The sequence below is a fragment of the Streptomyces sp. SCSIO 75703 genome (assembly GCF_036607905.1).
Taxonomy (GTDB): Bacteria; Actinomycetota; Actinomycetes; order Streptomycetales; family Streptomycetaceae; genus Streptomyces.
Genome location: NZ_CP144555.1, coordinates 396387 through 454057, shown reverse-complemented (window position 1 = coordinate 454057; position 57671 = coordinate 396387). Strand labels below are relative to the sequence as shown.

The 57671-nt window shown below is 73.7% G+C and carries 47 protein-coding genes and 2 pseudogenes (2 of these 49 cut by a window edge); 30 read left to right on the top strand and 19 right to left on the bottom strand.

Annotation, left to right across the window (positions count from 1 at the left end; genetic code table 11):
• A protein-coding gene (locus tag VM636_RS02090; RefSeq protein ID WP_234340361.1) for a carboxymuconolactone decarboxylase family protein crosses the window boundary here: on the top strand, window positions 1-134 show its 3' portion. It extends 199 nt beyond the left edge of the window; the window shows 134 of its 333 coding nt (coding positions 200-333); its start codon lies beyond the left edge, outside the window; it ends in the stop codon at window positions 132-134.
• An 86-nt stretch (window positions 135-220) separates the two neighbouring features.
• On the opposite strand, the gene VM636_RS02085 is transcribed toward VM636_RS02090, so the two are convergent.
• Window positions 221-1513, bottom strand: a complete 1293-nt coding sequence (locus VM636_RS02085) for an amidase family protein (protein ID WP_078962524.1) — start codon at window positions 1511-1513, stop codon at window positions 221-223.
• Between the two features lie 296 nt (window positions 1514-1809).
• Window positions 1810-2448, bottom strand: a complete 639-nt coding sequence (locus VM636_RS02080) for an HD domain-containing protein (RefSeq protein WP_053912839.1) — start codon at window positions 2446-2448, stop codon at window positions 1810-1812.
• Window positions 2449-2545: 97 nt separating this feature from the next.
• Between VM636_RS02080 and VM636_RS02075 the strand changes: the two genes are divergently transcribed.
• On the top strand, window positions 2546-3535 hold the full coding sequence (locus tag VM636_RS02075) for a GlxA family transcriptional regulator (protein ID WP_030422640.1): 990 nt from the start codon (window positions 2546-2548) through the stop codon (window positions 3533-3535).
• Between the two features lie 415 nt (window positions 3536-3950).
• On the opposite strand, the gene VM636_RS02070 is transcribed toward VM636_RS02075, so the two are convergent.
• On the bottom strand, window positions 3951-5561 hold the full coding sequence (locus VM636_RS02070; RefSeq protein WP_053912838.1) for an MFS transporter: 1611 nt from the start codon (window positions 5559-5561) through the stop codon (window positions 3951-3953).
• A 360-nt stretch (window positions 5562-5921) separates the two neighbouring features.
• On the opposite strand from VM636_RS02070, the gene VM636_RS02065 reads away from it, so the two are divergent.
• The 5 genes from VM636_RS02065 to VM636_RS02045 all read left to right on the top strand — a co-directional run bounded on the left by VM636_RS02065 (window position 5922) and on the right by VM636_RS02045 (window position 11529).
• Window positions 5922-6911, top strand: a complete 990-nt coding sequence (locus VM636_RS02065; RefSeq protein ID WP_053912837.1) for an Lrp/AsnC family transcriptional regulator — start codon at window positions 5922-5924, stop codon at window positions 6909-6911.
• A 651-nt stretch (window positions 6912-7562) separates the two neighbouring features.
• A complete protein-coding gene (locus VM636_RS02060) occupies window positions 7563-8573 on the top strand; it encodes an ABC transporter substrate-binding protein (RefSeq protein ID WP_030422637.1) in 1011 nt (336 codons plus the stop codon).
• A gap of 136 nt (window positions 8574-8709) precedes the next feature.
• Entirely contained in the window at window positions 8710-9741 is a 1032-nt protein-coding gene (locus VM636_RS02055; protein WP_078856216.1) for an iron chelate uptake ABC transporter family permease subunit, read from the top strand.
• On the top strand, window positions 9734-10777 hold the full coding sequence (locus VM636_RS02050) for an iron chelate uptake ABC transporter family permease subunit (protein WP_053912836.1): 1044 nt from the start codon (window positions 9734-9736) through the stop codon (window positions 10775-10777). The genes VM636_RS02055 and VM636_RS02050 overlap by 8 nt, the downstream gene beginning before the upstream one ends.
• Window positions 10774-11529 (top strand): ATP-binding cassette domain-containing protein, encoded by a 756-nt coding sequence (locus tag VM636_RS02045; RefSeq protein ID WP_030422634.1) that lies wholly within the window; start codon window positions 10774-10776, stop codon window positions 11527-11529. The genes VM636_RS02050 and VM636_RS02045 overlap by 4 nt, the downstream gene beginning before the upstream one ends.
• Before the next feature lie 448 nt (window positions 11530-11977).
• Here VM636_RS02045 and VM636_RS02040 read toward each other — a convergent pair whose 3' ends face one another.
• Entirely contained in the window at window positions 11978-12589 is a 612-nt protein-coding gene (locus tag VM636_RS02040; protein ID WP_030422633.1) for a GNAT family N-acetyltransferase, read from the bottom strand.
• 959 nt (window positions 12590-13548) lie between these two features.
• On the opposite strand from VM636_RS02040, the gene VM636_RS02035 reads away from it, so the two are divergent.
• Both VM636_RS02035 and VM636_RS02030 read left to right on the top strand, forming a co-directional pair.
• Window positions 13549-14940: an NAD(P)/FAD-dependent oxidoreductase gene (locus tag VM636_RS02035; RefSeq protein WP_037859508.1), complete on the top strand. Its 1392-nt coding sequence runs from the start codon at window positions 13549-13551 to the stop codon at window positions 14938-14940.
• A gap of 532 nt (window positions 14941-15472) precedes the next feature.
• On the top strand, window positions 15473-16324 hold the full coding sequence (locus VM636_RS02030) for a phosphotransferase (RefSeq protein ID WP_078856215.1): 852 nt from the start codon (window positions 15473-15475) through the stop codon (window positions 16322-16324).
• A 288-nt stretch (window positions 16325-16612) separates the two neighbouring features.
• Here VM636_RS02030 and VM636_RS02025 read toward each other — a convergent pair.
• A pseudogene (locus VM636_RS02025) lies at window positions 16613-17215 on the bottom strand (PfkB family carbohydrate kinase); the annotation flags it as partial.
• Between the two features lie 126 nt (window positions 17216-17341).
• Between VM636_RS02025 and VM636_RS02020 the strand changes: the two are divergent.
• The 3 genes from VM636_RS02020 to VM636_RS02010 all read left to right on the top strand — a co-directional run bounded on the left by VM636_RS02020 (window position 17342) and on the right by VM636_RS02010 (window position 20383).
• Window positions 17342-18352 carry an AraC family transcriptional regulator gene (locus VM636_RS02020; protein WP_338486283.1) on the top strand — a complete coding sequence of 337 codons (1011 nt, stop codon included), beginning with the start codon at window positions 17342-17344 and terminating at the stop codon, window positions 18350-18352.
• A gap of 79 nt (window positions 18353-18431) precedes the next feature.
• Window positions 18432-19559: a hypothetical protein gene (locus tag VM636_RS02015; protein WP_338483028.1), complete on the top strand. Its 1128-nt coding sequence runs from the start codon at window positions 18432-18434 to the stop codon at window positions 19557-19559.
• The gene (locus VM636_RS02010) at window positions 19556-20383 is read left to right on the top strand and encodes an SDR family NAD(P)-dependent oxidoreductase (RefSeq protein ID WP_338483027.1); all 828 of its coding nucleotides are present in this window, start codon (window positions 19556-19558) and stop codon (window positions 20381-20383) included. Before VM636_RS02015 ends, VM636_RS02010 begins: the two co-directional genes overlap by 4 nt.
• 96 nt (window positions 20384-20479) lie before the next feature.
• On the opposite strand, the gene VM636_RS02005 is transcribed toward VM636_RS02010, so the two are convergent.
• A complete protein-coding gene (locus VM636_RS02005) occupies window positions 20480-20635 on the bottom strand; it encodes a hypothetical protein (protein ID WP_234312782.1) in 156 nt (51 codons plus the stop codon).
• Between the two features lie 138 nt (window positions 20636-20773).
• On the opposite strand from VM636_RS02005, the pseudogene VM636_RS02000 reads away from it, so the two are divergent.
• The 3 genes and pseudogenes from VM636_RS02000 to VM636_RS01990 form a co-directional block, all read left to right on the top strand.
• Window positions 20774-21013, top strand: a pseudogene (locus VM636_RS02000) (VOC family protein); the annotation flags it as partial.
• Window positions 21014-21711: 698 nt separating this feature from the next.
• Window positions 21712-22131: an aspartate 1-decarboxylase gene (gene panD / locus VM636_RS01995; protein ID WP_030422622.1), complete on the top strand. Its 420-nt coding sequence runs from the start codon at window positions 21712-21714 to the stop codon at window positions 22129-22131.
• Window positions 22132-22177: 46 nt separating this feature from the next.
• Window positions 22178-22522 (top strand): GNAT family N-acetyltransferase, encoded by a 345-nt coding sequence (locus tag VM636_RS01990; protein ID WP_338483026.1) that lies wholly within the window; start codon window positions 22178-22180, stop codon window positions 22520-22522.
• 805 nt (window positions 22523-23327) lie between these two features.
• On the opposite strand, the gene gndA is transcribed toward VM636_RS01990, so the two are convergent.
• A complete protein-coding gene (gene gndA, locus VM636_RS01985; protein ID WP_030422875.1) occupies window positions 23328-24767 on the bottom strand; it encodes an NADP-dependent phosphogluconate dehydrogenase in 1440 nt (479 codons plus the stop codon).
• A gap of 284 nt (window positions 24768-25051) precedes the next feature.
• Between gndA and VM636_RS01980 the strand changes: the two genes are divergently transcribed.
• Window positions 25052-26329, top strand: a complete 1278-nt coding sequence (locus VM636_RS01980; RefSeq protein WP_030422876.1) for a transglycosylase family protein — start codon at window positions 25052-25054, stop codon at window positions 26327-26329.
• Here VM636_RS01980 and VM636_RS01975 read toward each other — a convergent pair.
• Complete coding sequence (locus VM636_RS01975) at window positions 26319-27431, bottom strand: DMT family transporter (protein ID WP_338483024.1); 1113 nt, start codon at window positions 27429-27431, stop codon at window positions 26319-26321. The genes VM636_RS01980 and VM636_RS01975 overlap by 11 nt on opposite strands.
• Before the next feature lie 227 nt (window positions 27432-27658).
• On the opposite strand from VM636_RS01975, the gene VM636_RS01970 reads away from it, so the two are divergent.
• The 5 genes from VM636_RS01970 to VM636_RS01950 all read left to right on the top strand — a co-directional run bounded on the left by VM636_RS01970 (window position 27659) and on the right by VM636_RS01950 (window position 35362).
• Window positions 27659-28462, top strand: coding sequence for a (2Fe-2S)-binding protein (locus tag VM636_RS01970; RefSeq protein WP_053912828.1), 804 nt, complete (start codon window positions 27659-27661; stop codon window positions 28460-28462).
• 380 nt (window positions 28463-28842) lie between these two features.
• Complete coding sequence (locus tag VM636_RS01965; RefSeq protein ID WP_338483023.1) at window positions 28843-31452, top strand: PA14 domain-containing protein; 2610 nt, start codon at window positions 28843-28845, stop codon at window positions 31450-31452.
• A gap of 302 nt (window positions 31453-31754) precedes the next feature.
• Window positions 31755-33095: a wax ester/triacylglycerol synthase family O-acyltransferase gene (locus VM636_RS01960; RefSeq protein ID WP_030422880.1), complete on the top strand. Its 1341-nt coding sequence runs from the start codon at window positions 31755-31757 to the stop codon at window positions 33093-33095.
• Window positions 33096-33196: 101 nt separating this feature from the next.
• The gene (locus VM636_RS01955; protein ID WP_030422881.1) at window positions 33197-34672 is read left to right on the top strand and encodes an SDR family NAD(P)-dependent oxidoreductase; all 1476 of its coding nucleotides are present in this window, start codon (window positions 33197-33199) and stop codon (window positions 34670-34672) included.
• 516 nt (window positions 34673-35188) lie between these two features.
• Entirely contained in the window at window positions 35189-35362 is a 174-nt protein-coding gene (locus tag VM636_RS01950) for a hypothetical protein (protein ID WP_107091292.1), read from the top strand.
• Between the two features lie 77 nt (window positions 35363-35439).
• Here the strand turns inward: VM636_RS01950 and VM636_RS01945 are convergent, their stop codons facing one another.
• Together VM636_RS01945 and VM636_RS01940 are read right to left on the bottom strand one after the other, a co-directional pair.
• Window positions 35440-36780: an amidase family protein gene (locus VM636_RS01945; RefSeq protein ID WP_338483022.1), complete on the bottom strand. Its 1341-nt coding sequence runs from the start codon at window positions 36778-36780 to the stop codon at window positions 35440-35442.
• Window positions 36781-37248: 468 nt separating this feature from the next.
• Window positions 37249-38712: a lipase maturation factor family protein gene (locus tag VM636_RS01940; protein WP_338483021.1), complete on the bottom strand. Its 1464-nt coding sequence runs from the start codon at window positions 38710-38712 to the stop codon at window positions 37249-37251.
• Between the two features lie 113 nt (window positions 38713-38825).
• Here VM636_RS01940 and VM636_RS01935 point away from each other — a divergent pair, with 113 nt between their 5' ends.
• Window positions 38826-40916 (top strand): SpoIIE family protein phosphatase, encoded by a 2091-nt coding sequence (locus VM636_RS01935; RefSeq protein ID WP_030422884.1) that lies wholly within the window; start codon window positions 38826-38828, stop codon window positions 40914-40916.
• A 38-nt stretch (window positions 40917-40954) separates the two neighbouring features.
• A complete protein-coding gene (locus tag VM636_RS01930; RefSeq protein ID WP_338483020.1) occupies window positions 40955-41818 on the top strand; it encodes a DNA-formamidopyrimidine glycosylase family protein in 864 nt (287 codons plus the stop codon).
• Between the two features lie 15 nt (window positions 41819-41833).
• Here the strand turns inward: VM636_RS01930 and VM636_RS01925 are convergent, their stop codons facing one another.
• The 3 genes from VM636_RS01925 to VM636_RS01915 all read right to left on the bottom strand — a co-directional run bounded on the left by VM636_RS01925 (window position 41834) and on the right by VM636_RS01915 (window position 43965).
• Complete coding sequence (locus tag VM636_RS01925; protein WP_030422886.1) at window positions 41834-42502, bottom strand: zf-HC2 domain-containing protein; 669 nt, start codon at window positions 42500-42502, stop codon at window positions 41834-41836.
• A 253-nt stretch (window positions 42503-42755) separates the two neighbouring features.
• Entirely contained in the window at window positions 42756-43283 is a 528-nt protein-coding gene (locus VM636_RS01920; RefSeq protein WP_338483017.1) for a hypothetical protein, read from the bottom strand.
• Window positions 43284-43419: 136 nt separating this feature from the next.
• Complete coding sequence (locus tag VM636_RS01915; RefSeq protein WP_030422888.1) at window positions 43420-43965, bottom strand: sigma-70 family RNA polymerase sigma factor; 546 nt, start codon at window positions 43963-43965, stop codon at window positions 43420-43422.
• Between the two features lie 231 nt (window positions 43966-44196).
• Between VM636_RS01915 and VM636_RS01910 the strand changes: the two genes are divergently transcribed.
• Window positions 44197-45327, top strand: a complete 1131-nt coding sequence (locus VM636_RS01910) for a CapA family protein (protein WP_338483016.1) — start codon at window positions 44197-44199, stop codon at window positions 45325-45327.
• A 79-nt stretch (window positions 45328-45406) separates the two neighbouring features.
• Here the strand turns inward: VM636_RS01910 and VM636_RS01905 are convergent, their stop codons facing one another.
• Window positions 45407-46849 (bottom strand): amino acid permease, encoded by a 1443-nt coding sequence (locus VM636_RS01905; RefSeq protein ID WP_338483014.1) that lies wholly within the window; start codon window positions 46847-46849, stop codon window positions 45407-45409.
• A gap of 240 nt (window positions 46850-47089) precedes the next feature.
• Between VM636_RS01905 and VM636_RS01900 the strand changes: the two genes are divergently transcribed.
• Window positions 47090-47932, top strand: coding sequence for a polysaccharide deacetylase family protein (locus VM636_RS01900; protein ID WP_030422891.1), 843 nt, complete (start codon window positions 47090-47092; stop codon window positions 47930-47932).
• 33 nt (window positions 47933-47965) lie between these two features.
• Here VM636_RS01900 and VM636_RS01895 read toward each other — a convergent pair whose 3' ends face one another.
• Window positions 47966-48631, bottom strand: a complete 666-nt coding sequence (locus VM636_RS01895) for a class F sortase (RefSeq protein WP_030422892.1) — start codon at window positions 48629-48631, stop codon at window positions 47966-47968.
• 332 nt (window positions 48632-48963) lie between these two features.
• Between VM636_RS01895 and VM636_RS01890 the strand changes: the two genes are divergently transcribed.
• The gene (locus VM636_RS01890) at window positions 48964-49461 is read left to right on the top strand and encodes a hypothetical protein (protein ID WP_338483012.1); all 498 of its coding nucleotides are present in this window, start codon (window positions 48964-48966) and stop codon (window positions 49459-49461) included.
• A 181-nt stretch (window positions 49462-49642) separates the two neighbouring features.
• Here the strand turns inward: VM636_RS01890 and VM636_RS01885 are convergent, their stop codons facing one another.
• From VM636_RS01885 to VM636_RS01875, 3 genes are all read right to left on the bottom strand, one after another.
• Window positions 49643-50167, bottom strand: coding sequence for a hypothetical protein (locus VM636_RS01885; protein WP_053912821.1), 525 nt, complete (start codon window positions 50165-50167; stop codon window positions 49643-49645).
• Between the two features lie 208 nt (window positions 50168-50375).
• Window positions 50376-51140 carry a DUF4239 domain-containing protein gene (locus VM636_RS01880; protein WP_078856243.1) on the bottom strand — a complete coding sequence of 255 codons (765 nt, stop codon included), beginning with the start codon at window positions 51138-51140 and terminating at the stop codon, window positions 50376-50378.
• A gap of 19 nt (window positions 51141-51159) precedes the next feature.
• Window positions 51160-51291 (bottom strand): hypothetical protein, encoded by a 132-nt coding sequence (locus tag VM636_RS01875; RefSeq protein ID WP_037859692.1) that lies wholly within the window; start codon window positions 51289-51291, stop codon window positions 51160-51162.
• Window positions 51292-52065: 774 nt separating this feature from the next.
• Here VM636_RS01875 and VM636_RS01870 point away from each other — a divergent pair.
• The 3 genes from VM636_RS01870 (at window position 52066) to VM636_RS01860 (ending at window position 56249) form a co-directional block, all read left to right on the top strand.
• Complete coding sequence (locus VM636_RS01870; RefSeq protein ID WP_053912819.1) at window positions 52066-52977, top strand: SCO0930 family lipoprotein; 912 nt, start codon at window positions 52066-52068, stop codon at window positions 52975-52977.
• A gap of 318 nt (window positions 52978-53295) precedes the next feature.
• Window positions 53296-54108, top strand: a complete 813-nt coding sequence (locus tag VM636_RS01865) for an SAM-dependent methyltransferase (protein ID WP_053912818.1) — start codon at window positions 53296-53298, stop codon at window positions 54106-54108.
• The gene (locus VM636_RS01860) at window positions 54105-56249 is read left to right on the top strand and encodes an EAL domain-containing protein (RefSeq protein ID WP_338483011.1); all 2145 of its coding nucleotides are present in this window, start codon (window positions 54105-54107) and stop codon (window positions 56247-56249) included. The genes VM636_RS01865 and VM636_RS01860 overlap by 4 nt, the downstream gene beginning before the upstream one ends.
• Window positions 56250-56374: 125 nt before the next feature.
• On the opposite strand, the gene VM636_RS01855 is transcribed toward VM636_RS01860, so the two are convergent.
• The gene (locus VM636_RS01855; RefSeq protein WP_053912816.1) at window positions 56375-57259 is read right to left on the bottom strand and encodes a LysR substrate-binding domain-containing protein; all 885 of its coding nucleotides are present in this window, start codon (window positions 57257-57259) and stop codon (window positions 56375-56377) included.
• 131 nt (window positions 57260-57390) lie between these two features.
• Here VM636_RS01855 and VM636_RS01850 point away from each other — a divergent pair, with 131 nt between their 5' ends.
• Window positions 57391-57671 carry the start of a succinate dehydrogenase gene (locus VM636_RS01850; RefSeq protein WP_030418858.1) on the top strand. The gene runs 391 nt beyond the window's last position, so 281 of the gene's 672 nt are visible here — the first part of the coding sequence; its start codon is at window positions 57391-57393; its stop codon lies beyond the right edge, outside the window.

The window sequence follows — 57671 nt, the reverse complement described above, 5'->3', positions numbered from 1 at the left end:
TCGGGGACGAGGACTACGAGGCCGCCGCGGCCGTCCTCACCGAGGACCAGGTCTCGGCGACCGCCTGGCTGGTCACGGTGATGAACGCCTTCAACCGCGTCGCCGTCACCAGCCGGTACCCGGTCGGCGGCTGACCCGCCGGGTACGTGGTCACGCCGCGCCCGCCCCGGCCCCCGCCGGTCCGGCCCGGACCGGCGGGGGCCGCGGGAGCGGGTGGGCGTCAGGGCCGCGAGTCGGCGGTGTGGTCCGCCAACGCGCCGGTCAGGGCGCGATCGCTTCCGGCGGCCGCGACGAGGCTGAGCCCGACGGGCCCGGCCGGGCCCCGTACCCCGGGCAGGGTCAGGACCGGCAGGCCCGCCACGCTCGCCGCGCAGACCAGGTGCACGGTCGCGGTGCGCAGCGCCATGCCGGTGACGGCCGGGCCGGGCGGGGGAGCGGCCGTGGGGGTCGCCGGCTGGACGAGCGCGGTCCCGGGCGGGATCAGTCCGGCGAGCGTGTGCCGAGCCCGGTCCACGGTCTCCCGGGCCCACGCCAGGTAGTCGGCCGGCATGTCCTCGCCGGCGGCGATGGCGTCCGCGACCAGGGGCGAGACGGCCTCGCGGTGCGTCCGCAGCCAGCCACCGTGCAGGTCCCACATCTCCACGGCCTGGAGGACGCCCAGCGCCTGCGCCCACTCCTCCAGTTGGGCGGCGCAGGTGTCGCTGCTCGCGTGCAGGGGGACGCCCAGCTGGTCCGCCCACGTGCGGGCCGCGTCCCGCAGGGGCGCGCGCAGTTCCGGGTGCGCCAGGTCGAACAGGTCCGTGGCCAGCAGCAGCCGTGCGACCGGCGGAGCGGGCCGCGGCGGGAGGAGCACGTCGGACACCCGGGCGAGCAGGCGCGGTGTGCGGGTGAGCCAGCTCACCGTGTCGAACGAGGGCGCGAGTCCGATCTGTCCGGTGTCCGGGACCAGACCGTGCGTCGGCCGCAGGCTGTACAGCCCGCAGTAGGAGGTCGGCACCCGTACCGAGCCCGCCGTGTCGGTGCCCAGACCGACGTCGGCCAGCCCGAGGGCCACGGCGCTGGCCGAGCCGCTGGAGGAGCCCCCGGGGACCCGACCGGGCGCCGCGGGGTTCGGCGGCATCCCGTAGTGCGTGTTGAGTCCGGACAGGCCGTAGGCCAGTTCGTCGGTCCGCGCGATGCCGGTGACGTCCGCCCCCGCCCGCAGCAGCGCCTCGACCGCCGCGGCGTGGGCCGGCTCGACCGGCGCCTCGCGCAGCCATGCCGGGTTCCCCGCCCCGATCGCGTGCCCGGCGACGGCGAAGAGGTCCTTCACCGCGACCCGGGTGCCCGACAGCACGCCCCCGTCGGCCGCCGCGACCAGCGGATCACCGACGACGCGCCAGACGGCCGGGTGGGTCTCCGCCGGAGCCGGGACGTCCGCGCGGGGGACGCCGGCCGTTCCACCGTCCCCGTGGCGGGGCGGGCTCGGGGACGTTCCGTGGGCGACGGCGCTACTCGGCCGCTGAGCAGACATGAGAGACCTCGACGGGATCGGGAGGCGGGTGCGTACCACCGTAGGCACCGGGGATCCACTCGCCGGAGCGGGGTCGGACGACGACGGCCGGCAGCCCCTCGCGGTACCGCCGGCCCGCATCACCGGCCCGCGAACCTCCCGGCGCGCGGGCCGGCCCCCGCGCCGGGCGCTCCGCCGCTCCGCCGCTCCGCCGCTGCGGCGCCGCGGCGGCCGGTCCGCGGCGCCGGGGCCGCGGAGGGCGGTCCGCGGCGCCGGGGCCGCGGAGGGCGGGCGTCCGCGGAGGGCGGGCGTCCGCGTCACTCGGGCCAGGCGGAGTCCTTGATGACCTCGACGAAGTCGCCGCGGACGAATCCGGGCACGTAGTGGGCGAGCACGTCGGCCTTGACGTTGCCGAAGGCCGTCTCCGGGCGGTCCTGGATGCCCTCGGTGAACGCGGCCAGGATGCGGTTCTTGAAGTCCGGGCGCGGGTGGGCCGCCACCACGGCCGCGCGCTGCTCCTCGGAGACCGCGTGGTAGCCGATGCCCAGGACGTCCAGTTCCACCCCTCGCGTGACGAGGGCGATCTCGGGGGCCATGTGCAGCGGGATCTCCGGCGTGGTGTGCAGGGCGATCGCCGTCCAGACCCGGTCGGCCTCCTCGCCGGTGATGCCGTGGGAACGCAGGAACCGTCGCGCCTCGTCGGCCCCGTCGATCTCGAAACGCTGGTCGGTACGGCGGAACCGCTCGGTCAGTCCCAGGTCGTGGAACATCGCCCCGACGTACAGCAGCTCCGCGTCGAACCGGAGCCCCTGTTCGCGCCCGCGCAGCGCACCCCACAGGAACACGCGCCGGGAGTGGTCGAACAGCAGCGGCGAGGCGGCCTCACGGACCAGCTCGGTCGCCTCCCGCGCCAGAGCGCTGTCCGGGATCCGCACGTCCGCAATCGACTCGCTCATGCTTCTCTCTCCTCGTCTCGGCGGCTCTACGTCCAGGGTCGCCGGGCACGTACCCTGGCGCCATGTCCTTCCTGACAGAGAAACCACAGATCCGGACATGACGCATCGCGTGGGCTTCGTGGTCTTCGACGGTGTGACCCTCCTGGACGTCAGCGGTCCCGCGGAGGTCCTCCACCAGGCGAACCGGCTCGGCCACCCCTACGACCCGGTCCTGATCTCCCCGCGCGGGGGAGAGGTCGCGACCTCGACCGGGATGCCGTTGAGCGGCACCGTGACCGCCGCCGAAGCCGGCCGGGTCGACACGCTGCTCGTGGCCGGGGGCGACCGCCTGACCGGGCTGCCGGGTGACGCGGGGCTGCTGGAGACCACCCGTACCGTGGCCACGGGGGCGACCCGGATCGCCTCCGTGTGCACCGGGGCCTTCGTCCTGGCCCAACTCGGGCTGCTCGACGGGCGCCGGGCGACCACGCACTGGCGGCACGCCGACGTCCTCGCCCGCCGCCACCCCCGGGTGCGCGTCGAGCCGGACGCCATCCACGTACGCGACGGGCGGTTCATCACCTCCGCCGGCATCAGCGCGGGCATCGACCTGACCCTGGCCCTCGTCGAGGACGACCACGGAGCCGACGCGGCCCGCCGCATCGCCCGCGAACTGGTCGTCTTCCTGCAACGTCCGGGCGGACAGTCGCAGTTCACCACGGCCACCGCCCCGCCCCCGCGCCACGACCTGCTGCGCGCCCTGATCGACTCCGTGCAGGCCGACCCGGCCGCCGATCACGGACTGCCGGCCATGGCACGCGCCGCGGCCGTCAGCCCCCGGCACCTGACCCGGCTGTTCCACACCGAACTGGGCACCACCCCCGCCCGCTGGGTCGAGCGGGTCCGCCTCGACCGCGCCCAGCGACTCCTCCTCGACGGGCACAGCGTCACCTCGGCGGCCCGGCACAGCGGACTCGGCAGCGACGAGACCCTCCGCCGCGTCTTCGTCCGCCACCTGGGCATCACGCCCACCGCCTACCGCCAGCGCTTCGCCACCACCGGCACGGCGGCCGGGGGCGTACCCGCCGCCGGAACGCCGAGGGAATGACGGCCTCCGGCCGGGGCCGGGGCCACCGCCCCCGGTCGGCGCGGACCCCCGGACGCGTGCCGCCGGTTCCGGCCCGGCACCGGTACCGGGGTGGCCGTGGTATCGGGCGGGCCGGGTGCGGCCCCGGAGCACGGGGCGCGGAACGCTCACCCTGCGCTCCCCGTGGCGGCGCTCCCGCCCGCACCCGCGCGCCGTACCCGCGCGCCGTACCCGCGCGCCGCGTCCCGCGTCCAGACGCTCACCGTGCGCCCTCGGCCCGGCACCGGCCGGGACCCTCGCCCCGGTCGTCATCGTCATCGTCCCGACCGCGGTGGCGCTCCTGGTCCCGCGGGGGGTGCCGGCGCCGGTGGGCGTGGTGCTCGCCCGCCCGCGCGCCCGGCTGGCCTGGTCCGGGTCCGCTTTCCCGCGAGGACCGTCAGGCGGGCGTCCCCGACCCGACTCCGCGCCGCTCCGTGCCGCCGGGCACCCGCGCGGCCGGTTCGCCGGCGACCTTCACCGAGCGCTTGCGCCCCGCGGCGGGAAGGAGGGCGAAGGCGAGGACCGCCGCCAGGAACGTCAGCCCCGCCGAGACGATCAGGCAAAGGCGCATGCCGTCGAGGAAGGCGTCACCGACCGCGCCCCAGACCTGGCCGGCCCGCGGACCGAGCGCCATCGAGCCCACCGCGCCGAGGCCGGCCTCCCGCGTCGCGGCGGTGACCTGGTCGGCCAGCGCACCGTCCACCCCGGCCTCGGCGAGACGGCCGGGCAGGGAGGAGACGGCCCGGCTGGTGAGCAGCGCGCCGAGTACGGCGGGCCCGAGCGCCCCGCCCACCTGGCGGAAGGCGTTGTTGCCGGCGGCCGCCATCCCCGCCAGCGGGTGCGGTACGGAGGCGACCGCGGTGGCCGTCATCGGCGTCGTCACCAGCCCCATGCCCAGCCCCAGCAGGAGCAGCCGCCAGGAGAGCGAGCCGAAGGAGGTGCCGGCATCGGCTCCGAGCAGGGTGAGCATGGCCGCCGACACCATGAGCAGCCCCGTGGTGATCATGAGGCGCGGCGAGAGCCGGTGCATGACGCGCCCGGCGATACCGCTGACGATCAGCGCGGCCCCGCTGATCACGAGCAGCCGCCAGGCGGTACCGAGGGTGTCGAGCCGCTGGACCATGCCGAAGTAGAGGCTCAGCACGAAGAAGAAGCCGATCATGCCCAGGAACATGATCATCGCGACGAGGGTCGTGGCGGTGAAACCGGGGCTGCGGAAGAGCGCGAGATCGAGCATCGGGTGGGCGGAGCGCCGCTCGGTCACGACGAAGAGGACACCGCTGACGACGGCGACGGCGAGCGCGACGACGACCCGCGGGTCGCCGAAGGAACCGGCGCCGCCCTCGATGACGCCGTAGACCAGCGCGGTGATGGCGAGCGCGGCCGTGATCTGGCCGGGCCAGTCGAGCCGCCCGGCGCGCGGCGCGCGGGACTCGGGCAGCGCCCGCACCGAGACGACGACGGCGACGAGCGCCACGGGAAGCGGCACGAGGAAGATCCAGCGCCAGCCGGCCTGACCGACGATCGTTCCGGCCAGCACACCGCCGACGGCGAGCGCGCCCAGCAGGCACATGGCCCAGACGCCGATGAACTTCCCGCGTTCGCGGTGGTCGGGCACGGCGTGGCTGATGAGGGCCAGCGTCGTGGGCAGCAGCGCGGCGGCACCGAGCCCGGACAGCGCCTGCCCGGTCCACAACTGGCCGATCGAGTGCGCGGTCAGCGAGGTGGCCGCGCCGCCGGCGGAGAGCAGCAGCCCGGCGACGAAGACCTTGCGCCGTCCGTGGACGTCGCCGAAGACACCGGCGGTGAGGATGAAGGCGGCCATCGGCAGCACGAAGGCGTCCGACACCCACGCCAACTGCGAGGTCGTCGTGGACAGCGCCGACTGGATGGCCGTCAGGCTCACCGAGACGCTGGTCACCGGCAGGTAGGCGACGAAGACCCCGAGACAGGCCAGGACTATGGTCGCCCCCCGGCGCGGCACGGCTGAGGGCGGTGACTGGGACAACACGACTCCTTCGCGGCGCCGGGGCCGGCGCGGGGAACAGACGGGGAGGGGCAGGGGAACAGACGGGGAGACAGGGGACCGAGGGGCGGCGTCGGGCCGTGCGGGGCGGGGGACCGGCACCAGCCGGAACCCGCACGGGCCGGATCGCGCAGGAGCCGGAACCCGTACGTGCGGGCCTCCGCACGGGCCGATGAGCCGGAGCCGTAGGGGCCGGGCCGCACCGGACGCCGTCGGCCGGGGGCCCCAGGCGGGAACGCCGAGCCTGCCCCAGCCTCCACCGACAGGGGTGTTTCCCTCAAACAAAGTCCGCCGAACCGGAGGAAACCACCACTCTACGGCGGACCGATCCATACTTGCTCCATGCTCGACACCCTGGACAGCCATATCCTCCACGCGCTGCACATCGCCCCCCGGGCGCCGTTCCGGCTGGTCGGAGAGGTGGTGGGGGCGTCGGAACAGACTGTCGCCCGCCGCTACCGGGCGATGTGCCGCACGGGGACGGTACGGGTGGTGGGGCTCGTCGACCCGGTGGTGCAGGGGCTGGTGGCGAGCGTGGTCCGGATCTCGCTGCGCCCCGACCGGATCGACGCGTGCGCCGAGGCGCTGACGCGGCTGCCCGAGGTCTCCTTCGCGCACATCTCCTTCGGCGGCTCGGAGATCGTGTGCTCGATGGCGACGCCGCACGAGGGGCGGATGCCGGAGGTGCTGCGGCAACTCGCCCGCACCCCGGGGGTGCTGGAGGTCGACACCCGCATGACCCTGCACAGCTACTCCCGGCCCGGCGCCGCCTGGGGACGGCTCGGCCCCTCGCTCCCCGAGGAGGCGGTGACGTCCCTGCGCGAGCACCACCCGCCTGCGGCACCACAGGGCCCGCCGGTCGAACCGCACGAGGAGGACGCCGCGCTGCTCGCCGCGCTCGCCGAGGACGGCCGCGCGAGTCAGGCCGCGCTCGCCGAGCGCACCGGCTGGACCACGGGCCGGGTCGCCCGGCGCCTGGAGGCGCTGGAGCGCTCGGGCACGCTGTTCTACGACGTGGACCTGGCCCTGGAGAAGCTGGGCTACCCCTTCAGCGCCGCGCTCTGGATGGAGACCTCCCCCGCCCGGCTGCACGAGACGGGCTCGGCCGTCGCCGCGCTGCCCCGGGTCGTCTTCGCCTGCGCCACGGCCGGGGCGCAGAACCTCATGGCGATCGTCATGTGCACGGGCACCACCGACTTCTACGACTGGCTCAGCCGTCGGCTGGCGACGGTGCCGGGCGTCAGCGGCTACACGATCAGCGTCCGGCTGCGCACCCTCAAGAAGGCCGCCTCACTCGTCTACCAGGGACGGCTGGTCGCACCGCCCCGCTGAGGGCCCCGGCCGCCTGCCGGGAGAGGGGGGAGGCCCCCAAGGTGCACGACTGGCTCGTGAACTACGGGGTCGAGAAGAACCCGCACGCCGGGGAGTTGCGGCTCTTGGAGCGCCGGCGACGCGAGGTCTGGCCCCGTTCCGAGGAGCCGTCAGCCCGCGGCGCGCGGGCCGGGGCGAACCCCCGCCGGTCCGCCCGTGCGGCCCGGCCACACGGTCCGCCCGCGCGGCCTGCCCGCATCCCTGCGTGTGTGCCCGGACGGCTCCGTACGGCGGATGCCCGCGGTGCCCCGGCGGCGCGACCGGGTGACACCCACCCGTCGGCCGTCCCCGCCCCGGCCCCCGCCGGGCACCCCCCGTGCCGGCCGGACATCGCCCCCTCGCTCCGCCGGCCCGGGACGGGCGCCCCGTGCTCGAAACGGCCCCCGGGCGCTCGCCCGCGGGCAGGCGTCGCACGGGAGGGGACTGACGAACGGACGGGCGGTGTCCGCCAAATCCGGAACCGGGTCTACCGACCGCATGAAGGCGTATGTAAGGTAAGCCTATGCTTACCTCGGTGTGGGTCTCCTCCGTACCGGAGTTGCCCGCATCGATCCCGTGTTCCGTCGGCGTGCCGTGCGCCGACGCCACCCGCTGGAATGGAGTTCCTGCACCATGCTCACGCAGCGCCGCCACCTGCTCGCCGCCACCGCGGTATCGACCGTTCTGACGTTCGGTCTTGTCGGATGCGCGGGTGGTGACTCCGACGGGAAGGGGTCGGCCGGCACCGCCGCGGACGCGGGTGCCGCGTCGTCGGTCGAGGTGGAGGACAACCACGGGACGCAGAAGGTCAAGCTGCCGGCGAAGAGCGTCGTCGCCACCGACAACCGCACCTTCCAGACCCTGTCCGACTGGGGCGTCGAACTCAGCGCCGCGCCGGTCGACCTGATCGCGGCGGACAACCCGTACAAGACCGACAAGTCCATCGTGAACCTGGGGACGCACAACGAGCCCGACCTGGAGGCGGTCGTCGCCGCCGCACCCGATCTGATCGTCAACGGTCAGCGCTTCTCCTCGTACTACAAGGACTTCAAGAAGCTCGCCCCCGAGGCGACGATCGTCGAACTCGACCCGCGCGAGGGCAAGCCCTTCGACGAGGAGCTGAAGCGCCAGGTGGAGGTCCTGGGGCGGATCTTCGGGCACGAGAAGGACGCGGAGAAGCTCATCAAGGACTTCGACGCCTCGATCGCGCGCGTCAAGGAGGCATACGACCCGAAGGACAGCGTCATCGGGGTGATCACCTCGGGCGGCGAGATCAACTACGCGGCGCCGAGCACCGGCCGCACGGTCGGCCCGGTGTTCGACATCCTCGGACTGACGCCCGCGATCAAGACGGACGGCTCCGGCGACCACCAGGGCGACGACATCTCCGTCGAGGCGATCGCCGCGGCCAAGCCCGACCTGATCATCGCGCTCGACCGCGACGCGGCCGTGAGCAAGGGCTCCTCGGACTCCTACGTCCCGGCCAACGAACTGCTGGCGAACTCCGAGGCGCTGCGGAACGTCCCCGCAGTGAAGAACGGCAACATCATGTACTTCCCGCGGCTCACCTACGTGAACGAGGGCATCCAGACCTACACGGCCTTCTTCAACGGCCTCGCCGACAAGCTCGAGGCGAACGCCTGAGGCGACGGGCAGGACCTGTCGGGCCCCGCGGGCCGAACCGGCGCCCCGGTCCGGCCCGCGGGCCCCGTCGCGGCGACGTGACACCACCGGCGCCGCGCCCGGACCACCCCCCGTCTTCGACCGAGAGCGCACCCGTATGACCGTCCCGCCCACCGGCACCCCGGCCGCCGAGCGGCCGCCGCACCCGGATGCCGGTTCCTCCCGAGCCCGCGTGCCCAAGGCCCGCCTGTTCACCTGGCCGTTGCTGATCGGCCTCGTCGTCACGGCGGGACTCGTCGTCCTGTCCCTCTTCGTCGGGGTCTACGACATCTTCGGCGGGAAGGACGGAGCCGAGATGTTCGTCATCACCCGCGTCCCCCGCACCGTCGCACTCGTGCTCGCGGGCGCGGCGATGGCGATGTCGGGCCTGGTGATGCAACAGCTCACACAGAACCGTTTCGTCGAGCCCACCACCACGGGCACCACCGAGTGGGCCGGGCTCGGCCTGCTGCTGATCACGATCCTCGTGCCGGGCGCGTCGCTGCTGGTGAAGATGACCGGCGCGGTCGTCACCGCCTTCGCCGGGACCATGATCTTCTTCCTGTTCCTGCGCCGCATCACCCTGCGCTCCTCGATCATCGTCCCCATCGTGGGCATGATGCTCGGCGCGGTCGTCGGAGCGGTCTCCTCCTACATCGCGCTGTCCACGAACATGCTCCAGAGCATGGGCGTGTGGTTCCTCGGCTCGTTCACCTCGGTGCTGCGCGGCCAGTACGAACCGCTCTGGGCGGTGGCGTTCGTCGTCGTGGCCGTGTTCATCGCCGCCGACCGCTTCACCGTGGCCGGTCTCGGCCAGGACATCGCCACCAACGTCGGCCTGAACTACCACAGGGTCGTGCTGCTGGGCACCGGACTCATCGCCGTCGCCACCGGCATCGTCACGGTCGTCGTCGGCAACCTGCCCTTCCTCGGGCTCATCGTGCCCAACGTCGTCTCCCTCTTCCGCGGCGACGACCTGCGGTCGAACCTGCCCTGGGTGTGCCTGGCCGGCGTGGCCACGGTCACGGTCTGCGACATCATCGGCCGCATCATCGTCATGCCCTTCGAAGTGCCGGTCGCCCTGATCCTGGCGGTCGTGGGCTCGTTCGTGTTCATCACCCTCCTGCTGAGACAGCGCCGCCATGCCTGAACCGACCACCGCCCCCGCCGCCGCCCCCCGCACGGCCCGTCACTCCGGCGCCCTGCCGACCGCGCGAGCACATCGCCGGTACTGGGCCGTCCTCACCGCACTGGCCGTGCTCAGCGCGCTCATCGTCGTCGGCACCCTCGCCTGGGACAACCCGATGCCCTTCGGCACCACCGGGTTCTGGCGCATCGCCGAACTGCGGGCGACCAGCGTCGTCATCATCGTCGTCGTCGCGTTCTGCCAGGCGCTCGCGACCGTCGCGTTCCAGACCGTCACGAACAACCGCATCATCACGCCCTCGATCATGGGGTTCGAGTCCCTCTACCGGGTGATCCAGACCGGCGCGGTGTTCTTCCTCGGCATCGCCGGGGCCACCCTGGTGCAGGGCGTGTGGCAGTTCGTCGCGCAGGTCGTGCTCATGGTCGCCTTCGCCGCCGTGCTCTACGGCTGGCTGCTGTCCGGCAAGTACGGCAACATCCAGGTCATGCTGCTGATCGGGATCATTCTCGGCGGCGGTCTCGGGGCGCTGTCGACCTTCATGCAACGGCTGCTGACGCCCACCGAGTTCGACGTGCTCACCGCACGCCTGATCGGCAGCATCGCCAACGCCGACGCCAGTTACCTCGCCGTCTCGCTGCCCCTCGCCGCCGTCGCAGGCGGGGCGCTGTGGGCCGGCGGCCGGCGCCTGAACGTCCTCGCGCTCGGCCGCGAGGCCGCCACCAACGTCGGTGTGAACCACCGGCGCGAGACGATCGTCGTGCTGCTGCTCGTCTCCCTGCTGATGGCCGTCTCCACCTCGCTGATCGGCCCGATGACGTTCTTCGGGTTTCTCGTCGCGATGCTCTCCTACCAGCTCGCCGACACCCACGACCACCGCTACGTGTTCCCCGTCGCCTGGCTCACCGGCATCGTCGTCCTGGGCGGCGCCTACTTCGTCCTCAAGAACATCTTCTACGCGGCCGGCTCGGTCGGCATCATCATCGAGATCGTCGGCGGCACCTTCTTCCTCGTCCACATCCTGAGAAAGGGGCGGCTGTGATCACGCTCACGCAGGTCGCCAAGCGCTACACCAGCGAGGTCGCGATCGGCCCCGTCGACCTCACCATCCCGGCCGGCGGCCTCACCGCCCTGGTCGGCCCCAACGGCGCGGGCAAGTCGACCCTGCTGACCATGATCGGCCGGCTGCTGGGCATCGACTCGGGCGCGATCGAGATCGCCGGCTACGACATCGCCGGCACCGACTCGAAGGACCTCGCCAAGATCGTCTCGATCCTGCGCCAGGAGAACCACTTCGTCACGCGCCTCACCGTGCGCCAACTGGTCGGCTTCGGGCGGTTCCCCCACTCGCAAGGACGCCTCACCCGCGAGGACGAGGAGATCATCAGCCGTTCCATCGACTTCCTGGGACTGCGCGCACTCGAAGGCCGCTACCTCGACCAACTCTCCGGCGGCCAGCGGCAACGCGCCTACGTCGCCATGGTGCTCGCGCAGGACACCGACTACCTGCTGCTGGACGAACCCCTCAACAACCTCGACATGCGCCACTCCGTGCAGATGATGCAGCACCTGCACCGCGCGGCCACCGAACTCGGGCGCACGATCGTGATCGTGCTCCACGACATCAACTTCGCCGGCCACTACGCCGACCGCATCTGCGCGGTGAAGGACGGAACCGTCCGCCACGTCGGCAACCCGGACGAGATCATGCGCGACGACGTCCTCACGGACATCTTCGACACCCCCGTCCAGGTCGTCGACGGCCCCCGCGGCAGAATCGCGGTCTACTACTGACCCTGGTGACATCGGTGACATCGGTGACATCGGTGACATCGGTGACATCGGTGACATCGGTGACATCGGTGACATCGGCGTCTCGGCCGCCGCGCGCCGAGCGTGCCGGAGCGCTCGCCGAGTGGTCGTTCCCGCTCCGGCCGATCGTCGTCATGTGCCACGCCCCACCGGGTCCCGGTACGGGCCGCCGACGGCCGGGAGCGCGTCGAGGCCGCCCGTGGCGCGACACCGGCCGTCCTCCATGACGGGCAACCGGCCGGCGCCGTCGCCGGCCGGCCCGAGGCAGCCTCCCGGGCGCGGCGATGACCACCACCGCCGTCCCCGGGCCCCAGGCGCAGGCCGCGCGTCGCGTCGCGTCGTGCCGTGGAACGTGCTCGGGGCGGGGCGGGGTGGGCCGTCGCGGCAGCGCCGTACGACGGCCCGCCGGCCGGCCTGGCCCGGTGCCGGCTCAGGTACGGGTCCGTCCGGGACGGCGTGTCATGGCCCAGGTGTGCGGGCCGCCGCCGGGCAGCGGGTACGCGGCGGTCACCTCGAAGCCGAGGTGCTGGTAGAAGCGCACGTTGCCTTCCTCGGAGGTCTCCAGGAAGGCGGGCACCCCCGCCTCCTCCGCGGCCCGGAGCCCGGGACGGATCACCGCCGTTCCGAGCCCTTGTCCCTGCCGCTCGGGGTCGACGCCCACCGAGCCGAGGAACCACGCCGGCTCGGCGGGCCTGTGCTCCCGCATGGCGGCCTCCGCCTCGGCCGATGCCCGCGCACGGTCTCCGGCGAGTTCGGCGATCCGTGGTCCCAGCTCGGCGAACACGTCTTCGGCGTCGGCGGTCTCGGGGGTGGTCCACACGGCCACCGCGGCACAGTCGTCGGTCACCCAGACCCGGCCGTGCTCCAGGCCGACCCGGGAGACGAACAGGTCGTTGAGCTTCTCCAGGCGCGCCAAGTGATCGTCGGCCGCGACAGTGTGGCGGGTGAAGGAGTAGTGGGCGAAAGCGCGCCCCAGCGTCCGAACGGCCCGTGGCACGTCCTCGCGGGTCGCGAGGCGGACGGCCGGCCGGTTCGTGATCATGTCCATCGTGTCCCTCGGTCGTGGTGAGGAGGTCGGGTACGCGGTGCGGTCCCCTGCCGTGGCCGAGCCGGGCCCGCACCGGCGCGTGCGGCACCAGTGTCGCCCCCTGCCGGTCCCAGCCGGCATCCGGTGGGTGCGAGCGCGAGCCCTTCGCCGGTCTCTCCCGCCCCGCCACAAGAGACCTTGTCCGACCCGCTGTCCCGCGCGGGGCACCTCGCGGCCCGCCGCTCCTTGACGGCTCTTCAAGACGGTGCGCGGGGACACGGATTCGGCTGCTCTCCGGCGGCCGGTCGCCCCGCCGGCTCCACTCCGTCCCCGCCGCGGCGGAGGCGCCACGAGCACTTCGCCGTCGTACCCCGCCCTCGGGGCAGGGAAGCCCGTACCCCCATCGACCTCGCCACCACCTGTCTCCGACAGGCGACGGCCCGAGGCGGGTGGTCGATCCCTGGGACGCCCTTGACACACGTTCACGCGGACAGGGCGGAGAACCAGATTGCGGATCCGCTTCCTTCCGCGTCTCGGAGGAATGAGATCGCGCAGACCGGGAAGGAGCTCTCGTCGGGCACATTTCCGCCAGGGCGTCATTCACCCTTTCTGTTGCGTTGCCGCCGTGAAGTTCAAAGGGGTGATGGCGTGCAGGAAGACGATCTTCGTGGCCGGTCCGAGGGGCGGCCCGGTCGCCCCCGACGAGTCGATGAAGGTGCAGTTCATCTGCCGGGAGTGGGGCGGGATGCCGACCTGTGACCGTATGGCCGGGCGGGCTGTCCAGGTCGGCACTCCGGGCCGGTTGGCCATAGTGATTGCGATGGCAAATTCGCGAAATTTAGCCAATCCTGCTACAGTAAAAAGAAATCCGCCTCTCTGGACCGGTCGATACGTGCGGATTCTGGCGACCGGATGGCTTCGTCCTGCCCGTAAGGGCGGGTGCGGGGCAGCATGGTGAAAATAAAGGAACATTCGTGGCGAACAGAAAAAGAGTAGCGATTGTCGGTGCCGGCCCCTCGGGCATGGCTCAGCTGAGGGCGTTCGAGACCGCAGCGCGCGCGGGGGCGGACATCCCCGAGATCGTCTGTTTCGAGAAACAGGCTGACTGGGGCGGCCAGTGGAACTTCACCTGGCGCACCGGACTCGACGAGTACGGCGAGCCCGTGCACTCGAGCATGTACCGCAACCTGTGGTCGAACGGGCCGAAGGAAGCGCTGGAGTTCGCGGACTACACCTTCGACGAGCACTTCGGCCGTCCCGTCTCCTCGTACCCGCCGCGCCCGGTCCTGTGGGACTACATCGCCGGCCGGCTGAAGAAGACGAACGTGCGGGACTTCATCCGTTTCGAGACCGTCGTGCGCTGGACGGAATACGACGCCGAGCGTGAGGTCTTCACGCTCTCGGTCGAGCATCTCCCCACCGGAGAGACGACGACCGAGGAGTTCGACCACGTGGTCGTCGCCAGCGGCCACTTCACTTTCCCCAACGTGCCGCAGTTCCCTGGCATCGAGACCTTCCCCGGGCTCATCGTCCACGCGCACGACTTCCGCGGGGCCGAAGGCTTCCAGGGGCAGGACATCCTCGTCGTCGGCTCCAGCTACTCGGCCGAGGACATCGGCAGCCAGGCGTTCAAGATGGGCGCACGCTCGGTGACGGCGAGCTATCGTTCCGCGCCGATGGGCTACGACTGGCCCGACGGCTTCGAGGAACGCCCCACCATCGAGCGCATCGACGGCAACACGGTCCACTTCGCCGACGGCACCTCGAAGCGCATCGACGCCGTCATCCTGTGCACCGGCTACCTGCACAAGTACCCGTTCCTGCCCGACGAACTGGCGCTGACCTCCCCGAACAACGTGTACCCGGACGGTCTCTACCGCGGTGTCGTGTGGCAGGAAAACCCGCGCCTGGCCTACCTCGGCGCGCAGGACCAGTGGTTCACCTTCAACATGTTCGACGCGCAGGCATGGTACGTACGCGACCTCATCCTGGGCCGTACCGAACTGCCGTCGGAGGCCGACCGCGCCGCGTCCATCACCGAGTGGCGGAAACGTTTCGCGGAGATCTCCTCGGACGCCGACGAGATCCGTTTCCAGGCCGACTACGTGCGTGATCTGCTCCGGCAGACGGACTACCCCGAGTTCGACCTCGACCGGGTCGTCGAGATCTTCCTCGCGTGGAAGCGCGACAAGAAGGCCGACATCATGGGCTACCGCGACCGTGTCTACCGCTCGGTCATGACGGGAACCCTGGCCGCCCGGCACCACACCCCGTGGCTCGAGGAGCTCGACGACTCGATCGAGCGCTACCTCGCCGAAGCGCCCGCCGCGACCTCGCGGTTCGCCGAGCGCAGAGCGGCGGCGTAACTCCCCGAGACAGGGGATCGACCCCCTCACGGTCCAGGGGCCCGGCAACTCCCGCCGCGGGCCCCTGACCCGTATCCCCGGTAGGGGGACAACGGCGGAGCCGGTACCGTGAGGTCGATCCCCGGGGCGCCGCGCCCCTGTCCGTGGCGCGACGCGGCCAGGTGGGGCTGGCGGCCACGCAGGTGATGTCGCCGCACCCCTTGGTGCCGAGCGCGTCCGCGCCGAAGCCTCCCGTCGATCATCTGCCGATCACCGCGCCACCGGCCACAACGACCGTTGCTGACCGGCCGAAACGGCCGCAGCCGTTCCCACTCGGCATCCGTCAGACCCCCTAGCTCATGTCCACGTCAACCACCCGGGCACGGGCCAGTCACATGATCGGCCGAATAAATCCCAGGGCCAGTGCAGGTCCCGCTTTGCGATGCTTATCGCCGGTCCGGGGCCGGCCGCCGAATGATGTTCACGAAGACATCGGGGGCATCGCTGCTGTCCCCAGACGTGTGTGACTCAACAATGAATGAGGGAGAACGGTATGGAGCCGTTAGAACTCCACCGCGCAGTTGAGGCAGGGCGGGCGACTGCTTCGGAGCTGGGCCTTCAGGTCGACGATGCGATCGTCATCCACAACTCGGACCGCGTCGCGCTGCGCCTGGTCCCTTGCGATGTCCTGGCCCGGGTCGCACCGTTGAGACAACTGGCTGATTCCGAGTTCGAAGTAGAGGTTGCTCGCCGTCTCGCCGCCGTTGACGCGCCGGTGGCCGAGCTCGATCCTCGGGTCGAGCCCCGAGTCCATGTGCGTGATGCCGTCGCCATCTCGCTATGGACCTACTACGAACCGGTGGGATCAGAGATCCCGCCCGCCGACTACGCAGACGTGTTCGTGCGGCACCACGCCGCCCTGCGGCAGATCGATCTGGACGCACCGCATTTCACCGGCCGAGTCGCCGTGGCACTGAGAGAGGTGAACGACCGGGAGCGGTCCCCCGAGCTGCCCGATTTTGACCGGGCGCTCCTCGGCGACACACTCAGTGGACTGAGCGCCGCGATCAGCAGCGACAATGCCGGCGACCAGTTGTTGCACGGGGAGCCTCACCCGGGCAACCTCCTGAACACGAGGAGAGGGCCGCTCTTCGTAGACCTCGCCACCTGCTGCCGTGGGCCGATCGAGTTCGACCTCGCCCATGCGCCCGAAGACGTGGGAAGGCACTATGCGGGGGCTGACCACGACCTGATCCACCGATGCCGCGCCCTGAACTGGGCGATGTTCTCCGCCTGGCGCTGGCGCCGAGACGACCACATGCCCGACCGGGACCACTGGAGAGTGGAGGGCCTCAACCAGGTTCGGGCTGCACTCGATCGCTGCGGACTGGGCGGCTGGACTTGAGACAGAGGGGCTGCTGTGTCCCGATCCGCTGCGCCGTGTGCGGCATCCCGTCACCGTGCAGCGGTCGGCCGGCCTGGGAGGGCCCCTCGCCCCGTGCCCACGTCAACGACCCGGACGGACTTGTCACATGATCGCCCGGAATGTCCTCCTTGCAAGTGACGGGAAACAAGCACCGCCACGGTCGATCACGCCCAGGAAGAGGCGCAGAGCGTGTGCGCGATCACGAGAGGCGTTCCGGGACTCCTGGGCCCGGCTCGCCGCGGGGTTCGGCAGCGGCATCGCGACCGTTCAGCGTGAGGGGGGAGAAGCCTCAGTGTGCCGGGCCGACGTGCTCGGCGGACGCTGGGGTCGGCAGATCGCGAGCGAAGGGCGGTCGGCGCCCGAGCAGGTGCACGTGATCGCGGCGGCGCGGGCGGCGAAGCCGAGGATCTGCGGCCAGGTGTCGGCGGACAGCAGGTCCCGTTCGGCCAGGGTGTGCAGGAGGGCCGCGTTGACGGTGTCACCCGCGCCGATGGTGTCGACGACCCGGACGGGCTCGCCGGGCACCGAGTACTCGCCGCCGGTGCGCGTGTAGACCGTCAGGCCGGCCTCGCCCCGGGTGACCACGACGGCGGACGCGCCTGCCTCCAACCAGCCCGCGATGTCGCCCCCGAGTCATCGCGCGTCCTCGTCGCTGAGCTTGACCAGCGAGACCGACGGCAGGAGACGGCGGAAGCGCGCCCGGCAGGCGTCCGGGTCCGGGATGAGGCCCGCCCGGATGGTGGAGTCCAGAGCGACGAACGGTCCAAGCCGTGCCTCGCGGCGCATGAGTTCTTCGTACGCGCTCGCTCCCGGCTCCAGCACCAGCGAGCAGGCACCGAACGACACCGCCCTGATCCCGTCGGGAAGGGCCCCGGCATGTCACGCGTCCGCCAGCCGGCATCGTGTGCCCTTCCCGTTGTCGACCATCATGGAGGTAAACGTTTACCCGACTGTCGTGGGAAACGTGGGTGCCCTAGCATCGCCCCCGTGGGAGCGATGATCCGGGGAGCCAGCCTGCGCGGATTCGCGCGTCTCGTCGAGGAACTCGGCGGCGACCCGGCGGCATTCACCGAGCGGTTCGCGATCTCCCCGGACGCGCTCACCTCCGAGGAGGGGCTCGTCCCGATCACCGCACACGACCTGATGCTCGACGCGGTCGCCGGCGATCTGCGGTGCACTGACTTCGGCCTCCGTCTGGCCTGCGGCCAGGATCTCAGCGTCCTCGGCCGGCTGGCGCTGGCCATCCAGGCGTCGTCCACGGTGGCGGAGGCGCTGGAGTGCGCCTCGCGCTTCATGTTCGTGCACAGCCCCGCTCTGAGCGTCGGCGTGGAACCGGACCCGCGAGGTCGCCGGGAGGTGGTGGCGCTGACCTACCGGAAGGATCTGCGTGAGTCGCCGTACTCCCCCCAGGCCATGGAGCTCGGACTCGCGCTCTTCCACCGGGTGGCGGTGACACTGACCGGCGGGCCGGCCGGTCTCCGGTCGGTCGAACTGCCCCACCAGCCCCTCTCGCCGGTGTCCCGGTACGCCGAGTACTTCGGTGTGGGGGTGAGCTTCGGGTGCCCCGCCGCCGCGCTCCGGGTGGAGCGGCGCCTGCTCGACACGGAGTTCCGCGGCGCGGACGCGGCGATCCGCCGGCTCGCCGTGGACTACCTGACCGCCCACCACACCGATCCGGAGCGTCTGGTCTCCACTCACGTGCGCCGAGCCCTGGCCGCGAGCATCGGCGCCACCCCCGCCGTACTCGGCCAGATCGCGCGACTCCTCGCGATGCACCCCCGCACGTTGCAGCGACGGCTCGCCGCGGAGTCGACCAGCTTCGAGGCGATTGTGGACGACGTGCGGCGGGACATCGCTCTGCGCCACATCACCACCACGGACCTGCCGCTCGGCCAGATCGCGGCGATGGCGGGGTTCGCCGAGCAGTCGGGCCTCAGTCACGCCGTACGGCGGTGGGAGGGCACCAGCCCGTCCCGGCTCCGGCGCCGCACACGCGGCACCTTCTGAGATTGTCGCGCTGGAACAAGTTCCGGCCTGCCGGGGAGGGCATCCTGCTGCCCCGACGACCGAGAGCGAGGAGTAGCCCATGGCGACTGCCGGAACCGACCAGCTGGCCGGGATCGGTGCACGGCCGATCCCCGAGTTCGACGGTGTGCACGAGGTGTGGCCGCGCGGCGAGCGGTTGCGGGCGGTCCGCGGGGCCGCCTCGGCGTACAAGGAGCGCTTCAAGGCCCAGGGGCAGGTGCACGCGGTGAAGTCGGTCGACATCGCCGCGGCGCCGTACCCGGTCACGTACGCCTTCCACAACGCCGTGTCGGTGCCCAGCCTCCCTCTGATCTCGATGATCAACCGCATGATCGTCGTGCAGTACGAGGACTTCGACGGCCGGGCACGCACCCTCGTGTTCGAGCCGACGGTGCCGGACGGCTCCGCGGAAGCGCCCTTCTACCGCAACCTGCGGAAGATGATGGACAAGGTCCCCGGCGGCAAGGTGCTGGAGCGGACCGTACTGAGGTACTACGCCGAGCCCGGCGATGTCCTGCGCCGTCTCGGGCTCGCCCCCGACGACATCGATTTCTGCACCTTCGACCACCTGCACGTGCAGGACCCGCGGATGGTCCTCGGGTCCACCGAGGTCATCGAGGGGGAGCCTGCTCCCCGCGGACCGCTGTTCGGCGCGGCGCGGATGCTCGTACACCGTCGTGAACTGGCGACGTTGCAGTCCCTGCACCCGATGCAGTGGGCGTGGTACGTCGACGGCGGCCTGGACGGCGTCGACCCGGCCCAGTTCGTCACCTTCGACGGCGACATCGAACTCGGCCCCGGTGTCACGCTGCTGTGGACCCCCGGGCACACCGACGGCAACCACTCCCTGGCGCTCAACACCCCCGACGGGGTGTGGGTGTCCTCGGAGAACGGCATCTCGCTGGACAACTGGCAGCCGGAACTGTCCAGGATCCCCGGCGTGCGGCGCTACCACCGGAACTTCGGCCGGGAGATCTGCCCCAACGCCAACACCCTGGAGGACTCCCTCGACCAGTACGACTCGATGGTCAAGGAGAAGACTCTCGCCGACCGGTGCAAGGCGGACCCGCGCTGGCTGCAGATCCTGCCCTCCACCGAACTCGCCCCGTGGAAGCGGTTCTGGCCGGTGGTCCCCACCTACGTCCACGGGGGAATCAGCTACGGCGAGATCAAGGGCGGACGGCGATGAGGCGCTCCCCCGCCGGGGCGGTGGTCACCGGAGCGGGCCGGGGACTCGGCCGGATGCTCGCGGCGCTGCTGGTCGAACGCGGCCACCGCGTGCTGGTCACCGACATCGACGAGGACGCGGCGCGCGCCACGGCCACCGGGCTCGGGCCCGATGTGCTGTGGGCCCGCGTCGACGTGCGTGACGAGGCCCAGGTCGACGCGGCGCGGGACCGCGTCGCGGCCGAGGCGGGACGCCTGGACCTGTGGATCAACAACGCCGGCGTCCTCGCGACCGGACCGGCCTGGGAACAGGCGCCGGACGTGCGGCGCCTGATGCTGGAGGTGAACGCCCTCGGCACGGTCAACGGCACGGTCGCCGCGATCGAGGCGATGCGGGGCACGGGCGGGCACATCCTCAACGTCGTGTCGCTCGCCGGTCTGACCCCGGTGCCGGGTGAGGCGGTCTACGCCGCCTCCAAGCACGCCGCGATCGGCTTCAGTCTGAGCACACTCGCCGACCTGCGCCTCGCCGGGATCAAGGAGATCGACATCTCCTGCGTCTGCCCCGACGGCATCTGGACCCCGATGCTCCACGACAAACTCGACGATCCCGCCTCCGCGCTCTCCTTCTCCGGCAAGCTGCTCGAACCCGAGGATGTCGTCGACGCCGTCGGCAAGGTCCTGGACCGCCCGCGCCCGGTCACCGCGACGCCGGCCTGGCGCGGGCTGCAGGTGCGCCTGGCGGACGCCCTTCCCTCGTTCGGGCTGCGCGCCCTGCCCCTCGCGGTCGCGCGCGGCAGACGGGTGCAGCGCAAGATGCTGGCGAAGTCCGCTCGTCGCGGGTGACCGGTGCGTGCGCGGGCGCCGCTCCCTCGCTCGGCGCCCCGCCCGCACCGGGCTCGCGCATCCGCCAGCCTGCCGGACGCCGGCCCGCGACATCGGTCAGGCAGCCCTCGGGCCGGGCTGGAACACGACCTTCGAGTAGCCGTCCTCCCGCTTGTCGAGACGCCGGTAGGCGTCCGGAGCGTCCTCCAGGGGCAGCCGCTTGGAGACGACGACGCTCGGTGTGGCGCGGCCGGCGATGATGAGGTCGCGCAACTGCCGGTTGTGTCTGATGTGGGCGTGACATGTGAAGACGCCGCCTACAGGAGGAGCGTGGACCGTAAGTGCAGGTCAGGTGCCGTTAGGTGCTCGGTAGCCAGGACTAGGACCAGCGCCCGATGGCACACGGCCGGCTGGCATCTGGAACTCGTTCACGATCCTGCTGCTCCCTTGGAGCCGCGGCCAACCCCCGAAGACCTGCTGGTCATCTACCTCGGCGAACCAGTGCCCGACTCCCTGGTGGAACAGCTCGAACGGCACGGCGGGAAGCGTGTGCCGGCTCATAACTCGTATGGGGACACCTGGGGTGTGACTCTCCAGGACCCTGACGGCTATCTGCTGGTGCTGTCCACCCGCGCCTGGTCCAACTCGTAGACATGGCACACGTGCTGGTCGCAACCACTCGTTGGTGGCCGTGACCAGGAGGTCGCCGCGTAACGGACCGCGAGTTCGTCATACCGCGTGGCCACGGCGCGGTGTCTTGTGAAGCGTTTGACGCCGCACTCGACCGCGTGGCCGGCCTTGCAGTCCTCGGGATCGAACCTCGGCGGACGACCGCCGTGCTCGGGCATGTCCCGCCGCGGGGTGCCGGTCCGGATCCGGAACCGTATGCCGTCGATCAGATGCCGCCGGGGACCATCTCGGCGGCCGGCCCGGCTTCTTGCCCCTCGGCAATAACGGTTCGCGCACCGCTCATTGCTCGTCCGCCAGGTCTCCACGCGCGACGAGTCGAGGTGATCCCGTGATCAAGATCCGCGTTCGAAACACGCCCAGGAGCGTGGGTCGGTAACAGGGAACTGGTGGGCAGCCAGTCGTCCGGCGACGCGGCAGCGGCAGGAACTGGTGCGGGCCGAAGGCCCGAAACCCTGGGTCGTCGCCGCGGTGGGGTCCGCGAGAGTGGGCGAAGCACTTCTCCAGCCACCTGACGGGGCCTCTGGAAAGTCGGCAAGTGGTCAGCGTGAGTCCTGAAAAACCTGGGGACGGCTGCCCGGACATGCGACTCGTTGTAGGGTGTCGAAAAGCCTTTGACCTGCAAGAACGCAGGCAGGGAGCCTCTGACCGGGAGTACGTCGATGCTGCGCACCATGTTCAAGTCCAAGATCCATCGGGCCACTGTCACCCAGGCCGACCTGCACTACGTGGGGTCCGTGACGATCGACGCGGCCCTGCTGGACGCCGCCGATCTGCTGCCCGGGGAGCTGGTGCACATCGTGGACATCACCAACGGTGCCCGGCTGGAGACGTACGTCATCGAGGGCGAGCGCGGCTCCGGGGTCGTCGGGATCAACGGGGCCGCCGCCCACCTCGTGCACCCCGGCGACCTCGTGATCATCATCAGCTACGCCCAGGTCGACGACGCCGAGGCGAGGGAGATGCGCCCGCGTGTGGTGCACGTGGACGGCGAGAACCGTATCGTCGCCCTGGGTGCCGACCCCTCCGAGCCCGTACCCGGCTCGGATCAGGAGCGGAGCCCCCGGGCCGTGACGGCCTGACCTCGTTTTCCCCGGCCCTGTGGGCCCTCGGACCAGGAGCGTGGCCGTGAGCGACATCGAGATCCGCGACGACCGGGCGGCGGGCCGCCTGGCGGCGTTCGGCGACGGCGAGGTCGTCGGCCGTATCGAGTACTTCGTGCTGGAGGCGCCGGGACGGGCCCTCGTCCCCGTCCACACCGTGGTCGAGCCCTCCCACGAGGGCAAGGGCATCGCCGGTTCCCTGGCCCGCGAGCTGTACGCCCTCGCCGGGCGGGAGGGTGTCGCCGTGGCGCCGCTCTGCCCGTATGTCGTCAAGTGGGCCGAACGCCATCCGGACGAGGCGCCCGCAGCGGACCCCGAGCTGTTGAGGGCCGCGAACGACTGGTTGCGCGCGCATCCCGACCGGTTTTGACCGACCTCGGGTGGCGTGAAGGGGGCGGGGCCGCCCCGGCTCCTTTCACCTGGCTCCGTTCCGCGCCGTCCCGTGAGTGGCCTCGCGGCGCACGGGTAGGCGGGGGACAAGTCCAGAGCCGATGTCGACCGACTGGCCGGAGGACAGCGCCATGACGAACCCGTTCCCGGACCCCGTCCATCCGGACCCCACCCCTCCGGGACCCACCCCCGGGCCCGCTCCCGCACCGGAGCCGACCTCCCCGCCCCCCGAACCCGGCGGCCCCGAGCCCACGCCCCCGCCCCAGCCGCCGGGCCCCGGACCGCAGCCGACGCCCCCGCCGCCCGGCCCCGGGCCGGGCCCCACTCCGCCGCCCCCGGGTCCGCCCGGCCCGCCGGGGCCCGGCCCCCAGCCGCCACCCGGCCCGCCCGAGCCGTCCCCCTCGCCGATTCCGCCGGGCCCCGAGCCCGTGCCCAGCCCCGAACCGGGGCCCCCGCTCACCTGAGAGGGAAGGCGGGGCGGCGACCGACGCACGACGCGGGGACGGCGACCGACGCACGACGCGGGGGCGACGACCGGCGCACGACGCGGGGCAGTGACCGGCGGAGGACGCGAGGGCGGTGACCGGCCGCACCGGGCCGGTCACCGCCCCCGTCGGCCGGACCTCGGCAGATCAGATCACCGGCGGCCGTCCGGTCCCGGTTCCTCAGACCACCGGTCACCGACTCCCCGGTCACCGATTCCCCGGTCACCGATTCCCGGTCACCGCCTTCCGCCCCCCGGCCCCCGGCCTCGGCCGACCGCCCCGGCCGGCCCCGCGTTCCCGTTACGCCTGGACCTCCGACCGGTCGCCGCCCCACAGCGTGTGGAACGCGCCGTCCCGGTCGGTGCGCCGGTAGGTGTGCGCACCGAAGTAGTCCCGCTGCCCCTGCGTCAGCGCGGCCGGCAGCCGCTCGGCGCGCAGCGCGTCGTAGTAGGCGAGGGCCGCCGCGAAGCCCGGGGTCGGCACGCCCTGCCGGGTCGCGGCGACCAGGACCTCGCGCCAGTCGTCCTGCGCCTCGGCGATCTCCCGCGCGAACGTCTCGTCCGACAGCAGGCTCGGCAGGTCCGGCCGGGCGTCGTACGCGGCGCGGATGCGGTCCAGGAAGGCCGCGCGGATGATGCAGCCGCCCCGCCAGATCGCGGAGACCGCGCCCAGGTCGATGTCCCAGCCGTACTCCTCGCCGCCCGCCGCGATCTCGTGGAAGCCCTGCGTGTACGAGACGATCTTCGAGGCGTACAGGGCCTGCTCCACCCGGTCGGCGAAGGCGGCGGCCTCCTCCTCGCCCAGGGCCTCGGCCTTCGGGCCGGCCAGCCCGCGCGAGGCGTCCCGCAGCGCCGCGTGCCCGGACAGTGACCGGGCGAAGACGGCCTCGGCGATGCCGGAGACCGGAACGCCCAGGTCGAGCGCGATCTGCACGGTCCAGCGGCCGGTGCCCTTCTGCTCGGCCTGGTCGACCACGACGTCCACGAACGGCTTGCCCGTGGCCGCGTCCACGTGCGCCAGCACCTCGGCCGTGATCTCGATCAGGTACGAGTCCAGGCGGCCGGTGTTCCAGGTGCGGAAGATCTCGGCGATCCGCGCGGGGGAGTACCCGGCGACGTCGCGCAGCAACTGGTACGCCTCGCCGATGAGCTGCATGTCGGCGTACTCGATGCCGTTGTGCACCATCTTCACGAAGTGGCCGGCGCCGTCCGGGCCCACGTGGGTCACGCAGGGCGCGCCGTCCGCCGCCTTCGCGGAGATCTTCTCCAGCATCGGGCCGAGCGAGGAGTACGACTCCGGCGAGCCGCCCGGCATGACGCTCGGTCCGTGCAGCGCGCCCTCCTCGCCGCCGGAGATGCCGGTGCCGACGAAGTGGATGCCGCGCTCGCGCAGCTCCCGCTCCCGGCGCCGGGTGTCCGCGAAGTGGGCGTTGCCGCCGTCGATGATCATGTCGCCGGGCTCCAGCAGCGGCGCGAACTCCTGGATCACGGCGTCCGTCGGGTCACCCGCCTTCACCATGACGACCAGGCGCCGCGGGCGCTCCAGCGCCGCCACGAACTCCTTGGCGGTCTCGGCGGCGACGAAGTCGCCCTCGCCGCCGAACTCCTCCACCAGCGCGTGCGTACGTGCCGCGGTGCGGTTGTGCACGGCGACGGTGTAGCCGTTGCGGGCGAAGTTGCGGGCGAGGTTGCGGCCCATGACCGCGAGACCCGTCACGCCGATCTGCGCTGTGCTGCTCATTGCTGTTGGCTCCTAGTGACCTTGGTGTCTGTGGTGCCGGTCGTGCCCGCCAGTATGGCCGCTGGACCAGCCTGACGTGCCGGTACGCCCGTCGCACCCGCCGGCCGGGCCCTCTCCGGTACGCGTGGAGGAGCGCCGGCGCTCAGTGCGCGAGGGAGCCGGGCGGACAAGCGGCGTCCGCTTTCCGCCACGTGTCGTGACCAACCGGCCGATTGCGCTCTTGTGGTGGCCGGTTCACAGCCCGTACTTTTGCGGCTCCCGACGCGTTGTCTAGGGGGACCTCCATGGCCGCACGCGGCCGGCACCGCCGGTACCAGCCGAACAGGATCAACCGAGCCTCGCTGACCGTCACCGCGAGCGGCGCCGGCATGGCGCTCCCGTTCATCGGCGGCGGTACGGCCCTGGCGGCCGACGCGGGCACGTGGGACAAGGTCGCCGCCTGCGAGGCGAGCGGCGACTGGGACGTCAACACCGGCAACGGCTACTACGGCGGCCTCCAGTTCACGCAGTCGACCTGGGCCGCGTTCGGGGGCACCGCGTACGCGCCGCGCGCCGACCTGGCCACCAAGGACCAGCAGATCGCGGTCGCCGAGAAGGTGCTCGACGGGCAGGGCCCCGGGGCCTGGCCGGTGTGCTCGACGCGCGCCGGACTGACCCGCGGCGGCGGCACTCCCGACATCCGTCCGGCGGGGAGGCCGGGGGCCGCGGTCCCGGCGCAGCAGAAGAGCACCGCGCAGGCCGCGCCCGACCGCGCCGCCGCCGGGACCTCGCGCACCCTCGCCGACGTACGGCCGCAGACCCCGCCCCAGTCCCGGGCCGGCACCGCGCGCATGTACACCGTCGTCACCGGGGACACGCTCTCCGGCATCGCCGACGCCGAGCGGGTCACGGGCGGCTGGCAGCGTCTCTACGAGGCCAACCGGGCCGCCGTCGGCGACGACCCCGACCTCATCCTGCCCGGCCAGCGCCTCTCGCTGCGCGGCGGGAAGGCCGCCCCCTCCACCGGCGCCAAGACCCCGGGCGCGGGGGAGAAGCGCGGGGAGACCCCGCGGCAGCCCCGTGAGCGGGAACAGCCGGAGAAGAGCGGGCGGGGCGAGGAGAAGCAGCAGCCGAAGACCTCGCGGAACGCCCCCTCGTCCGGCAGCCGTCAGTCCACGCGGGCCCTCGTCGCCCCCGTCGACGCGCCCACGGGCACCTCCTACCGCAGTTCCGGCTCCTCCTGGTCGAAGGGCTACCACACCGGCGTCGACTTCCCCGTGCCCACCGGGACCTCGGTCAAGTCGGTCGCCGCGGGCCGCGTGGTGAGCGCGGGCTGGGGCGACTCCTTCGGCTACCAGGTGGTGGTCCGGCACGCCGACGGCCGTTACTCGCAGTACGCCCACCTGTCGGCGATCTCCGTGAAGGAGGGCCAGTCGGTGGGGTCCGGGCAGCGCATCGGCCGCTCCGGGTCCACCGGCAACAGCACGGGACCGCACCTGCACTTCGAGGTGCGGACCGGGCCCGGCTTCGGCTCCGACGTCGACCCGGTGGCGTACCTGCGCGCCGGCGGGGTCAGGATCTGATACGGACCCGGTGCCGGTCGAGGACGGGCCCCGGTACGGAGGGCGAACCAGGGTACGGACCGCGGTCGGGGCCGGACGCGTCGCCGCCCGGAGCGAGGGCCGGGGCCCCCTGGGGCCGGCCGGCGCGCGGTGTGCTCCCGCCCCGCGCGGGCGGTTCCCCGGCGGACGGGGCGAGGGCGGCCGGCCTCCCGGGTGACGGGACCGGGTCCCCGCCGGGCGCGGGCACGGACCCCCGGGACTCCGCGCCCCCGGGCGACGGCTCCGCACGCGCCCCGGACCCGTGGGTGATCCGCTCCGTCGTCAGCAGGATCAGGCCGCCCGCCGCGACCACCCCGGAGCCAAGAGCGAGGGCGGTGCCGGTGGTGCCGTAGCGGAAGGTCTCGCCGAAGAGGGTGAGGCCGACGACCGCCGCCACCACCGGGTTGACGACCGTCAGCGTGGCCAGCGGCGCGGCGAGGCCGGCGCCCCGGTAGGACGCCTGGGACAGCAGCAGCCCGGTCGTGGCGAACACGCCGATCGCGGCGAGCGAGAGCAGTTCCGTCATCCCGCCGCTCCAGTCGGCCGCCGCCGTCTTGGTGAAGACCGAGGCCATGCCGAACGCGATGCCGGAGCCCGTCGCCAGCAGCACACTGCGCACCGCCGGATGCCGGTGGGCGGCCCGCCCGGCGACCGTCAGGGCGATCAGCGCGCCCGCCGTGACCAGGGCCGGCAGGGTCCGTTCCGGCACGGCCGGTGTGCGTGCCGGGGCGGTGCCGACCAGGGCGAGCAGCCCCGCCAGACCCGCCGTCGCCATGAGCGCGCCCCGCCAGGCGGTGCCGCCGGCGCGGCGGCCCACGAAGAGGGCGGCCATCGGCAGGGCGAAGACGATGGTGAGCGCCCCGAGCGGCTGCACGAGGCTCAGCGGGCCGTAGGCGAGCGCCACGACGTGCAGCAGGGCGCCGAGACCGTTCAGGCCGACCGCCGCCCACCAGGCGGGGCGGCGCAGCGGGGCGTACCGGACGCCGGGAGAGGACGCCGCGACCCGCTCCTGCACGATCGCCCCGCCCGCGTAGGCGACGGCGGAGACGAGTGACAGGACGACGGAGAACGCGAGGGCGCTCATCGGCAGCTCCTCTGCGGGGGACGGGGGCCGGGGCCCCGGCACGGCGAACGGTCCTCTCTGATGGGGAACACGATGCCGTCCCGGGATCTTCCCGTCGTCCTCCCGGAGCACTCATCGCCTCGTCCTGCCGGGGGAGTACGACGGCAGCCCCGTCCGCCCGCGGATGTGCGACCGGAGTCGTACGGCCCCCGGCCGGCGTGCGCGCCGGCGCCTGATAGGACTGCTCCGTGGACCTGGACCCCGGCCTCACCGCGCCCCGCGCCCTCGGCGGCTTCTTCGCCCTGCACACCGACGTGCCACCCCGGCCCCTGCCCACCCTGGCCCGCGCCTACGCGGCAGGTACGGAGGGTGCCGCCGACGGGGCGCCCCGGGACGCCGGGCCGACCGCGGACGGGGAGCGGGGCGCCGACGGGGGGCCACGTGTCGCGGGGGAGCCGGGAGTCGCCGGAGACCCCCTCGCCTTCCGGGTGCGCAGGGTCGCCGGCGCCCTGCGGACCGCCGAGCCCCGCGTCGCCGCGTCCGTCGCCCACCAGGGCCTCGCGGCCCGGCTCTGGTCGGTGGCGCTGGGCTGCGCCGTCCTCGACGGCCGCGTCCCCGACCTGGACCCCGGGCGGCTGCGCTGGGACCCGGCCGGCAGCGCGCCCGACGACCTGTGGCTCACCGGGGTACGGACCCGGCCCGCCGACGCCCTCGCGGCGACGGTGATCGACGCCCACCTGGCGCCGCTCGCCACGCTGCTGCACGCCCGGTACCGGGTCGCCACCGGGCTGCTGTGGGGCAACGCCGCCTCCGCGCTGGCCGGCGCCGGGCGGGAACTGGACCGCTGGGCCCGCCGCCACGGCCGTACGGACGCCGCCGCCCGCGCCCGCGGCCTGACCGCCGCCCTGCTCGCGCACCCGGCGCTGGCCGGTACCGGCACCCTCACGGGCACCGCCTTCCGGCGCCGGAGCTGCTGCCTGTACTACCGCGCGCCGGGCGCGGGCGTATGCGGCGACTGCTGTTTCCCGGCCCCGCCGGGCCCCCGCCCCTGACCGGCCGCACCAGCCCCCGGCTCCCAGCCCCAGGCGGCCCGATCCCCGACCGCCCCGCCCCGCCGGGCACCGAGCCGCCGCGCCCGCCCACGGCCCGCCGCACCGACCCGACCAGGCCCCCGCCCCGCGCGTGCCCCCGCGCTGCTCCATCCAGCCCCCGGCTCCCTCCGGACCCGGCTCCCCCCACCCCCGCCTTCACACCACCCGTCGGCCCTTCACATTCGCGTCCCCCCACCGGGCCCGCGCCACCCCCGCCCCCGGGCTGTTGTCATGTCCCTGGACCCCGAGGGGAATCCGTGCTGTCATGCCAACTGCCGTTGATGACAACGTTGTTCCGACCTGAGCACGAGCCGCCACCCGTCCTCTGGAGGAGAGGGTCAGTGCGCATCAAACGACTCAGAGACCGCCTGGCGTTACTGCTCGCCGCAGCGCTCGGCATCGCGGGGATCTCCGCCGCGCCGGGCGCCCGAGCGGCCGGTGACGCCGTGGAGATCCACGGTCTGAAGGGCGAGTACTACACCCATTCGGCCCCGGGCGCCTTCGACTTCCACGAGCTGAAGGCCACCGGGTTCGACCCGCAGATCGACTTCGCCACCCTGGAGCCGCGACTGAAGTTCGCCACCGGACAGTCCGACGACGTCAGCGTCCGCTGGACGGGCAAGCTCGTGCCGGAGAAGACCGGCGCCCACACCTTCTCGATCACCGGTGACAACGGCTTCCGCCTCTGGGTCGGCGGCCGGCTCGTCATCGACCACTGGGTCGACGACTGGGACCGCGAGCAGACCGGCGAGCCCGTCGTCCTCACCGCCGGACAGCCCTACGACGTCACGCTGGAGTACTTCGAGCACTACGGGGGCTCCCACCTGCACCTGCGCTGGACCCCGCCCGGCGGCACCAAGCAGCCCGTGCCGCAGTCGGCCTTCCGCCTGCCCGACGGCTTCGACTACGACGGGGCGGTGGCGGCCACCGTCCTCGGCACCGGCCGCACCCTCAAGCTCGACTTCGCCCGCCCCCTGGCCGCGGCCCCGGCCGGACTCGCCGACCACCTCGAAGCGGTGATCGGCGGCGCGGCCTGGCCGCTCGGCGAGGCGCAGGTCGACCCCGCCGACCCCACCGCCCTCCTCGTCGCCCTCGACGAGCCCGTCGTCGGCAACAAGGCGGGCGACGCACCCGGCACCGCCGACATCCGCTACGACGGGCAGGGCGGCCTCACCGGGACCGACGGCAACGTTGTCAAGGCGTTCTGGAGCAGCGGCGCGAACCGCTCCACCCACGAGCTGAGCACCCGCTGGGCGGACGAGGTGGGTCCGGACAACGCGCTGCCGGAGTACCCGCGCCCGCAGCTCACCCGGGACGCCTGGCGCAACCTCAACGGCGAGTGGCAGTTCGCCGCCGCCACCGCCGGCGAGCGGCCCCCGGTCGGCAGGAACCTCGCCGAGCGCATTCTCGTCCCGTACCCGGTGGAATCGCGGCTCTCGGGTGTCCAGCGGCACGAGGACCGCATGTGGTACCGCCGCACGTTCACCGTGCCCGCCGACTGGCGGATCGGCTCCGACCGCCGGCTGCGGCTCAACTTCGGCGCGGTCGACTGGCGGGCGGAGGTGTACGTCAACGGCACCAAGGTGACCGAGCACCAGGGCGGCTACGACAAGTTCAGCGCCGACGTCACCGACGCGCTGAAGCCCGGCCGCACCCAGGAGCTGATCGTCGGCGTCTACGACCCGACCGATGCGGCAAGCGGTGAGAACCCGCCCCTGGGCAAGCAGCGCCTGGACCCGAGCGGCATCTGGTACACGCCCAGCTCCGGCATCTGGCAGACGGTCTGGATGGAGCCGGTCGTCCGCGACCACGTCGACTCCCTGAAGCTCGTCCCGGACGCCGCCGCGGGCACGCTGACGGTGGAGCCGAGGGGCGTGCGCTCCGGCGTGCCGGTCACGGCGACGGCGTACGCGGGCAAGCGCGCCGTGGCCACCGTGACCGGACGCACCGGCAAGCCGCTCACCCTCGAGATCCGTGACCCGCGCCTGTGGTCGCCCGACGACCCCTTCCTGTACGACCTGAGGGTGACCGTCGGCTCCGACCGCGTCGGCAGCTACTTCGGGATGCGCTCGGTCTCCGTCGAGCGGGTGAACGGCGTCCCGCGCATCCTGCTCAACGGGGAGCCGGTCTTCCTGATGGCCACCCTCGACCAGGGCTTCTGGCCCGAGGGGCTGCACACCGCGCCCACCGACGAGGCGCTGGCGTACGACCTGCGGCTGCACAAGCGGCTCGGATTCAACTCGGTGCGCAAGCACATCAAGGTCGAACCCGACCGCTGGTTCGCCTGGGCCGACCGGCTCGGCCTGCTCGTCTGGCAGGACATGCCGTCGATGACGGCGGGCGTCGACCCCGGCGCCGCCGCGCGGGCCGAGTACGAGCGGGAGCTGAAGGAGATGATCGACGAGCACGTCAGCAGCCCGTCGATCGTCATGTGGGTCACCTTCAACGAGGGCTGGGGCCAGTACGACGTCGGCCGGATCGCCTCCCTGGCCAAGAGCTGGGACCCGACCCGCCTGGTCAACAACCAGTCGGGGCTGAACCTCGGGGCCGACGGCGGCACCGGCGACATCATGGACGAGCACGGCTATCCGAGCCCGGCCCTGCCACCGCACCCGGACGGGCGGCGCGCCCTGGTCAGCGGCGAGTACGGCGGCCTCGGCCTCGCGGTGCCCGGCCACGCCTGGCCGGTGCAGCAGTCCTACGTCGACGTCGACCCGGCCGCCTACACCGACGACTACGTGGCCAAGCTCGACGAGACGCACGCGCTGGTCTGCGAGGGAGCCAACGGCGCCGTCTACACGCAGATCACCGACGTGGAAGGCGAGCTGAACGGACTGACGACCTACGACCGCGCGGTCCTCAAACCGGACGTCGCCCGGATGAAGGCCGCCCACGAGGCGTTGATCCGCGACGCCTCCCGGGCCGTCCCGGCGGGCTGCCCGGCCGCCTGAACGGGGCCCCGGGGCGGTGCCGGCGACCATCACCGGCCGCCGCCCCGGGGCCACGGCCGCGGGCCCGCCGCACGGCCGGCCCGCAGCCGTCCGGGTGAGGCCCTCCCGGACGGCCACGGCCCGGCCCGGCCACCCCGCGCCCAGGTCACCACAGGCGCCCCATGCGTCCTGCCCGCCCCGTCCCTCTCCCCGGGGCGCGATATCCGCCTGATGTTAACTGTGCGTAACGTGATCGTACTTGACCGTAATCGGCCGGGAGGGATTGACTGCCGCTACATCCGTCACCCTTGCGAGGCCCGCCCGTGACATCCGACCTGCTCACCCCCCTCGACCTGGCCTTCTGGAACATCGAGTCCCCCGAGCACCCCATGCACCTCGGCGCGCTCGGCGTCTTCCCGGCCGGGTCGCCCGCCGCGGCGGCCCGCGCGGCGGACCTGCTCACGGCGCGCGCGCCCGGCGTGTCCGGGCTGCGGATGCGCATCCGCGACGCGTGGCGGCCGCCCCTCGCGGTGCGCCGCCCCTTCTCCTTCGGCGGCGCCGGCCGCGAACCCGACCCCGCCTTCGACCCGCTCCACCACGTCCGGCTGCACGCCCCCGCCGAGGACTTCCACGCCCGCGCGGGCCGCCTCCTGGAACGCCCGCTGGACCGCGCCCGGCCCCCGTGGGAGGCACACGTGCTCCCCGGCGCGGACGGTGCCTCCTTCGCGGTCCTCTTCAAGTTCCACCACGCCCTGGCCGACGGACTGCGGGCGCTGACCCTCGCGGCCGGCGTCCTGGACCCGCTCGACATGCCCCCGCCGCGCCCCCGCCCCGACCCGCCCGTACGCGCCCGCGTCCCCGGCCTGCGGCGCCTGCCGGACCTGCTGCGCGGCGCCCTGACCGACGCCGGCCGCGCCCTGGACATCGGGGCCGCCGCCGCCCTGTCCACCCTCGACGTGCGCTCCTCGCCCGCCTTCACCGCCCGCTCCTCCGGCACCCGCCGCACCGCCGGGGCCGTCCTCGACCTCGACGACGTGCACCTGGTCCGCAAGACGGCCGGCGGCACCGTCAACGACGTGCTGATCGCCGTCGTCGCCGGCGGGCTGCGCCGCTGGCTCGACGAGCGCGGCGACGGCAGCGAGGGCGTCGCCCCGCGCGCCCTGATCCCCGTCTCGACCCGGCGCCCGCGCACCGCCCAGCCGCCCGGCAACCGGCTCTCCGGCTACCTGACCCGGCTCCCCGTCGGCGACCCCGACCCGCTCTCCCGCCTCGCCGCGGTCCGCTCGGCCATGGACCGCAACAAGGACGCCGGACCCGGCCGGGGCGCCGGCGCCGTCGCCCTGCTCGCCGACCACGTGCCCGCCCTCGGCCACCGGCTCGGCGGGCCCCTGGTCGGCCAGGCGGCCCGGCTCTGGTTCGACGTCCTCGTCACCAGCGTGCCCCTGCCCAGTCTCGGCCTGCGGCTCGGCGGCCACCCCCTCACCGAGGTCTACCCGCTGGCCCCGCTCGCCCCCGGCCACGCCCTCGCGGTCGCGGTCTCCACCTACCGGGGACGGGTCCACTACGGTCTGGTCGCCGACGCCCGCGCCGTGCCGGACCTCGACCGGCTCGCCCGCGCCCTCACCGAGGAGGCCGAGACCTTGCTCACGGCCTGCGCTCCCTGACCCCCGCGGGTTTGGCCCCGGGCCCGGCGCTCCGTAAAATCCCCCGTTCGACGGCGGGCGCGAACGGAGCGCCGCGCGTGCGACCAGGGACGGCAGCGGCGATGACGGTGACACAGGACGGTTCGGGGACCACGGACGAGGTGGCGTACGGCCCCGGGATCGACCCGGAGCGGCTGGCCGTCTGCCTCGGCGTCCTGAAGGAACTCGACGCGCTGGACGTCGACCACCCCGACGCGATCGCGGTGCGCCGCGCCACCTCGCACGTCTACCGCATGGTCAAGCAGCGCCGCCGCCAGGAGCGCCGGGCCGCCAAGACCGCCCACGACAAGGCGGTCACCGAGGCCACCGCCACCGGCTCCGCCGAGCGCATCGACGACGAGACCGAGGGCATCCTGCCCTCCTCCCGCACCGAGGAGGGGCAGCTCGCCGGGATACTCCGGCGCCCGCGCTCGTGCTACGTCTGCAAGACCCGGTACGTCGAGGTCGACTACTTCTACCACCAGCTCTGCCCGGACTGCGCCGCCGAGAACCGCGCCCGGCGCGAGGCCCGCACCGACCTCACCGGCCGGCGCGCGCTGCTCACCGGCGGCCGGGCCAAGATCGGCATGTACATCGCGCTGCGGCTGCTGCGCGACGGCGCCCACACCACGGTCACCACCCGCTTCCCCAACGACGCGATCCGCCGCTTCAAGGCCCAGCCGGACAGCGCCGAGTGGATCCACCGGCTCAAGATCGTGGGCATCGACCTGCGCGACCCGGCCCAGGCCGTCGCCCTCGCCGACTCGGTCGCCGCCGAGGGCCCGCTCGACATCCTGATCAACAACGCCGCCCAGACGGTACGCCGCTCCCCGGGCGCCTACAGCGAGCTGCTCGCCGCCGAGTCGGCCCCGCTGCCCGCCGGGGAACTGCCCGCCTCCGAGGTGATCGGCACCTACGGCTCCGGGGCCGTGGCCGAACTGCCCGTGGCGAGCGGCGGCGCGCTGAGCGCCCAGGACGTCACCGGCCTCGCGCTGGTCTCCGGTTCGGCGTCGCTGGAGCGCATCGCCTCCGGCACCGCCATCGACGCCGGGGGACTCGTCCCCGACCTGCACGACACCAACAGCTGGGTCCAGACGGTGGAGGAGGTGACGCCGGTCGAGCTGCTGGAGGTCCAGCTCTGCAACTCCACGGCGCCCTTCATCCTGATCAGCCGGCTGCGCCCGGCGATGGCCAGGGCGGCGGCGGGGCGCGCGTACATCGTGAACGTCTCCGCCATGGAGGGAGTCTTCGCCCGCGGCTACAAGGGCGCCGGGCACCCCCACACCAACATGGCCAAGGCCGCGCTGAACATGCTGACCCGCACCAGCGCCCAGGAGATGTTCGACAAGGACCGCATCCTGATGACCGCCGTGGACACCGGCTGGATCACCGACGAGCGCCCGCACCCGGACAAGGTGCGCCTCGCGGAGGCCGGCTTCCACGCCCCGCTCGACCTGGTCGACGGCGCGGCCCGCGTCTACGACCCGATCGTGCGCGGCGAGGCGGGCGAGGAGCTGTACGGCGTCTTCCTCAAGGACTACGCGCCCGGCAAGTGGTGACCGCGGCCCCGTGACCACGGGCCGACGCGGCGGGCCCCGGGGTCCGGTCGACGCCTCGGCGGCGTCCCGGAACCGGGGCCCCGGCCCGTCCCGGGCGGATGTGCGGGCGGGGAACGTCCGGGCGGCCCGGACGATCAAACGCACACGGTCCTCGCAGACACGATCGGGACATCCGCCGAACGGGTGAGACCGCGCACGGTGTAAAAACGGTCGAACCGGGTCAAAATAGGCTCAACTGCCTCCAGAATGGCAGGCAATGCTTCCCCCATGTTTCGAGCCCTATAGAGCGCGAGGCCGCTCATTTGGTTAATCTGGAGCGGACGGGCGGCAACACCGGGCCCCACCCACACCCACGGTCCGTCATGGGACAAGCCGGTTCACCACGGCCTGCTCTCTCCTGCGAGATGCCGGCGCCACCGCGTCCGAACCGAACGAACCAGACCCGACGGGCGCCGGGCGCCGACGGCAGACCGGCCGACGGGCCCCAAGGGTGACCCGACACATAAGGAGTGCGCGGTGACACCGGAGACGACGAACCCCGACCAACTCACCCTGGAGCGCGGCGAACGCGCCCCCCGCCGGCCCGGCGAACTGGGCAGTCTCGACGTGTGGGCCCGGTCCGCCCCCATCCGCCTCGCGGGCTACGAGGACGACCTCGCCGAGCCCCACATCCTGCCCAGCGTGGACTGACCCGCCGCAGGAGCCCGTGGAGCGCCGCGACCGCATGGGCGTGCCCCGTCCACGCCCATGCGCCCCCGCCCGCCGGTCTACAGGGGCGCCGTCCGCCGCCACGGGCGCAGCTCCTCGATCCGCTCGGCCAGCCCGAGCAGCACCGTCTCCGACCCCGGCCGCCCCACCAGTTGCACGGCACACGGCGCGCCCGAGGGCAGCTCGCCGAACGGCACCGTCATCGCGGGCCAGCCCGTCAGGTTCCACGGCGGAGTGAACGGCGAATACGAGGAGTTGGCCAGCACGTTCCGCAGCCAGCCCCGCTCGTGCCACGGCCCGGCCGTCGGGGAGCGGCGGGCCAGCGCCGGGGTGAGCAGCACGTCGTACTCCGCGAAGAACGGCTCCAGCCGCCCGCGCAGTTCCTCGCGCCCCTTCCCGGCGGCGGCCGAGCGGGCGAAGCGCCGGCCGATCGCCGCGTGCACCCGGGTCCGCCGCACCAGTCGGCGCGGGTCCAGTTCCCGCGCGTCCACCGACGTACCGGCCGACCAGTGGCGCAGCGCCGTCACCCCGAGCGAGGACGGGTAGGGCGGATCGGCCCGCCGCACCTGGTGACCGGCGCGCATCAGCACCCCGGCCGCCTCCCGCAGCGCCTGCCGGTACGGCGCGGAGACGGTGACGCCGGCCATCGGGCTGCGCAGGGACGCCGCGACGCGCAGGCCGGCGCCGGACTCCTCGCCGCCGGGCGGCCCGCCCGCGAGGACGTCCAGCATCAGCCGCGTGTCCTCGACCGTCGTGGCCATCGGACCGTTCTCCGACATGCCGAACCAGTCACCCTCGCCGATGCCCGCCGGCACCACCCCGTGCCCCGGCTTGATGGTGACCAGACCGCAGTTGGCGGCGGGGATGCGCAGCGAGCCCATGCCGTCGTTGCCCAGCGCCAGCGGCACCATCCCGGCGGCCACGGCGGCGGCGCTGCCGCCCGAGGAGCCGCCCGCCGAACGGGACGGGTCCCACGGGTTGCGGGTGATGCCGTACACGCCGTCGGTGGTGCCGAAGACGCACAGCTCGGGCACGTTGGTCAGGCCCACCACCACCGCGCCGGCCGCCCGGAGCCGGGCCACGGTCACGTGGTCCGCCCCGGCGGGCGCCGCGGGGGTCGCGGCGGAGCCGACGCGCAGCGCCTCACCGGCCACGGCGACGTTGTCCTTGATGGCCACCGGCACGCCGGCCAGCGGCAGTTCGGCCAGGTCGCCGCGGGCGCCGACCTCGTCGGCCTCGGCGAGTGCCGCCTCGGCGCGCACCGTGCGGAAGGCGCCGATCCGGCCGTCGAGCCGCTCGATCCGGGCGAGGTGGGCGGCCACCACCTCGCGGGGCGTGGCGCGCTTCTCGCGTACGGCGGCGGCGATCTCGGCGGCGGTCCGGCCGGCCCAGTCGGTCACGGAGGGCTCCTCGCTGTGCGGTGGACGGGCCACCTGGGGTTGGGGTCACCTGTGCCCCAGCACTCTGCCCCGTGGACCGCCCCCGCGTCGAGGCCGGTCCCCTCGGGCAGGGCCCGCGCGCCGGGACCGGGCGCCGGGACCGGGCGCCGGGACCGGGCGCCGTCGCGGTGGCGGCGCGCCGGTCCGGGGGCCGGTACCGCACCCCCGCGACGGCGTCCCCGCGCCGACCGGTTCGCCGGGGGTGCCCGCCGCGCTCTGGCGGGAGCCGGGGGAGAAGTGCCCCCGCCACCGCAGGCGCCGGTGCCCGGGGACGCCGGCCGAGCGGCGGCTTACCGGGACGGGGACCGCGCGCCGGGCCGGGACGGGCGGAACCGGGGTGGCCCGGACCCGGCCCCGCCCGTCCCCGGCCCGCCCCGGTCAGGAGACGGCCCCGGTCGTCCCGGTCACGCGCCGGGTGCCCGGCACCGCCTACGGCTCGCGGTCCGGACCCGCCCCCGGCCTCCGCTCCGGCTCGCGGTCCGGTGCCGGAGTGGACAACCGGGTCGGCGGCAGGTACTCCCGGACCACCGTGCGCACCCACCACGCCCCCGTCGCGCGCCGTTCGTCCCGGTGGGCGAACCGGTACCGGAACAGCCGGGCCCGCACGTAGCGCGGCGGCGCGTCCGGACCGAAGGGCGAGCGGCGCAGCAGACGCAGGGTGTCCCGGTCGTTCTCTAGCAGCCGTTCCACCAGCGCCCCGAACCAGGACCCGGCGTACGCCGGGGACAGCGCGGCGAACCACATCAGCCAGTCCAGTCGCAGGTGGTACGGGGCGAACTGGCGGGGCCGGCGCCGCGGGTCCCCCGGCTTGCCCCGGAACTCGTACTCCCGCCACACGGAGTCCTCCCGGGCGACCGGGTCGGCCGTGCCCTCGATCACCACCTCGTACCGCACCCGGTTCACGCTGCCGAAGGCGCCGTAGGTGTTGACCAGGCGCAGCGGGTCGTAGGAGCGGTTCATCACCTGGCGGGGCGAGAGCATGTTGAGCACCGGGCGGTGGCTGAGGAACACCAGCAGCGCCGCCACGGCGAGGACCAGGGCCTCGTACCACAGGGGTGTCCCGGGGAACGACGGCGCGGAGCCGGGGAAGCGCACGGCGGACAGCGCCAGCACGATGGTGAGCCAGTTCAGCCAGGCGAAGTTCCCCGACAGCACCAGCCACGCCTGGGTCGCGGCCATCAGCCCGGCGGCGGCCGTCGCCACCGGCTGCGGCGCGAACAGCGCGAAGGGCACGACCAGTTGCGTGACGTGGTTCGCGGCCACCTCCACCCGGTGCACCGGCCGCGGCAGCAGGTGGAAGAAGCGGCTCAGCGGGCCCGGCATCGGCTGCGTCTCGTGGTGGTGGTCCAGACAGGTCAGCCGCCGCCAGCACGGGTCGCCGCGCATCTTGATCAGCCCGGCCCCGAACTCCACCCGGAACAGCAGCCAGCGCAGCAGGAACAGCACCAGGACCGGCGGCGCCACCTCGTCGTTGCCGAGGAAGACGGCGAGGAACCCGGTCTCCAGCAGCAGCGACTCCCAGCCGAACGCGTACCAGGTCTGCCCCACGTTGACCACCGACAGGTACAGCAGCCACGGCACCAGCCACAGCAGCATCGCCGCCCACAGCGGCAGCAGGCCGTCCACCCCGGCGACCAGCCCCCCCGACAGCGCGCACCCGGCCCAGGCGCACCCCGCGAAGAAGCGGTCCGTATAACGCAGGTGGAACAGGCTCGGCGCCCGCCGGAACGGCACCCGCGCCGTGTACCGGGGCACCGGCAGCATCCCCCGCTCGCCGATCAGCGCCCGGAACTGCCGGAGGGCCGTCAGGAACGCGACCAGGTACACGACGGCCAGCGCCCGCTGGAAGACCAGCCGGCTCAGCCAGTAGTCAGGTGCGGTGAACCACTCCACGCGCTGCTCCTCTCCTGCCGGCCCCGGGTACCCCGCCGGGGCCGGTGCCCCTCCGCCGGTCCGGGCCCGGCAGCGAAGTCGAGAATTCGGACAAATCCTGGCAAGGTGGGGCCATGGCTGATCGGGGAGCGAGCGCCCCGTCACTCCCGGACGAGCGGCCGGCCCATCCGGACCCGATCCTGGCGCTCAACCGCATGGGCACCTTCGACTGGGACCTGGACACCGGGCTGCTGCACCTGGACACCCGGGCCCTGGAGGTGTTCGACCTGCGTGCGGGGGAGTACGACGGGCATCCCGAGTCGCTGGCCGTACGGGTGCCCCGCGCCGAGGGCCTGCGCCTGGACACCCTGGTGGCGCGGACCATGAAGGACGGCGGCGAGAACTACGGCACCTACTTCCGCATCCGCCGCCGCGACGGCACCCTGCGCTGGAGCCACACCCAGGGCTGCATCCGGCGCGACGGGGAGGGCCGCCCCCGCCGCATCATCGGCATCCTGCGCGACGCCACCGAGGAACTGGGCGACCTCGCGGCCCGCCGCGACCGGGCCGCCCTCGACGAGGCCCGCCGGCAGCAGACCAACGTCGTGCAGCTCACCACGGCCGCCCTCGCCCACGCCCGCACCGTCGACGACGTCATCGACGTCCTCAAGGACACCCAGGGCCTGACCCACCTCGGCGCCGCCAGCGTCGTGATGGGCCTGGTGGAGGCCGACCGCATCCTCCTGGTCGCCGAGGGCCCCGACGGCAGCTTCGTGCCCGGCACCCGCGTCACCCGGGTCGACGAGCCCTACCCGATGAGCGAGGCGGTGCGCACCCTCAGCCCCCGCTTCATCGAGTCGCCGCAGGAGTTCGCCGAGCGCTACCCCATCCTGTGGCCGCACCTGACCGGCCTGCGCGTCACCTCCGCCGCCTACCTGCCGCTCATCGCCCAGGCCCGGCCGATCGGTGCCCTCGGCCTGCTCTACAGCGACCGGCACGGCTTCTCGACCGAGGAGCGCAACGTCCTGGTCGCCCTCGGCAGCAGCATCGCCCAGAGCCTCCAGCGGGCCATGCTCTACGAGCAGGAGACGGACCTCGCCGAGGGGCTCCAGCAGGCCATGCTGCCGCGCACCATCCCCAGCGTGCCCGGCTGCGACGTCGCCGTCCGCTACCGCGCCGCCAGCATCGGCGGCGCCCTCGGCCGGGACATCGGCGGCGACTGGTACGACCTGATCCCGCTGCCCGGCGGCCGGGTCGGCGCCGTCATCGGCGACGTCCAGGGGCACGACACCCACGCCGCCGCCGTCATGGGCCAGCTCCGCATCGTGCTGCGCGCCTACGCCGCCGAGGGCCACCCCCCGGCCACGGTGATGGCACGCGCCTCCGTCTTCCTGCACGAACTCGACACCGACCGCTTCGCCACCTGTCTCTACACCGAGATCGACCTCGCCACCGGGGTGGTCCAGGCGGTCCGCGCCGGGCACCTCGACCCCCTCGTACGGGACGGCGACGGCATCTGCCGCCGGGTCCCCGTCGAGGGCGGGCTGCCGCTCGGGCTCTCCGCCGAGTTCGACCGGCTCGCCTACCCGGTCGGCACCATCGAGCTGGACCCGGGCCACACCCTGCTGCTCTGCACCGACGGACTGGTCGAACAGCCCGGCGCCGACCTCGACGACGGACTGCGCGTGCTGGCCGCCCTCGTCGACTCCGGCCCGCCCGACGTGCGCGACCTCGCCGACCGGCTCATCGACGTGGCCGAGGAACGCCGCGGCGACGACGACGTCGCCCTGCTCCTGCTGCGCCGGCGCGGACTCGACGCGCCCCGCACCGGCGGACGGCGTCGCCGCCACGTCCCGGCCGGCGACGCCGACGCGCTCACCGACGCCCGGCACCTGGTCCGCGCCTCGCTGCGCGCCTGGGGCGCCGACTCCCGGTCCGACGAGATCGAACTCGTCGCCGACGAGCTGATCACCAACGCCCTCGTGCACACGGAGGGCCCCGCCGACGTCACCCTGCGCGTCCTCACCGGACCGCAGCGGCGGCTGCGCGTCGAGGTCGAGGACACCTCCAGCGCCCTGCCCCGCCGCCGCGACGCCGGGGAGTCCGGGGTGTCCGGACGCGGACTGCTGCTGGTCGACGCGCTGGCCGACGCCTGGGGCATGGAGGCGCGCGGGGGTGGCAAGTGCGTCTGGGCCGAGTTCGTGCTGGCCCCCCGGGACGGCTGAGCCCGGCGGACTCCCGCCCGGGGTGGCACCCTGGACCCATGCCCGAACTGCCCGAGGTCGAGGCGCTCAGGGACTTCCTCACCGAGCACCTCACCGGCCGTGAGATCGTCCGGGTGCTGCCCGTGGCCATCAGCGTCCTGAAGACGTACGATCCCGCGCCCGCCGCCCTGGAGGGGCGCCGGGTCACCGCCGTCCACCGGTACGGCAAGTTCCTCGACGTGGCGACCGAGGACGGCCCGCACCTGGTGACCCACCTGGCCCGCGCCGGCTGGCTGCGCTGGCAGGACCCCCTCCCCGACGGCGTGCCCCGCCCCGGCAAGGGCCCCCTCGCGCTACGCGTCGCCCTGGAGACCGGCGCGGGCTTCGACCTCACGGAGGCCGGCACCCAGAAGCGGCTCGCCGTGTACGTCGTCACCGACCCGACGCTGGTACCCGGCGTGGCCCGGCTCGGCCCCGACCCGCTCGCCGACGACTTCGACGAGGCCCGCCTCGCCGCGCTGCTGCGCACCGAGCGCCGGCAGGTCAAGGGCGCCCTGCGCGACCAGAGCCTGATCGCGGGCATCGGCAACGCCTACAGCGACGAGATCCTGCACGCCGCGAGGATGTCCCCGTTCAAACTGGCCGCCTCCCTCACCCCGGAGGAGACCACCCGCCTGCACACGGCCCTGCGCACCACGCTCACCGAGGCGGTCGAGCGCTCCCGGGGCCTGGCGGCGGGGCGGCTGAAGGCCGAGAAGAAGAGCGGGCTGCGGGTGCACGGGCGCACGGGCGAACCCTGCCCGGTCTGCGGGGACACCATCCGGGAGGTCTCCTTCAGCGACTCCTCCCTCCAGTACTGCCCGACCTGCCAGACCGGCGGCCGGCCCCTCGCCGACCGGCGTCTGTCCCGGCTCCTCAAGTAGCGGGCGGCCCCGGGATCACGGCCGGGCCGCCTCCTTCGGGGCCAGCGTCACCAGCCGGTCGCCCTCCGTGGTGCGCACCTCGTAGCGGACGATGTCGTCGGGGCGCAGCGCGGCCCCGCCGCGCAGGGTGTGGGGCCGGGCGTCGTGGCCGGGGACGCTCCACGTGGCCACCGTCTGCTCCGAACCGTCGCCGCCGACCGCGACCAGCCGGCAGGTGCGCGGCCCCGCCGCGTCCTCGACCTCGATCTCCACGTCGGTGCCCCACGCCCGGTCCTGCGTGGTCAGCCGCGCCCACACCCCGGTCCGCTCGTCCGTCGCCGCGAAGCGCGCCCCCGGATCGCCGGCCGGGGCGGCGAGGAGCACCACGGCGGGTCCGGCCACGGCGCACACGACCGCCGCGGCCACGGCGTACAGCATCCGCCGGCGGCCGGCCCGGCGGCGGGCCGCCACCGCGCCCACCAGCCGGTCCAGCATCCTCGGCGCGGGCCGGGCCAGCGGCGGCACGAGCCGCGGCGTGGCCTCCCGGAACAGCATCAACTGCCGTGCGGCAGGACCGAATTCGGTCACCTGCGCGGCGCACCGGGGGCACTCCATGAGGTGGTCCTCGAAGCGGAACGCCTCCGCCTCGTCCAGCACGCCGAGCGCGTAGGCGCCGACGTCGCGATGCCTTTCCAGGGACCTCATGCCGAATCCTCGTGCCGTTGGGTGCGGGTGGGGTTACTCCGTGCTCCCACCCGTACGCAGCGCACCTCCGAATCACTCAAGCCACGTACCGAATCGAAACCAGACGGTGATGAAGACCTTCGGAGCGGTTCGCCGCGCGGATTGGTCGCCGGCCGAGGAAATGTCCGGCGGGCGGCGGACCCGGGCCCGCCGGGGCCGAAAACCACCCCACCCGACCCGGTTTGCCCGCGTTCCCGGAGGGACGTGGGGCGGCCTAGAACAGGTGGATGGCGAGGTGGCCGAGGGGCAGGCCCAGTCGCCAGGCCGGTGTCCACACCTGGGGGCCCTCGTCCTCGCCGGCCGCCGGCGTCCCGCCGGACGTCCCGCCGGGCACCGCGTCGAGGTCCGGGGCGAGCAGTTCGGTCTCCCGCAGCCAGCGCCAGGCGGCGCGGGCCAGCGCGAGGTCGGGCGCGGTCCGCCCGCCCGTCGGCCCGGCGGCCCCGACCTCCGCCAGGCGCCGGTCCACCCAGGTGTGCCAGGGCCGGTCGTAGGCCGTGAGGTCCAGCCACGTCTCCAGCCGGGTGACGACCCGGATGCCGCACAGTTCCCCGTCGGCGCCGGAGAGGAAGACGGTCAGCGCCAGCGCGTCCCGCCCCGCCCGGAACTCGAAGGACGTCGGCGGCATCAGATCCCCGGTGCGCAGCAACTCGTCGGCGATGTACTCGGCGTACAACCAGGCCATGGGGACGGTGAGTTCGTTACCGTCCGGCCCCTCCGTACTCTCGTGACCTCTGTGCAGCATCCCTTCCTGCCCTCCTCCGGTGCGCGCGTCGCCCGACGGGGGCGGGCCCCCGGTCCGGACACGGACGAGGACAGCCGATTACCCCACCGGGGTCCCGGGCAAGGCGCTTTGCGGAGGCTTGACCCGGCAGTCGGTTTCACCGCAGGTCGGCGGCGTATCCCGGCAGCACCCGGCGAAGGGCGCGCAGCGCGTAGTACGCGCGGGACTTCACGGTACCGGGCGGGATGCCGAGGGTCGCCGCGGCTTCCGCCACACTCGCCCCCTGGAAGTACACGAGCACCAGGACTTCACGGTGGCGCGGCGTGAGGGTCTTCACAGCGCGGCGGACGTCGAGGGCGGCGGCGGCCCGTTCGGCGTGGTCGGCCGCGACCCGGGCGTTCTCCAGCACCGCGTCGCCGACCTCGGCGGGCCGCGCCTGCCGGGCCCGGCGCGCGTCGATGGCCAGGCGCCGGGCCACGGTGAGCAGCCAGGGCCGTACGGAGTCGAAGTTGTCGGCGCGCAGGGCCTCGGGGTGTTGCCAGGCGCGGACGAGGGTCTCCTGCACGAGGTCCTCGGCGCGCTGCCGGTCTCCGTCGCAGAGCCGCAGCAGCAGCGCGAAGAGCGGCCGGCCGTGCTCGCGCTGGAGGGCGGCGAGCTCGTGCTCGGCGGTGGTCAGGGTGGGGAGGGTGATTCCGGCCGTCATGGCCGTATGGCATCGCAGGGTGCCCGCCGGGGACAGGGCGCGCGCAGCGGCGTGCGACGGACGGTCGATCGCGTCGACGAACGGTTCGACGAACGGTCGGCGCACCCCGATCGCGCACGCCGGTCGGGTTAAACGGCGTGTCGGTGCCGCCGGTGACCGCGGCAGCCTCCTTACCTGTTCGTGCGTAAATGTGACTGTTTTCGGTGAGTCCGACCACAGCGGAGTGCACGGATGATCACACGCAGCCGCCAGGTGGCCCTGGCCCTGACCGCCCTCCTCGCCGCCGGTGCCGCCTGCCAGGCGCGCGGACACCAGCCCGACGCCCGCCCCGCCCCGCCCGCCGCGGACACCGGCGCCTTCACCCTGGTCGCCACGGGCGGCGTCCTGCCCGACGCCGCGGTCGTCGAGCGGGCCCGCTTCGACGCCCGCGGCACCGGCCACGACTTCCGGCCCCTGCTCGCCGGCGCCCGGCCCGCGGTCGCCGCAGCCGACCTCGCCCTCTGCCACCTGGAGACGGTCGTCGGCCCCGACGGCGACCACCCGGCCCGGTCCGTCTTCCGCTCCCCGCCGGAACTGGCCGAGGCGCTCGCCGCCACCGGCTACGACGGCTGCGCCACCGCCTCCGGCCACAGCCTCGACGACGGCGCCGACGGCGTCGCCCGCACCCTGGACGCCCTCGACCGGGCCGGGGTCCGCCACGCCGGCACCGCCCGCACCGAGGCCGAGGCCCACACGACCGACGTCCTGCACGCGGGCACCGCCCGGGTCGCCCACCTCTCCTACACCACGGACACCGGCCGGCCGGCGGCACGGCCCTGGTCCGTCGGCCTCCTCGACGAGGCACGCGTCGCCGACGACGCGCGGGCCGCCCGCGCCGCCGGGGCCGACGTCGTGGTCGTCTCCCTCCACTGGGGCACCGAGGAGCAGCGGGCACCCGACGAGCGGCAGGTCGCCCTCGCCCGCTCCCTCACCGCCGCCCGTGCCGGCACGCTGCCCGCCGTCGACCTCCTCCTCGGCACCCGCCCCCGCGCGCCGCAGCCGTACGAGAAGGTCAACGGCACCTGGGTGGTCTACGGGACGGGCCACCAGATCGCCGGCGAGGGCGCCGACGGCGCGGGGCGGCTCGGCAACGCCTCCTCCCTCGCCCGCTTCACCTTCGCCCCGCCCGCGAGGCCGGGGCAGCGCTGGCGGGTGACCCGGGCCGAGTTCGTCCCGCACCTGTTCGACGTGGACGCCGGACGGGTGGTGAACCTGGGGCGCGCGCTGGAGGAGGGCGCCGACGTGCGCGCCGTGCGCGACGGTGTCCGCGACGCGGTGCTCGCCCGGGGCGCCGCCCGCGACGGGCTGGTGATGGCCAGGTGACCGGGCTCCGCCGGGGACGGCGAGGCGACCGGGCCGGCCGCCCGGCGCACCGGACGGGCGGACGCCGGCCGGGACCGCGTCAGCCGGGGCCGGAACCGTCCGCCGGCCGCCGCGAACGCGCCAGCTCCGAGCGCCGGTAGGAGTACGCGAAGTAGATCACCACACCGAGGGCGAACCAGACGGCGAACCGCACCCACGTCTGCCACCGGAGGAAGGTGATCAGCCAGATCGAGAAGATCACCCCCAGCGCCGGCACCACCGGCATCCACGGGGTGCGGAAGGACCGCGGCAGGTCCGGCCGCCGGTAGCGCAGCACGATCACCGCCGTGCACACGACCACGAAGGCGAGCAGGATGCCGATGTTGGTCAGCTCGGCCGCCTCGCCGATGGGCAGGAAACCGGCGATCACCGCCGACGCCGCCCCCACGATCCAGGTGACCCGGGTCGGCACGTGCCGCGTCGGGTGCGTCTTGGCGAACCACTTGGGCAGCAACCCGTCCCGGCTCATGCTGAACCACACCCGGGTCACGCCCAGCATGAACGTGAACATCACCGTCAGGATGCCGATGATGGCGCCCACCGCGATGACGTCGGCCAGACCGCCCAGCCCCACCGACTTGAACGCCGTCGAGAAGCCGCTCTCCTTGTCGATGTCCCGGTAGTCCTGCATGCCCGTCAGCACCAGGCAGGCCGCCACGTACAGCACCATCGAGATCACCAGCGAGTAGACGATCGCCTTCGGCATGTGCCGCCGCGCGTCCTTGGACTCCTCGGCCGCCGTCGACATGGCGTCGTAGCCGAAGACCGCGAAGAACACCGTCGCCGCGCCCGTGAACGCCCCGCCGACGCCGTAGGGGAAGAACGGGTTGTAGTGCGAGGTGTCGATGTGGAAGACACCCACCGCGATCACCAGCAGCACCACCAGCACCTTGAGCACGACCACGACCATCTCGAAACGCGCCGCGTTGCGGATGCCGAGCGTCAGCAGGTACGCGATCAGCAGGCAGAGCACCGCCGCGAACAGGTCGACCCGGTGCCCCTCGCCGGTGCCCGGGGCGCCCAGCATCCACTGCGGCAGGTCCACCCCCATCTCGCCGACCAGGAAGCTGAAGTAGCCGGAGATGCCGATGGCGACCACCGCCACGATCGCCGTGTACTCCAGCAGCAGGTCCCAGCCGATGAACCAGCCCGCGAACTCGCCGAGCACCACGTAGCCGTACGTGTAGGCCGAACCGGCCTTCGGGATCATCCCGGCGAACTCGGCGTACGACAGCGCCGCCGCCGCGCTCGCCAGTCCCGCGATCAGGAACGACACCAGGACCGCCGGACCGGCGGTGCCGTTGGCGACCGTCCCTGCCAGGGTGAAGATGCCCGCCCCGATGATGCCGCCCACACCGATCGCGGTGAGCTGCCACAGCCCGAGCGACCGCACCAGACCGGTGCCGGCGCCGCCCTCCGTCTCCTCGATGCTCTCGATGGGTTTGCGCCGCAGAATGCCCTCGCCCATGCGGAGCCCGGCCATGCGCCTCACCTCTTCGTGGTCGGCAACGGCTGACGGCCGATCATGATGGCGCACGGCCGCCGACGGCGAAAGGCGTTCCGCGGACTCCGCACGGGACCTCCGCACCGGCTCCCGCCGCCCGCCCCGAGCCCCCCGCCGCGCGCCGGCGCGGGCCCGCCCGCTCGGCCGGGCGGGTGGAATCGCACCGCCGCCCCGGTGTTGCTCAGGTGCGCCGGTGCCCCACCGGGCGAGTCATGACACATGACGAAGGACCAGTTGCTCACGCGGCGCCGCGCGCTCCTCGCCGGCGCGGCGGCCGTGACCGCGGCCGGCACCGCCGGGGCGCTCGCGCTGGGCCGGGGAACACCGCCCGCCGGGCCGCCCGTCTCCGCCCCCGCCCCTGGCACCGTGCCGTCCCTGCCCCTGACACCCTCCGCCTACCGGCTCGACCCGCTCACCGGCCACGGCGCCCCCCGGCCCGCGCCGCGCCGCCCCGCGGTGCGCAGCGAACCACTGCTGCGCATGACCGGCAGCGGGCGCACCATGCTGCTCACCTTCGACGACGGCCCCCACCCCCGCTACACCCCCCGGATCCTCGACACGCTGGCCGAGTACGACGTCCGCGCCACCTTCTTCGTCTGCGGGGAGATGGCGCAGGCGCACCCCGCCCTGGTGGCGCGGATGGCCGAGGAGGGGCACGTCGTCGGCAACCACACCTGGACCCACCCGCTGCTCACCGGCCTCACACGCGGACGCATCCGCTCCGAGATGGAGAGCACCAGCGAGATCGTCGAGAAGGTCTACGGGCAGCGCCCCCAGTGGTTCCGGGCGCCCTACGGGGCGTGGAACCGCTCCGTCTTCCAGCTCGGCGCCGACCTCGGCATGGAGCCGCTGGCCTGGACCGTGGACAGCCTCGACTGGACCACCCCCGGCACCGGCACCATCATCGAGCGGATCGAGAGCGGCGCCGCACCCGGCGTGGTGGTGCTCTCGCACGACGCCGGGGGCGACCGTTCGCAGAGCGTCGACGCCCTGCGCTCCTACCTGCCGCGCCTGCTGGACTCCGGCTACCACCTCACCGTGCCCCGACGGCAGTTCACCTGATTCCGGGCGCCCGCCCGTCCGGCCGGGGACCGCTCAGCGGACCTCGACCAGACGGGCGAAGGCGACGACGTTGCCCTCGTAGCCGTTCTGCTGGGAGAAGCCGCCGCCGCAGGTGATGACCCGCAGCTCCGGGGCGCCCTTGGAGGCGTAGACCCGGTCGCCGGGGAAGTCGTCCTTGGCGAAGACCTCGATGCCGTAGATCTCGAACACCGCGGTCTTCCCGTCCTGCCGGGACACCTCGACGCGGTTGCCCTTCGCGAGGGCCCCCAGTCCGTAGAAGACGGCGGGGCCCTGCTTGTTGTCGACGTGGCCGACGACGACCGAGGTGCCCTTCTCGCCCGGGGTGACGGCGCCCGAGAACCAGCCCGCCAGGTTCGGGTCCTCCGCCGGCGGGGCGTCCACCCAGCCTTCGGCGTCCAGGCCGACCGGCATGACCGGCGCGTCGACCCGGATGGCGGGGATCGTGACCCGGTCGGGCAGCCCGTACGGCAGCGGGGCGGGCCCCGCCGCGGGGGACCGGGCCTCCACGGCGCGGGTGTCCGCGGCGGCCGCGGAGGCGGGCTGCGGCGGGCCCTCGTCGAACTCCCCGGAGCCGTTGCGGATGAGCGCGAGGCCGGTCAGCAGGACCAGCGCCACGACGCCCCAGGGAGCGCGCTTGCGCCGCCGCTCCTCCTCTTCGGCCAGCTCCGACGCAGACATGGGCCATCCCCTCTCGCCCCGGCCGTCGCCGGGGCGTTCGCGCGTACGAGAACGCTAAGCGCGGCGCACCCGGGCGGCGACGGGGCGGATGCGAACGGGTGGCACGGCCCCCTCTTCCGCGCGGGCGGCGGTATTTCCCCCGGCCGGACGCGGGTGACGGTGTGTGACCTGCGGCGATGACCGGCGGCGCGGTGACCGCCCAGAACGCCGCTCACCGGGACGGACCAGCCCCGACATGCGGTGCGGTGCCCGGGAACTGAGGGTTTTGCCGAAGACGCTTACTCGCCGATCGACCGGGGACGGGTCCCGGGGCGTCTTCCGCGGAGGATCACATGCGCAAGTCTCGTGCCCTGGCGGCGGCCGGAGCCGCGGTCGCCGTCCTCGGGCTGGCGGCACCCACGGCCACCGCCGGCGGCGACCACCACGACACCCCGAGCAACATCGTGGCGCTGCCCAGCGTCATCGCCCGCGGCGGCCGGCTCACCGTCACCGTGGACGGGTGCCCGCAGGGCGGCACGATGACCTCGGACGCGTTCCGGACCACGCACCTGACGCCGGTCCGGGGCGCCAACGAGACCTCCCGGGGCACCGCCACCATCGACGAGGAGGCCCGTCCCGGCTCGTACGACATCACCGTCAACTGCTCGGGCCGGCGGCTGACCCGGCCGGCCGCCTTCACCGTCATCGGCGGCGTCCGCGGCGGTCTGGGCGGCAGCAGCACCAGCGGCGCGACCCCGGCGGACATGGCGATCGGCGGCGGGCTGGTGACCGCGGCCGTCACGGGCGGCGGCCTGTTCTGGATGCGCCGCCGGTCCGAGCGGCGGATCTGAGCCCCGGCCCCGGCCCGTACGGGTCCCGCCGCCGGGGAGGCGGGACCCGTACGGGCCGGGGCCGCCCCTTCGGCGCGCGGACCGGTGTCGCACGTCCGGTCCGCTCGGCCCTCCCCGCACGGCGCTTCGCCCGGACCTTCCCGAGGGGTCCGGGCGAAGCACCGCGTCCGTGGGGGCGCCCTCAGGACTCCTCCCCGGCGGAGCGACGGCGGGTGAAGCGGTGGGCGGCGCCGAGCGAGCCCGCGACGAGCAGCGCGCCCAGGCCGATCCGGGTGAGGTCGAGGCCGGCGACGCTGCCGCCCTCGCCCGCGTGCACGCCCTTGGGGTGGTGCGTCGGTGACGGCGGGTACGAGTGGCCGCCGCCCGCGATCGTGATCCGGGTGGTGCCGCGCGCGCCGTCACAGGTGAACGCCACCTCGTGACTCGTGCCGGGCCGGGCGTCCCGGTACACCTCGGCCTTCGCCGTGGACTCGGTGCGCGGGATGGTCACCGTGTCGAACACCCGGGACTCGACCGTCGCCCGGCCCCGGCAGCCGCCCCGGTCGCGTTCCACGCGCAGGGTGACCTCCCCGCCGGGGGCGACGACGGACGGATGGACGCTGAAGCCGAACGGCGTGACGCCGCCGCCGGCTCCGGCGGCCGGGGCGCAGGAAGCGAGGACGCCGGCGCCCAGCAGGGCGGCCGAGGCGACGGGTAGCGCGCGCATGGTGAGCCTCCGGGGGTCGAGGAGCGGGCCGCGGACCTCTTCCGCTCGCGCCGGGAAAGCACCTCGATGCCCGAAACGCTAGGAAGACACGCCGGGTGGCGCGATTCCAGTCGCGCGAACGGGTCAGCCGCGTGGGCCGCGCGGGGGACGCGGCCGGCCCGTGCGGAGGGTGTCGCCCCTCCGTGTCGAGAGGATCGCCCCGCTCCGGTCAGCCCCCGGCGCCGGGGAACAGGTTCAGGAACGGTTCCGTCGTCGCGGCGACGCCCCGGCTGTAGGGCGCGTCGAAGTCCCAGATCAGGAAGAGCAGGAAGGCGATCAGCGCGGAGAACAGCCCGGCGAGCACCAGTTCGCGGGCCGTGCGCCGGATCTGGAGCGCGAAGACCATCCCGACGGTGACGACCGCGCCCACGATCAGCCCGAACCACACCACTCCCGGCATGGTGGACCCGGTCGCGTCGGCGCGGGCGTTGCGCGCCTGGTCCGCCGCGGCGACCTGGTCGACGAGCGGCTGGTACGCCTGGGCCTCGAAGTCGTCGCGCGGCTCGTAGTCGGTGACGTCCGCGCGGACCCGGGCGAGGAGTTCGGTGCCGCGCTCGGTCAGCCGGTCCTCGTCGGCCATCGTCTTCCACTCGGTGGTCACCACGTGTCCGACATAGGCGTTGACATCCGCGCGAATGCGGTCGCGGACCTCGGGCGGGTAGATCCGCACCCGCTCGGAGACCTCGTGCAGCGCGACGGCCTCCGCCTGGACGTGGTCCTCGGCGGCGCTGCGCGCCTCCCAGACGCCGGCGATGGCCAGGCCCAGGACGATGGCGTACACGACGCCGATCCACATGGTCATGTACTCGATGACGTCGGGGGTCTCGGTGATGTCCTCGTCGTCGGAGGCGGTGCGCTGCCGCAGCAGGGTGACGATGACGACGACGACACAGGCGGCCAGCATCGCGAGGGTGAGAACAAGCCATTCCGGCACGGAGGTTCCTCCAGGGGGGTCAGCGGGCGCGCAGCGCGGCGACGGCGACCACCGCGGGCACCGTGATGAGCAGGACGAAGACGAGGGGCGAGGTGGTCCCGCGCGAGGAGCGCCGCGGCGCCGGGGCGGCCCGGTGGCGCGGATAGCGCACCGGGGTCAGCGACGGGCGGGGCGTCGGGGTGGCCGACGGCGTGGGCGTGGGAGCCGGCGGGGGCGCGGGTGTGGCGGGGGGAGCCTGGGCCGGGGGCGGCGCGGGGCGCTCCGGGGCCGGCCGGGGCGGCCTGGGCGCGGGCGGCTCCACCGCGGGCGGCGGCGTGGGCGTCGCCGGCGGCGCGGGCTTCGGCGGCACCGGTTCCGGCGGCGATGGGGGCGGGGGCGGGGGCGGTGGTGGAGTCGGCGTCGGCGTCGGCGCGGGGCACGGCGGGAGGCCGGGCCACGGGGGGCTTCCGGCGACCGCCACCGCCTCGGTGCCGCCGGGGCCGGTCACCGCCCACGCGCAGGCGTCGGCCCGCACCGGGTCGGCGGGGGCGCCGGCGAACGCGAACACCAGCGTCACCAGGGTCAACGCCCGTAAGGCGGCGGGGGATCGGGGCGATTCGGGTGCAGGCACGTCGCAGATCATGGAGGGCGCCGGGCCGGGCCGCGCCGCAGTACCCGGCGATTGCCCCTAATGAGGGAACCTGCCCGCCCCGGATCGCGGACCGCCCCCGCCCGCCGCCCGGACCGCCGTACCCGCGTCCCTCGTACCCGCGTACGAAACGACGGGTGCCACGGCGTCACCGGGGGCACCGGCGGGACCGGCGAACGGCGGGCCGGAAGAAATCCGTGCCCGAGTTGAACACCACCGGCACCCGCGTGCGTACCCAGGGTCGTGCCGCGGCGCAGCAGGGCGCTGCAACACCTCTGCGATGATCGGGGATTGACGATGAAGACCTCCTGGCGGAGCGCCTCGCTCGCGGCGATCGCCGTGTCGGTGCTGGCGCTGACGACGGCCTGCGGCCAGGACGGCGGCGGTGCGGCCCGGAACGTGGGCGCCACGGCCGCCCCCGGCGACGTCGGCGAGATCGGCACCGGCTCCGGGACCGGCGCGGGCGGACCAGCCGAGGCGGCCCCGGCCGTGCCCGCCGGCAAGCTGTCCGTCTCCACGGACGCCGTGATCGGCAAGCTGGTCACCGACGGCACCGGCCGCACCCTCTACCGGTTCGACCAGGACACCGCCAAACCGCCCAAGACGACGTGCGAGGCCGACTGCGCCACCGCCTGGCCGCCGGTCGCCGCCGACGACGCCCTCGCCGGCGAGGGCATCGACAAGGCGCTGCTCGGCGAGGTCACCCGCGCCGACGGCACCAGGCAGCTCACCATCGCCGGCTGGCCCGCGTACCGCTACGCCAAGGACGGCGCCGCCGGCGACGTCAAGGGCCAGGGCGTCAACGACAAGTGGTTCGCGCTCGCCCCCGACGGAAAGAAGGCCAAGGCCCCCGGGCTGTCCACCCGCGAGGACCCGAAGCTGGGGGAGATCGTCGTCGACAAGGACGGCATGACCGTCTACCGCTTCATGAAGGACGAGGCGTGGCCCAAGCCGGTCTCGGCGTGCACCGGCGAGTGCCTGGAGAAGTGGCCCGTCGTCGCGCCCGTCGAGGAGGGCGACACCAGGGGCGTCGTGAAGAAGAACCTGATGGCCTTCAGCCGGCCCGACGGCGCCGCCCAGCAGACGGTGAGCTGCTGGCCCGTCTACACCTTCGTCGGCGACGAGAAGCCCGGCGACACCAACGGCCAGGGCGTCGGCGGCACGTGGTACGCCGTCGCCCCGGACGGAAAGCCGGTCGGCGCTCCGTAGCGGTACGACGGTCCCCCCTCCCCGGGACCGTCCCGGCGCCCGCCCCGGCCCACCCCCACCCGAAGGGAGGTGCGACGGCGGGCGCGGCTCCACGGCACCACCGGGCGTACGGCCCCCGGGCCGCCCTCCTCCGCCGCACGGCGGAGGAGGGCGGCCCGTTTCACGTGCCTTTGCCGTGCCTTGCCCGAGGTTGGCGTGGGGCACGTGCCGGGGGCAGTGACCGGGAACGGACGGTCAATTTCCGTTTGGGCTCGCCCGTTTGGCGGACGATCAGTAGCCTCGGCTCGAACACCGGATCGCTATGCCTTGGAGAGCTGGATGGAGCGTCCCGCCTGGGCCCCTCGGAGCATCGACATCACGGTGCCGAGCGTGTCCCGCATCTACGACTTCTACCTGGGCGGTTCGCACAACTTCGAGGTCGACCGCGAAGCGGCCCGCCGGGCCATGGAGTTCCTGCCGGGACTTCCCGGGATCATGCGGGCGAACCGGGCGTTCTTACGGCGTGCCGTGCGCTACGCCGCCGAGGAGGAGGGCATCACCCAGTTCCTCGACATCGGCTCCGGCATCCCCACCTTCGGCAACGTGCACGAGGTGGCCCAGCGCAGCCGGCCCGGCGCGCGCGTGGTCTACGTCGACAACGACCCGGTGGCCGTCGCGCACAGCCAGGCGGTCCTGGCCGGCAACGCGGACGCGGACGTCGTCGCCGCCGACCTCCGCAAGCCCGCGGAGATCCTCTCCAGCGCCCCGGTGGAACGGCTCATCGACCTGAACCGGCCGGTGGCCCTCCTGCTCGTTGCGATACTGCACTTCGTGGAAGACGCGGACGACCCGTACGCGGCCGTCGCCGAGCTGCGCGACGCGCTCGCCCCCGGCAGCCTGCTCGTCCTCACGCACGCCTCCTTCGACGGGGTCCCGTCGCTCGCGGCGCGGGGCGACGGCGCCGCCGGCGTGTACGAGAACATCCGCAACCCGCTGATCATGCGCTCGCGCGAGGACGTCGCGCGGTTCTTCGAGGGGTACGACATGGTGGAGCCCGGACTGGTGGCGATGCCGCGCTGGCGGCCCGAGGCGGCGGAGGACGACGACCCGTACGCGTTCTCCGGTCTCGCCGGCGTGGGGCGTACCGCATGACCGCGGAGCCGGGCGGGCCGGAGGACAGGCTGCGCCGGTTCGCGACGATCTGGAGCCGCGCGATCTACCCGGTGGCCTCCACCTCGTCCACCCGGCCGGAGTTCGAGCAGCGGCTGCTGCCGCTGGCCCGCCGGCTGCGGGAGGTCCTGCGGGCCCGCGGTTTCGACGCGCCCGAGGCCCGCGCGGTCGGCGCCGCCCTCGTCGACGCCCACTGCACCGACCCCGACGCCCTCGCCCGCACGCTGGACTGCGTCGACGCCTACCTGGTGCTGTACTGCGGCGAGGACGGCGACCCCGAGCACCTGCGGGCCCGTTCGGCGCGGACGCAGCACGCCATGGCGGCCGGGTTCGCCGCCGCCCTGCGCGAGAGAACCCTGTCCGAACAGGAGGCGATCGCCCAGGCCGCGATGAAGGCCCAGGGCGTGGTGGCCGAGGCGCTGCACGCCAGCGAGGCCCGCTTCCGGGCGGTGTTCGAGGGCGCGGCGATAGGCATCGGCATCGCCGACCTGGAGGGCAACATCCTCCAGGTCAACGGGGCGCTCACCCGCATGTTCGGCCTCAGCGACACCGGGCTGCGCGCCCGCCGGGTCCGCGACTGGACCCACCCCGACGACGCCCCGCAGACCTGGCGGCTCCACGACGAGCTGGTGCGCGGCGAACGCGAGCATTACCACGTGGAGAAGGCCTTCTACCGGCCCGACGGCACCGTCCTGTGGACCAACCTGACCGTCTCCCTGCTGCGCGACGCCGACGGCAGCCCGCAGTACCAGCTCGCGCTGATGGAGGACACCACCGAACGCCGGCTGCTCAACCTGCGGCTGCGCTACGAGGCCACGCACGACGCGCTGACCGGCCTGCCCAACCGCAGCTTCTTCTTCGAACGCCTGGAGAAGGCCCTGGCGGCCGGACCCGGACACCGCTTCGGCCTGTGCTACCTCGACCTCGACGGTTTCAAGACCGTCAACGACAGCCTCGGCCACGCGGCCGGCGACCGGCTGCTGGTCGAGGTCGCCGACCGGCTCCAGGCGTGCGCCACCGCGCCCGGCGAGATGGTGGCCCGCCTCGGCGGCGACGAGTTCGTCGCCCTCACCGCCGGCCCCGACACCGGTCCCGGTGTCGACGCGCTCGCCACCCGCATCATGAACGCGCTGCTGGCGCCGATCAGCGTCGACGGCCGGGAACTGACCGTGCGCGGCAGCATCGGCGTGGTGGAGGGACCGGCGGGGGAGCGCAGCCCGGCGGAGGTGCTGCGCAGCGCCGACATCACCATGTACCGGGCCAAGTCGGCCGGCGGCAACCGCTACGAGCTGGCCGACCCGGAGGCCGACGCGCGGGTCATCACCCGGCACGGGCTGACCACCGCGCTCCCGGCGGCGCTGGAGCGGGGCGAGTTCTTCATCGAGTACCAGCCGCTGGTGCACCTCGGCGACGGCGGGGTGCGCGGCGCCGAGGCCCTGGTGCGCTGGCTGCACCCGCAGCACGGGGTGCTCGGCCCCGACCGGTTCATCCCGCTCGCCGAGCACACCGGACTGATCGTGCCGCTGGGACGCTGGGTACTGGAGCAGTCCGTACGCCAGGCCCGCACCTGGCGGGAGCGGTACGGCACCGCCGGCGCCCCCGCCCCGCTGCGCATCAACGTCAACCTCTCGCCCTGCCAGCTCACGCACCCCGCTCTGGTGCAGGACACCGTGGAGATCCTGGAGCGGGCGGGCGTCGAACCCGACGCGCTCTGTCTGGAGGTGACCGAGTCGGCGCTGATCGGGGCCGACGACGACCTGCTCAAGCCGCTGCGCCGGCTCGCCGAGATGGGCGTCGACATCGCCCTGGACGACTTCGGCACCGGCTACTCCAACCTGGCCAACCTGCGCCGGCTCCCGGTGAGCGTCCTGAAGCTGGACCGCTCCTTCACCCAGAGCATGCAGCGGTTCCCGGCCGACCCCGTCGACCTGAAGATCGTGGAGGGGATCGTGGCGCTCGCCCACAGCCTGGACCTCTCCGTCACCGTGGAGGGCGTGGAGACCGGCGCGCAGGCCGAGCAGTTGCGCCTGCTGGGCTGCGACACGGCCCAGGGCTGGTACTACGCCCGTCCGGGCCCGCCGGAACGGCTGCACGACCTGGCCCTGGTCGACGCGACGGCCTGACCGCCCGGCCCCCGGCATCGCCACGCCGGGGGCCGGGGCCCGCGCCGTCCCGCCGCCGCTTCGCCCCGGCCGTCGGGCGCCCCCGGCCGTGCGCCGCTCCGGGCCGCCCGCCCCGTCCCGCCGCGTCAGCGTTCGAGCAGCATGCGCTGGAGTTCGCGGGCTGCGCGCGGCGGCGCCACGTCGCTGCGGTGCGCCAGCGCGATCGTGCGGTACAGCCCCGGCCGGGCCAGCGGGGTGACCCGCAGTCCCCGTCCCGCCCGGGTGGCCACCATCCGCGGTACCACCGCCACCCCGAGCCCCGCCCGGACGAAGCCCAGCACCGCGTCCATCTCCCCGCCCTCCACCGCGAAGTCCGGCTCGAAGCCCTCCGCGCGGCACGCCGCGACGGTCAGTTCCCGCAGGTCGTAGCCGTGCCGGAACATCACCATGCGCTCGCCCTCCAGATCGGCGATCCGCACCGCCCGCCGTCCCGCCCCGGGCACCGACGCCTCCGGCGACGACACCACCACGAGGTCCTCCCGCAGCAGTTCCACCGTGGTCAGCGCGGGGGACGCGGTGGGCAGCGGCAGGACCACCAGCGCCAGGTCGAGCGCCCCGCGGGCCAGCCCCCGCACCAGGTCGTGGGAGCCACCCTCCTCGATCAGCAGGCGGATGCCGGGATAGCGGTCGTGGAAGGCGCGCAGCACGTCGGGCAGGAGACCCGTGCACAGGCTCGGCGTCGCCCCCAGCCGCACCCGGCCGCGCCGGAGCTGCACCAGTTCCTGCACCTCGTACCGGGCGGTGTCCGCGTCGGCGAGGATGCGCCGGGCCAGCGGCAGCAGCGCCTCCCCGGCGTCCGTGAGCGTGATGTTGCCCCGGGCCCGCAGGAAGAGGTCGGCGCCCAACTCCCGCTCCAGCGCCTTGATCTGCTGCGACAGCGAGGGCTGCGCCACGTGCACGGCCTCCGCCGCCCGCGTGAAGTGCCGGGTCTCCGCCACCGCCACGAAGTACTGGAGCTGCTGCAACTGCATACGGCCAGGATACGCCGCCGATAGGAAACCCCTATGGAAACAACCGGGACCATGTCTTGGACCGATGGGCCCTGGTGCCCGTAACGTCCTGTGACATGGCTCTGGCAACGCGGACGGACCGACGGCCGTCCATGGCGCGCACCGTGTGGGACTCGACCGTCGGCAAGAAGACGGTGATGGCGGTCAGCGGACTCGTCATGCTGCTCTACCTGGTCGCCCACATGATCGGGAACCTGAAGATCTACTTCGGTGCCGAGGAGTTCAACCGCTACGCCCACTGGCTGCGCACGCTCGGCGAGCCGATCATGCACTACGAGTGGACCCTGTGGCTGGTCCGCGTCGTCCTGGTCGTCGCCGTGGTCGCGCACGCCGTCTCCGCGTACCAGCTCAGCCGCCGGGACATCAAGGCCCG

Bases quoted from the DNA above. Each gene is read 5' to 3' on its own strand.
- VM636_RS02085 (WP_078962524.1), bottom strand. From the start codon at position 1,513: ATGTCTGCTCAGCGGCCGAGTAGCGCCGTCGCCCACGGAACGTCCCCG.
- VM636_RS02080 (WP_053912839.1), bottom strand. From the start codon at position 2,448: ATGAGCGAGTCGATTGCGGACGTGCGGATCCCGGACAGCGCTCTGGCG.
- VM636_RS02075 (WP_030422640.1), top strand. From the start codon at position 2,546: ATGACGCATCGCGTGGGCTTCGTGGTCTTCGACGGTGTGACCCTCCTG.
- VM636_RS02065 (WP_053912837.1), top strand. From the start codon at position 5,922: ATGCTCGACACCCTGGACAGCCATATCCTCCACGCGCTGCACATCGCC.
- VM636_RS02060 (WP_030422637.1), top strand. From the start codon at position 7,563: ATGCTCACGCAGCGCCGCCACCTGCTCGCCGCCACCGCGGTATCGACC.
- VM636_RS02055 (WP_078856216.1), top strand. From the start codon at position 8,710: ATGACCGTCCCGCCCACCGGCACCCCGGCCGCCGAGCGGCCGCCGCAC.
- VM636_RS02050 (WP_053912836.1), top strand. From the start codon at position 9,734: ATGCCTGAACCGACCACCGCCCCCGCCGCCGCCCCCCGCACGGCCCGT.
- VM636_RS02040 (WP_030422633.1), bottom strand. From the start codon at position 12,589: ATGATCACGAACCGGCCGGCCGTCCGCCTCGCGACCCGCGAGGACGTG.
- VM636_RS02030 (WP_078856215.1), top strand. From the start codon at position 15,473: ATGGAGCCGTTAGAACTCCACCGCGCAGTTGAGGCAGGGCGGGCGACT.
- VM636_RS02020 (WP_338486283.1), top strand. From the start codon at position 17,342: ATGATCCGGGGAGCCAGCCTGCGCGGATTCGCGCGTCTCGTCGAGGAA.
- VM636_RS02015 (WP_338483028.1), top strand. From the start codon at position 18,432: ATGGCGACTGCCGGAACCGACCAGCTGGCCGGGATCGGTGCACGGCCG.
- VM636_RS02010 (WP_338483027.1), top strand. From the start codon at position 19,556: ATGAGGCGCTCCCCCGCCGGGGCGGTGGTCACCGGAGCGGGCCGGGGA.
- panD (WP_030422622.1), top strand. From the start codon at position 21,712: ATGCTGCGCACCATGTTCAAGTCCAAGATCCATCGGGCCACTGTCACC.
- gndA (WP_030422875.1), bottom strand. From the start codon at position 24,767: ATGAGCAGCACAGCGCAGATCGGCGTGACGGGTCTCGCGGTCATGGGC.
- VM636_RS01980 (WP_030422876.1), top strand. From the start codon at position 25,052: ATGGCCGCACGCGGCCGGCACCGCCGGTACCAGCCGAACAGGATCAAC.
- VM636_RS01975 (WP_338483024.1), bottom strand. From the start codon at position 27,431: ATGAGCGCCCTCGCGTTCTCCGTCGTCCTGTCACTCGTCTCCGCCGTC.
- VM636_RS01955 (WP_030422881.1), top strand. From the start codon at position 33,197: ATGACGGTGACACAGGACGGTTCGGGGACCACGGACGAGGTGGCGTAC.
- VM636_RS01935 (WP_030422884.1), top strand. From the start codon at position 38,826: ATGGCTGATCGGGGAGCGAGCGCCCCGTCACTCCCGGACGAGCGGCCG.
- VM636_RS01930 (WP_338483020.1), top strand. From the start codon at position 40,955: ATGCCCGAACTGCCCGAGGTCGAGGCGCTCAGGGACTTCCTCACCGAG.
- VM636_RS01925 (WP_030422886.1), bottom strand. From the start codon at position 42,502: ATGAGGTCCCTGGAAAGGCATCGCGACGTCGGCGCCTACGCGCTCGGC.
- VM636_RS01920 (WP_338483017.1), bottom strand. From the start codon at position 43,283: ATGCTGCACAGAGGTCACGAGAGTACGGAGGGGCCGGACGGTAACGAA.
- VM636_RS01915 (WP_030422888.1), bottom strand. From the start codon at position 43,965: ATGACGGCCGGAATCACCCTCCCCACCCTGACCACCGCCGAGCACGAG.
- VM636_RS01910 (WP_338483016.1), top strand. From the start codon at position 44,197: ATGATCACACGCAGCCGCCAGGTGGCCCTGGCCCTGACCGCCCTCCTC.
- VM636_RS01905 (WP_338483014.1), bottom strand. From the start codon at position 46,849: ATGGCCGGGCTCCGCATGGGCGAGGGCATTCTGCGGCGCAAACCCATC.
- VM636_RS01900 (WP_030422891.1), top strand. From the start codon at position 47,090: ATGACGAAGGACCAGTTGCTCACGCGGCGCCGCGCGCTCCTCGCCGGC.
- VM636_RS01895 (WP_030422892.1), bottom strand. From the start codon at position 48,631: ATGTCTGCGTCGGAGCTGGCCGAAGAGGAGGAGCGGCGGCGCAAGCGC.
- VM636_RS01890 (WP_338483012.1), top strand. From the start codon at position 48,964: ATGCGCAAGTCTCGTGCCCTGGCGGCGGCCGGAGCCGCGGTCGCCGTC.
- VM636_RS01885 (WP_053912821.1), bottom strand. From the start codon at position 50,167: ATGCGCGCGCTACCCGTCGCCTCGGCCGCCCTGCTGGGCGCCGGCGTC.
- VM636_RS01870 (WP_053912819.1), top strand. From the start codon at position 52,066: ATGAAGACCTCCTGGCGGAGCGCCTCGCTCGCGGCGATCGCCGTGTCG.
- VM636_RS01865 (WP_053912818.1), top strand. From the start codon at position 53,296: ATGGAGCGTCCCGCCTGGGCCCCTCGGAGCATCGACATCACGGTGCCG.
- VM636_RS01860 (WP_338483011.1), top strand. From the start codon at position 54,105: ATGACCGCGGAGCCGGGCGGGCCGGAGGACAGGCTGCGCCGGTTCGCG.
- VM636_RS01855 (WP_053912816.1), bottom strand. From the start codon at position 57,259: ATGCAGTTGCAGCAGCTCCAGTACTTCGTGGCGGTGGCGGAGACCCGG.